This is a genomic window from Chitinophaga sp. SYP-B3965 (assembly GCF_009647655.1).
Taxonomy (GTDB): domain Bacteria; phylum Bacteroidota; class Bacteroidia; order Chitinophagales; family Chitinophagaceae; genus Chitinophaga.
The window spans coordinates 57,672-115,342 of record NZ_WJFD01000008.1; the positions used below are offsets into that span (position 1 = coordinate 57,672).

A 57,671-nucleotide genomic window follows, 5' to 3' on the forward strand; every position below is an offset into this window, starting at 1 on the left:
GATTGTCTTTGTAAATGTTTTCGATCATCACTTTTGCATAATGGCCTTTATGTGTTTTCACAATGATCACACGGGGCATGGTATACACGATATGCGATTTTTTAGCATTACCCGGAAACAGGGCGCCATAGAAATCATAATATCCCCAGCCATCTGCTTCTCCCTGGAAATGATCCAGACCAATATCACGGGTGCCCAACTTACTCTCGTCCGGCACAGTTTTCACGGCATCAAAAGCTGTGTTGAAAAGTGATCTGGGAATAGGGAGGGTCTTCGGCTTGAAGTTGAGCGTATCATAATACTGTGCATCAAACTTCCTGTCTACTACCACATAAACCCTTGCGTTGCCGGGCCCGCCATAAGCAGGAGAACCAACTGCGGCACCGTTATTAGGATATACACTGCTGTTATAGATACCATAGAATACAATATCCCATCTGCCGGTTTGCCGTTGTGATTCCGGGATCACTTTGTTCTCTTCCAGGCTGTAATACATGGATACTGCGTTGCCTGCAGAAGTTGCAGTTGTATCTGCCACCAGGTTTACTACCCTGTAAACACCGGTGGGTAATGAATTTCCGGGTTCAATCGGCGGTGTGTCTTTTTTAGAACAGGCTGCCAAAACAAAACAGGCTATTAGTAATATTTTAAACTTCATAAACACGGATTAATTGGTCTTTAAATTTCTGCTGCCGTCTTCCTGCACGAAGTATTTAAACGTGAGGTAAGGAGCAGGCCAGAAAAGATCTGTTACAACAGGCGGATTGCCTTTGTAGATATTCAGTAAAGCGAGTTTGGCAAATTTCCCGGTAGCTGTTTTTACAATAAATGTTCTGTTGCGCACCGGTACACAGATGTGATTGCTGAGGGAATAAAAATACCAGCCGAATCCATTGCCGCTATCCCAGCCAACTCCCGCTACGCCTTTCTGTTCAAACTCCGTATCCGCGGGGGCTTCCAATACCTGGTCGTATGTTTTTTCTACAATGATCATCCTGCCAACACCTGGCCCGCCAAATCCTGGTGTGCCTGCGATGCTGCCGTTATTGGTGACCACGTAAGAGTTATATTCCTTTGTAAAGGCCAGATCCCAATCCGCATTCTTCAGATATTGCAGGGAATCCGCTTCCGTTTTGATGATGCGCGTCTGCTTGTTTTTAAATTGAAAAGTGATGCTGTAGAACGGGCGTTTTTCTTTGCCGTCTACATCGTCTCCCATAGAAGCACCAATGTCTCCCTGCATGTCTTCCACCAGCACACTCCGGGTGTCCGTGAGAGCCGGCGAATTATTATCTTTGCTACAGGCTGTTAGAAAAAGTATAACAGCACATACGATGTATTTCATGCTGCAAAATTGCACCGGCTCATTCACCAATTAGGGAGAAATGGCAACCTCGCGCGGAATCTTTCCATTATTCCGTTTAGGGTAATTGTTATTCCCGGATAGGCGCGTGACATTCGTGTGACAGTCATACTTTTGTCATAATTAAATCACATTTTTTATGAACAAGAATTTTGTAGCCATTAACTACATTCAATGTAATAGCGATTTTCAGGAGCGGTTTGAACAGCTTTTCGCGACCCGCGCACATGCAATAGACACCATGCCCGGCTTTGTAAACATGCATGTATTACGCCCTGCCAAAGAGGGAGATGCTTACCTGATCGTGAGTTATTGGGAAACGGAGCAATCCTTTAAAGACTGGATGAAATCAGAAGCATTCATCAGCGGGCACAAACGGGGTTTTGAAGAAATAGCCAAAGCAAAAGCCGAAGGCAAACCTGCTCCGATGACGAGCGACTTTAAAATTTACCAGGTAATCAGTGAATAAATGGAAACAACCACCACTAAGCAGAAAGTAATGAAATGGCTGAAGCGACTGGGCTTCTGGGGATTTCTCTTCTTTTTAATAAAGGGGTTGCTTTGGCTTGTATTTATATACTGGTTGGCAAAATAAATGAAATGGTAGAGTAGCCGGCACTTTACCTTTTCATTATTCCCGGAGAAAATCCAAAATGCTTCTTGAAGGCCCTCGTAAAATGGGCAGTATGTTTGTAACCCGATAAATAAGCCACTTCAGATACGGCTTTTCCCTGCGTCAGTAATTCCCTCGCATGCGTCATCTTGATATTTTGCAGATAACCATATACTGTTGTACCGAACACCTGTTTAAAATGACTCTTCAGATAGGCATCGTTTGTTCCTACCTGGTGACTCAGGTCAATTAATGTACAGGGGCTGTTGATGTTCTTAATAATAATATCCCGCGCCATATGCATCCGCTCAATGTCCTCTTTCTTTAATGCCCGCGTATCACTCTTCGCCATCCCGCTGATCTGTTCGTACTGGGATAACTGGATAGCCAGCAGTTCTGTTGTTTTCGCTTTAAGATACAATTGTTTGTAACGCCCGTCCAATGGACAGTTGAGCATATCGTACAGGATAGCGCTGATGTTGGACGCCAGTGGCAGGTTCACATCGCTTAAACGGGTGGGGGTATTATCAGCAATACTTTTAGAGAAGATAGGAAACAACGGATGTTCCTCCGGCAGGAAATTAAACACCAGTTCCGGGCTCACACCTAATTCAAATATTTCCAGCTGTTCATCTGCCTGCCAGTTGAGATGGATCTCCTGCTCAGGGAAGAACAGGTAATTATATTGGTGCTTTTGAAAGGATGCCAGTTTGGTAAGATCACTGCCGGTAGTATAACTTTTGTTTCCGCTTAAAGTATAACTGATCTGCAAAAAAGGGTTCATGTTTTTAAAAACTACTTCTCCTTCCTGGCTCGATTTAATATTATAATAGCCGAAGTTGATGCCATCCGGGCTCAGCATTTCATACACAGAACCGGTATGGCCATTCTCCGTCAGCGCTTTTCTTCGCTCTCTCAGGTTACCAGATCCGCTTATGTCGAAAGCGCATTTTATTTCATTGGAAAGAAGGGCACACAAAGTCTTTGATTTTGCTATACGGCAATATTATGTCATTCCTGATGGAAAATATTGCACGCAGATTACAATTGATAGTACATGAAAGCAAAAGCCCCTGTCAGCCAATGTTTGCGGATAAAATGTTTCCGTTTATGGTAAATTATTTTCCGCATTTGAGGGGCGCCATTCTCCTTATGAGGTAAGTTTTTCTCCGTAGCAGGTGTGTGCGAAAGCGGAACTTTGTTCCCCATGAAAAGGATCCTGATATTGCTGTTTCCTGTTGTTGCCGCCCAAGCCCAGGCGCAAGATACCAATATAAGGTCCCTCCAAACCGTTACCATCACACATCAATTATATAAAAAGCAGGACGATATCATCGATATAAAAAAAGTAGCCAACCCCATTACCATCATTGATAAGAAAATGATCAGGATGATGGGCAGCCGCAGACTGGATGAAGTACTCCGTGAGCAAACCGGCATGGCAATGGTAAATGACCTCGGTGCCGGGAATCGCAGTCTGGGCATACAAATGCAGGGCTTCAGTTCAGAATACATCCTCATCCTTATTAATGGCCAACCCATGACCGGCCGTTTTAATGGCAACTTTGATATCTCCCGCATCAGCGTATCTGATATAGAACGCATAGAAGTGATCAAAGGAGCGGCCAGTAGTTTGTATGGCAGCGAAGCCATGGGTGGGGTGATCAATATCATCACCAAACAAACGGTTACAGATCCGCAGGCCACCGCCAGTTTGCAATATGGCACTTACAATACACTGGATGCTACCCTGCAGGGAGAAACTCCTTTCAACCGCGGGTCCGTGAACATCTCCGGTAGTTATTATAAAACGGATGGCTTCAACGTCAATACACAATATTTAAAAGAAGGCACTACCTCTCCCCCGTATCATAGTATTAACCTGCAAGGGCGCGCACATTATAAACTAAGTGATAAAAGTTCCCTTTATCTCAGCAGCAGGCTGGCAGACCGGCATTCTGTGATGGACCGTTCCTATGGTGCCCAGCCTTTTTCTGACCAACTGGATGAAAAGGATTTCAATACCGCACTTTCCCTCAATACCAATCTGGCCAATGGCTGGCGGTTATTAGGCCGTTACTATATCACGCACTACAAAACAGAACAGGCCGTAAATATTGTGGAAACCGGGAAAGAGTTACAACGCAATGTTTTCTCACAAGTCATCAACCGGCTGGAATTACAGGCGGGTAAAGATTTTCTTTCTGATAAATTGTCCTTTACCGGCGGCCTTGGCGGAGATCATCAACAGATGATCTATAACATGTATAATTACTTCGGTTATGCACAACTGAATTATACCCCCTCCACCAGATACAGTTTCATTGCCGGGTTGCGGTACGACGGAAATAATGTGTATGGCGGAAAACTGAATCCAAGTCTTGGTGCCACCTGGTCTCCTGCTGCCTGGGTAAAGATCAAAACTTCTCTGGGCAAGGGTTTCAAATCTCCTACCTATGCGCAGATGTACCAGGTGTTCACTAATATCACACAAGGTTACACGGTAATCGGAGCTAATAACTTTGAAGAAAAGATAGTGGAATTGCAGAAGGCAGGGCTTGTACAACAGGTATGGGCAAACGCAGCTGGTATCCGTGACTTACAACCGGAAACATCCACTTCCTTCAACTTCGGCGTTAAATTTTCTTTTGCCCGTACTGCTGAGCTGGACATTAATGGCTTCTATAACAAGATCAATAACCTCATCAATACAGAGCAGGTTGGGATCAGCCGTAACGGACAGCAGATCTTTTCTTATTTCAATCTCCGGGATATTTATACCACCGGTGTAGAAGCTGGTTTGAAATACAGTCCGCTGAAAAGATTGACAATTGCTATAGGCTACCAATACCTCATTGCTAAAAACTCCACAATAATAGATTCTATCAAAGGCCGGCATTCTACAGTAAGAACACCGGAAGGAATCCGCACAGCCAGTACCAGTGATTATTTCGGCTTGCCCAACAGGAGTAAACATATGCTGAATGCACAGATATACTACGAATTCAAACCCTGGGGCATCACAGCTTCTCTGCGTGTTGGATACAGAGGAAAATATGGTTTCCTGGATATTGACAATAATGGGTACATCGATAAATACGATGTGTTTGTAAATGGATATACACTCCTGCATGCGGCCATTCAAAAATCATTATTCCGGGAAATGTTGACCCTTCGCCTCTCCGTAGATAACATCACCAATCATACAGATTATTTAATGCCTTCTCAGCCAGGTAGGATATTAATGGGCGGGTTTATCTTTAACCTGCGGAAAAATTCAGTAAATTAGGGTACAAACTGTAACCCATGAACAAATTTATCAGAGCATTGATTGCCGGATATGGCGCAAAGAAATTAGGTGGTGGTTGTCTTGGTACGGTGGTGGTCTTCATAATTATCTATCTGGCGTTGGGTCATTGTAACTAGGCCGGTCTCCTTTGGCATAATATTTTCCCCTCTTATCATCTATTGCAGCATCAACATAAATGATGACTGTGGTGGGGTGATTTCTCTACATTTAAACCTTAACAACCATGAAAACGAAGAAAAATGAAGTGGAGTATAATTTGCTGGATGTTTTAAATGTACTTATTTATAAACCCATTAAAAAAAGTATCATGGCAAAGTATTCTCAAAAAGCAGAAGAGAAGGTGGAGAAAGTGATGCATGAAATGAAGGAAGGGAAATTAAGGAGTGGTAGCAAAACAGGTCCGAAAGTGACCAACCCTAAACAGGCTATTGCGATTGCATTATCTGAAGCGAGGGAAGCGGGAGCGAAGGTTCCTAAGAAGACGGCGGCGAAAAAGGCTGCACCGAAGAAAGCGGCGGCGAAAAAGGCTACAGGAAAGAAAGCTACCACAAAGAAAGCCGCGGCAAAAAAGGCTGCACCGAAGAAAGCGGCTGCGAAAAAGGCTTCTGGAAAGAAAGCTGCGGCGAAGAAAACCACTGGCAAAAAAGCAGCAGTGAAGAAGGCGGCACCAAAGAAAGCGGCTGCTAAAAAAGCTACACCAAAGAAAGCAACCGCCAAAAAAGCGGCACCTAAAAAAGCTGCGGCAAAGAAAGCTACAGCTAAAAAAGGCACCAGCAAGAAAAGCTAGTACAAAGAACTAAAATAAAGAAAGGCAAACCATTAGCTCAAATCAATAACAGCATCACACCGCCCACTAATTTATTACAATAATAATACCTGGTGAATGACCATAAGATCATTCGCCAGGTATTATCAAATATTTAAAGAACTTCTACTCCTCATCGTCTTCATCATCCTCTTCATCTTCTTCCAGCCACTCCATGTAAGAGAAATACCAGTCTTCTAATTCATCCAGCAATTCCTGCTTTTTCTCCGGCTCTCCATGAAAGTATTCTTCCACGTTATCAATTTCTTCCACGATATCGATATAAGCCATCTCTTCATCTTCTTCTACACGTTTGGCAAAGAACCGTGGTTTCTCCGTATGGAAGATGTATTCATTATCCGGATCTGTAACGGGATCATCTGCAATCATGAATTTAGGTAGTGCCATTGGTCAAAATTTTAATTGATAACTAAAGGACTACAAAAATATGGATTATCTGATTAAGATATTCCCCCTTTTCAAATAAATTAACACTAAGCATCATGCATTTTGAACAATGAAAAAAAGATGTACTTTTGCAATCATCTGATGATATGACGATTACTTCTGTAACATATGTAAAGCGTAAAAACCTGGCAGATGAAGTAGCCGGACACCTGCAACAGCAGATCTGTTCCCGCAAATATGCCATCGGTCAGCAACTCCCCACAGAGCCTGAACTAATGACACAGTTTGGCGTTGGCCGCTCCACTATCCGGGAAGCAGTAAGGCTTTTAGTCAATGCAGGCCTCGTAAGAGTACAACAAGGACTGGGTACTTTCATCATCTCTCACCAGGCTATGGGAGAACCCCTCGCCCAACGTTTTCACCGCGCTCACTTCCAGGACCTTAACGAAGTACGGCTGTTACTGGAAGTAAAGATCGCCGAGAAAGCTGCACTCCACCGCACAAAAGAGGACATCACCCAAATGAAGGCTTTCCTCAAAAAAAGAGCAGAACACGCAAAAGCACAAAATGTAGATGCCTGTATGCAGGCGGACATTGACTTCCATACCAGCATTGCTGTGGCATCCAAAAATGAGATCATGGTGGATCTCTATAAAACCATCGCCACACATCTGAAACAATCTTTCAAGGAAAACTATGCAGATACCAAACCTTTCCTGGAATCACAGGACCTGCATAAGAGCCTCCTGCAAAGCATCATAGACAAAGACTCCGCACAGGCGCTGTTATGGGCTACCCGTATCAGCACCCACGCGAAATAACAAAAACATCATAATGGAAACTGTACTTGAAGGGGAAGAGAAAAAAGTGGCGCAAAACCTGGCCGAAAAAACCGTGTTCTCCGTATTGCTGGCACTCAGCTTTACACATCTGCTGAATGACACTATTCAATCTATCATTCCTGCCATCTACCCGATGGTAAAGGATTCCCTGCGTCTTAGCTTTTCGCAGGTTGGGCTAATTACCTTAACCTTCCAGCTCTCTGCATCTATTCTGCAGCCGCTGGTGGGTATGTACACAGACAAAAGACCACAGCCCTATTCACTGGCCATCGGCATGACCTTCACGCTGGCTGGATTGCTGTGCCTCGCTTTCGTACACACTTTCCCCATGGTATTGGTTTCTGTGGCATTGATCGGTATCGGCTCCGCTGTTTTTCATCCTGAAGCATCCCGGTTAGCTTATATGGCTTCCGGTGGTCAGCATGGCATGGCACAGTCTTTATTCCAGGTGGGTGGCAATACCGGCAGTTCCCTCGGCCCCTTGCTGGCTGCAGCTATCATTGTGCCCTTCGGGCAATATTATATTGCCTGGTTTTCCCTTGTAGCCCTGATCGCTATTGTTGTCATGCTCCGTATCAGTAAATGGTACCTCGCCAACACTGATCGCATCAAACCTAAAAAGAAGGTCTTGCAGATGGAAACCATCAAGCTATCAAGAGGTAAAGTGACCTTTGCGCTGTTCATCCTGATGATCCTGATCTTCTCCAAGTATTTCTACATGGCCAGTTTAACCAGCTATTATACTTTCTACCTGATCGATAAGTTTAACGTATCTGTACAAAGCGCGCAGGTATACCTGTTCATCTTCCTGTTTGCCATTGCTGCCGGAACTTTCATTGGCGGGCCGGTGGGCGACCGTATCGGCAGAAAGTATGTGATCTGGATCTCCATCCTGGGCGTAGCACCTTTTTCATTATTAATGCCACACGCCAATCTTTTCTGGACAGCCATCCTGAGCGTGTTCATCGGAGTGATCCTTTCTTCTGCCTTCTCTGCTATCCTTGTATATGCACAGGAACTGGTGCCAGGCAAAGTAGGCATGATCGCCGGTTTGTTCTTTGGATTTGCTTTTGGTATGGCAGGTATCGGATCTGCTTTACTGGGAAAACTGGCAGACCAAACCAGTATCAATTACGTTTACCAGGTATGTGCTTACCTTCCGTTAATAGGACTGTTAACAGGTTTCCTGCCTAACATAGAAAGAAAGAAGGGTTAACGTACCTTTGTAAATATGCCGGTCTTAAAATCACCAGATTATAAAGCGCCCATCCTGTTAAGGAACCGCCATCTGCTAACGATCTTCCCGTCTCTTTTCAGGAAGATCAAACCGGCTGATTATACCCGTACACGCATCCCTACACACGACAATGATTTTCTCGATCTCGATTTCAGTAAAGTGGGCAGTGATCAGTTAGTCATCATGCTCCACGGACTGGAAGGAGATTCCCGCAGGCAATACATCACCGGCATGGTACATATCTTCAATGAAGGAGGCTATGACACTGTGTCCATGAACTTCAGGGGTTGCAGTGGGGAAAGTAATAAAGCGCTGCGCTTCTATCACAGCGGCGAAACCGGAGATCTTCATACTGTCATCCAGCACATGGCAGCCACTGGTGATTACAAACGCATTCACCTCATCGGATTTTCACTCGGCGGAAATGTAACATTGAAATATCTCGGAGAACAGGGCGATACCATTCCTGCTATTGTGAGATCAGCAGTAGCCATCTCCGTTCCCTGCGACCTCAAAGACAGTTCCATCGAACTGGAGAAAAGGCACAACTTCATTTATATGAAACGTTTCATCCGCTCACTCGGTTTGAAACTGGAAAGAAAAGCAAAACTCTACCCGAAAGAAATATCGCTGGCCAACTTCGGCACCATCAAAAATTTCAAACAGTTCGATGACCGGTACACTGCACCCATGCATGGTTTCAAGGATGCAGAAGAATACTGGGCGAAGAACAGTTCCAAACAATTCCTGGAAAACATCCGTATTCCTACTTTACTGATCAATGCATTGGATGATCCCTTTTTAGGGAAAGGAAGTTTTCCTTATAAAGAAGCCGATAACAACCCTCATTTATATTTGGAAACACCTGAAACCGGCGGGCATGTTGGTTTTGTGACGTTTACAGGGAAACATTACTGGTCGGAGAGAAGGGCTTTTCAGTTTATACATGATCATCCGTAAGCGTAGTCCTGTTTATCAACGTCAATTCAACAACGGCCTCCCCACCTGTACCAGATCACTCACATCCCCCAACACCTCATCCACCAATCCATATTCCTTCGCCTCCACCGCATTCAAAAACTTATCTCTCCTAAACATCTCTTCAATCTCTTCCCGCTCATGATTAGAGCTCTTCCCCATCAGATAAAACATCTGGTTCTGCAACCGTTCCTGCTCCTGGTAAGCGATCCGCACATCTTCTGTATATCCTCTTGCCCCACCACCCGTTGGATGCATATGCACCGTTGTATGTGAAAGCGCATACCGCTGGCCTTTTGTTCCACTGCTCAGCAAAAATGTTCCCATACTTCCGGTGAACCCAACAGATACCGTAGCAATAGGGGATTTACACATCTTCATGGTATCATAGATAGCCATCCCCGCATACACGCCACCACCCGGACAATTAATATATAACCGGATGGGATAATGATTCTCACTATCCAGGTAAAGCAATTGTGCCACCACAAGATTGGCAACATTTTCATCGATAGCCGTGCCCAGGAAAATGATCCTTTCTTTGAGTAACAGGCTGTAAATATCATACGCACCACGCGTGGCGCCGTCAATTACCGTTGGTATAATAGTCATGTTATTTAAATATGGAAGTGATAGTATGATGGAAATCCGCATCCAGCCCATCATAGATGGCAGACAGCTTTTCCCTTTGCAGATCGCGGCCATACCAGCAAATCAGCTGATGTGCAGCACGCTGATATTGTACAGCATCTTGTAATGCAGGCGTAGCCAGCATCTTAGCTTCAAAAAGTAATTTTTCCGGCTCCGGCATCGTACCCAGCAGGTATTGATCTATTTCAATTGAGTTCATAAAGCGTAGCGTTTTTAACAGTAGCACGAACTTTCTCCAGGCACTTATGCTTTTGCACCGTCACAGAACGAACACTGCTGTAATGGAAAGTATTCGCCATTTCCTGTAGGTCCATTTGCTCATAATAGAACGCCTGTAACAGCTGCATGCACTTTTCACCGGCAGCACGTAAATGCGCCAGTAAAGATTGCTGCTCTTCCGGCACATAAAAATCTTCCGGAACGGAAAGCTGTTCTTCCCTGATACGCAACTTCTGCCGTTTCAACCAAAGTATCCGCGTAATGCCGATCAAATAAGCTTTGGCAGACACCCTGATCTCCGAAGGTTTTTTCTCCATGTAGATGATCATGGCGTCATGGAACAGGTCTTTAGCCAGATCAAGGTCACCTCCCAGCTGCTTTATTATCCTGGCAACATGGGGAAAGGTATCCCTGTATAATGCTGTAATGTCTTCCATTGGGTTTGGGTTTTAAAGTATAGTACCCGAAATGGGCCAAATATCACCGCCTCTGTTAAAAATTACGGAAAAAAGGTCAAAATATCCGGCAATCCGTAATTTTGCTCCATGGAAAAGATACAGTCGCTGGAGGAATTTTATCGTGCCAAGGATTTGAGGATGCCTGCTAATCTTGGAAAAGAGAACGGGCACTTTAATGTATTTAATGCCGAAGAATTCGTAGGCCATCACGCCAAACCCCTCCCATACAGCAGAAAGGATTTTTATAAAATAGCCCTGATCAGTGGTAAGAACCGTTACTATTATGCAGATAAGGTGATGGACGTGGAAACGCATGCCCTGCTGTTTGCCAACCCACAGGTACCTTACCAATGTGAACCCCTGTCCGAAGAACAATCCGGTTTATTCTGCATTTTCACAGAAGCCTTCTTTCACCAGTTCACCACATTGAAATTACAGGAATACCCCATTTTCAAACCCGGTGGCCAGCCCATCCTGTATTTACCGGAAGATCAGGTGGCGCCCGTCAGGGAGTTATTCGAAAAGATGCTGTCCGAAATGGCGTCCGACTATCAATATAAACTGGACCTCTGCCGCAACTACGTAATGGAACTGATCCATATGGGGATGAAGATGCAGCCCATCGAAGTGTCTCCCCATTCAGGTTCAAATGCTGCCACCCGGATCTCTTCCCTGTTCACAGACTTGTTGGAAAGACAATTCCCGATAGAATCCCCGGTGCAACAGGTAAACTTCCGCTCTGCTACTGATTTTGCCTCCCAACTGTCTGTACACGTAAACCACCTGAACAAAGCTTTAAAAGACGCCACCGGCAAATCCACTTCAGAGCTGATCTCAGAGAGGATCGTACAGGAGGCCAAGTCTTTATTAATGCATACAGACTGGAATGTATCCGAGATCGGTTACTGCCTTGGTTTCCAGGAACCTGCTCACTTTAATAACTTCTTCAAGAAAAAAACCCAGCTCACGCCGCGCTCCTTCAGGAGTGTTTAATACCGCAAAAAGGACCAGCGTTTGATTTTTGCAATTATTGATTTGATATCATTAACAGCCATCCCTTCCCCTCAGCGTAGCTTTGTTCTATCAAAACAAACACTACAATGGAACAACAAAAAGTATGGTATGTTACAGGCGCCTCACAAGGATTTGGCCTGATACTCGTAAAAAAATTGCTCGCCGCCGGTCAGAAAGTAGCAGGTACTTCCCGCAAACTGGATGCCCTCAAAACCGCAGTAGGCGATCATGAAAACTTCCTTCCTATTCAGTCTGACGTAGCCAATGAAGCCAGCGTACAGCAATCTATTGAACAAACGATCAAAACATTAGGTGGTATAGATGTAGTAGTAAATAATGCAGGTTATGGTCTGATAGGCAGCCTGGAAGAATTGTCCGACAAAGAAGTACGCACCAATTTCGATGTGAACGTATTTGGCGTACTGAATGTGATCCGCCACGTGATGCCTCACTTCCGTGAAAAGAAAAGCGGTTTCATTTTCAACATCTCTTCTATTGGTGGCTTCAGTGGCAACTTCCCCGGCTTCGGCAGTTATTGCGGAACTAAGTTTGCACTGGAAGGTTTAACAGAATCACTGGCAGCAGAATCAAAAGCATTCGGCGTGAAAGTAGTGATCGTAAGCCCTGGTTATTTCCGCACCAACTTCCTGGCATCTACATCCCTGGCAGTTCCTGCCAACCCGATAGATGCATACAAAGATGTACGCGAATCACAAGCGCAACACCAGGGCGGCCTCAATGGCCAACAGGCAGGTGATCCCGAAAAAGGTATCGATGTACTGATTGAAATAAGCAAAGCAGAAAATCCTCCACTGCATTTATTCCTCGGCCCTGATGCATATCATGTGGCTAAACAGAAGATCAGCGCGGTGGAAAGTGATATGGACAACTGGCAGGAGCTGGCTACGTCTACGAACTTTAATTAAATGCTAAATTACTGAACAAGAAACGTCACTCGCAGAGATCTGTGAGTGACGTTTCTTGTTTGATATAACTCAATACTGATACTTTATTTGATTTGCCGGAGAATATATCGGACAAAAACCCAAAATACCAATGACAATCAATTACTTATAAATAACCATCCATTGAAGCCTTTTACCACCCCCTGTCAAAAAAAGAAAAAATCTTACCTTTACCTCATAATGAAAGATAAAAAACCGAATAGTAAACCTCGCCCTCAACGGGAAAATCCTTTTGTCAAGATGATTCGCGACAAAAAAAGGATAAAGGAAGCTATTGCCAATGGTATTCCTTTATCATCTCTCAATGATATAGAATTTGTTCATCCCATATGATCTCACTAAAACAGAAGATGGATATCAATTTACTTCTGATTTTGGCTTAACCTACTTTTTATACTTTAGCAAATATTATCTCATAGATGAGAATGGAGATGATTTGATCGTAACATCATTTGGATTTTTTCATGACCCTGAAAAAGTCAGGGTAAACGATCAAAGGATTAAAGCAACCATCATTTCGTTTATTATAGATTATTTCGAGAAAAATCCAGAACTAGGCATTTTATACTTGTGTGATCCCAGAGATGATCTGGCCAGGCATCGAAGAATAATCTTTGGTTCATGGCATAGAGAGATGGATCAAGGTATTGAGAAATTTGATTGTAATAAATACCACGCTAAATTGGGATATTATTCTTCTCTACTCATAAAAGCAGATAACCCGCAAAAACAACATTATGTAGATGCTTTTTATAGGCATCTTAATGAATTAATCCCGGAAGAAGCCTAAAACACAGCTAAATGTTAAAACACTTTAACAGTCCCAAAAACCACCCGGCACCCGCAGGGTTTGCTCATTTAACCAATTAAGCGTACCTTTGCGTCATATTTTTATATCCCCTCCTTGCAGATAAGGTAATTCCCTCAGCAATTTGGTTCACTTAAAATGATGTGTGGATATACAATCTAGCCATCCTTCTCTTCTTTAAGGTCAGGGTTGTTAGCATCATTTTAAACAAAAAACTCAAACATATTGTCATTCGAGAATTTAGGTCTCATTGCGCCCATATTGCGTGCGCTTGAAACACAAGGCTACACTACGCCTACGCCTATCCAGTCCCAGGCCATTCCGGTGGTATTAGGACAGAAAGACCTCCTGGCCTGTTCACAAACAGGTACCGGTAAAACAGCCGCTTTTGCTATTCCTATTCTGCAATTGTTATACAATCAGAAGAAAGCAGAACAAACACCCAGCAGGCACATTAAAACTTTGATATTAACGCCCACGCGTGAACTGGCTATCCAGATCGCTGAGAACTTCTCAGAATATGGCGCCCACACGGGTTTGAAACACCTGGTAATTTATGGTGGCGTTTCCGCCGGCCCGCAGATCTCAACACTGAGAAGCGGTACAGATATCCTCATCGCTACCCCAGGCCGTTTATTAGACCTCTGGCAGCAAGGGCATATCAACCTTCGTTACATCCACCAGTTTGTACTGGATGAAGCAGACCGCATGCTGGACATGGGTTTCATTCATGATGTAAAAAGAGTGATCACCAAATTACCAGAGAAACGCCAGACATTATTCTTCTCCGCAACCATGCCGGATGAAATTGCCCACCTGGCAAATTCTATCCTCACCAATCCAACAAGAGTGAACGTAACTCCCGTTTCCTCTACAGCGGAAAAGGTAGAACAACGCATGTACTTTGTAGATAAGAACTCTAAACGTTCTTTACTGATCCATCTGCTGAAAAACCCTGATATCACCAGCGCGCTGGTATTTACCAGGACTAAACACGGTGCAGACAGAGTAGCAAAAGAACTGAACAAGGTAAATATTTCTGCAAACGCCATCCATGGTGATAAGTCTCAAAACTCCCGCCAACGGGCTTTACAGGACTTTAAAGGTGGTCGTATCCGTATCCTCGTAGCCACAGATATTGCGGCAAGAGGTATTGATGTAGATAACCTCGCGTATGTATTCAACTTCGAAATCCCGAACGTACCTGAAACTTACGTTCACCGTATTGGCCGTACAGGCCGTGCTGGTGCAAGTGGTATTGCCATTTCTTTCTGTGATGATGAAGAAAGGGCTTACCTGAAGGATATCACGAAGCTGATCGCACAACAGATCCCCGTGGTAACTGATCATCCATTCCCGGCCAGTCATTCCGGCGGAGCAGGATCAGCAAGACCAGCTCCCGGTGTAAACCTTCGCCAGTCTTCCACCCAGCAGGTACAGGCTAAAAAGAATAGTAACCGCAAGTGGAATAGTCGCCCGCAAAACAAACAATATAGTTAAATTTATAGCGCCCATACTGTAACCGGTATGGGCGCGTTATAAATTCAGACTATGCAAGATACCATCAAAGAACAATTAAGCCGGATTGAACAGGAACATGGCGTGAAGATCTTATACGCCTGCGAATCCGGTAGCCGGGCCTGGGGCTTTCCCGGAACGGACAGTGACTATGATGTGCGTTTTATTTACGCAGCCCCTCTCCAGACTTACCTCAGTATCCGCGACAGGCGGGATGTGATAGAACTCCCCGTAAATGAAGTACTGGACGTTAGCGGATGGGATATCCGCAAAGCCTTACAGCTTTTCCTCAAATCCAATCCTCCTTTATATGAATGGCTGCAATCTCCTATCTGCTACAAAGCAGATCCCGATTTTGTAAGAGACATGGAAAACCTCATGCCTATCTATTTTGCCAATCGCCCCGGTTGCCATCATTACCTCAACATAGCACTCAGTACTTTTGAAAACGACCTCACCGGTAATGAAGTGAAACTGAAGAAGTATTTCTATGCCCTGCGGTCCATACTGGCCTGCCTTTGGATCATAGAGAACGAGATCCTTCCTCCTATGGAGTTCCGTTTGCTGCGCACACAGGTGGGAGACGTCACCTGGCAGAATGCGGTAGATAATTTATTGGAGATAAAGCAGCACGCTTCAGAAAAAACAATTGTTCCCGTAGTACCCTTGCTGCATGCATGGTTAAAAGAAACGATCGCATTCTGTAAAGAAAAAGCGGCTCAGATACCTTCCAGCCAGGAAAGCATTGAGCCGTTGGATCAATTATTTCAGAAGTATATCAAGATCCCTGCACCGATCTAAGCGGCAATACATCACTTCACCTTTCTAAACACCATCGTATCCGTTTCCAATACCGGCACCAAATACCCGCCGGTATCAATCCTCACATCCGGAAACGCTTTAAATACGGCAGCAGTAACGCCCGTTTTATATACAAACAACTCCTGCAAGCCCTTGTTCTTTTGCAAGGCCAGAAGTCCTTTATCACTCACCTTAGTACCTACAAGGTTCAGGTATTTCAATTGTTTACACTTGGCCAGTTCCAGCAAACCTGCATCTGTGATGGCGGTGTTTTCCAAACTCAAACGGGTAAGCTCCGGCAGTTGTGCCAGGATCTTCATCGCAGAATCACCGACGGCTGTATTGGATAATTTCAACCAAACGATCTGCGATTTCAGCGGTAGCAATAAGGCCGCGTTCTTATTATTAAACCCGGATGCATTGATGGCATTCACCATCACAAATCCATTCCCTGCCGCCACCGGCATCACTTTCACCCCTAACATTTCCAGTGAATCAATATCTTTGGCAGAAGCAATACGCGCTTCTTCTTTTGGCATGAACGGATGATTGCCCGGCCCGGAAGCAGGTTGCAGACCTTCCAGCACCAGCTCTATCCTTGAAGATTTACGAAGGTCTTTTACTTTCGCTGTGGTAGATGCGCCTTGTTCTATCCACCAGTAAAGTAACTCTACCTGGCCAGGACTCAATTGTGGCTTACCTTTCGGCGGCATACGTTTATCATCGTCATCAGAGAGTACCAGTCTTTTGTATAGTTCACTGGATTCTGGCATGGTTTCTTTTAGCACCGGTCCGTTCTCTCCACCTTTCAGGATATGTACCATGCTATCTAAACGTAATCCCCCTTTCAGTTTACCTGCATTATGGCAGCTCACACATTTCTGTTCGAGGATAGGTTTTATCAGCTGGTCATATACTTTTGCTTCTTCGATATTGGGAATGGTGGCAACAGGTGCTTTTCGGGAACCAAATGGCATGGCAGCTGTAAGATAATCTTCCCCATGGGTAAGGTTTCCGCCCAAGTGCCCTGCAGCAGAGAGCATCAATATCATGGCAGCAGAAACCCATAACCAGCTTTTCCGGAAGAGGGAATATCTTCTTAAGATACAAAGGGCGCTGGCTATAACGGCAACGCCTATGCCCATCCACATATGCAGGTCCAGAGCGCTTTCCTCATATCCGCCGGAAAGTGATAACAGGTAACCTGCAATGCAGGCTGCAATGGCAGACACGGCGCCAAAGATCAGTATCGGCAATACGGAAGAACCCAGGAAAGCCAGGCGCTTGTTGCGGCTCAGCCATTCCAGAATAAAAGCTACGATCAGTATGCCAATAGGAAGATGTACCAGCAACGGGTGAAAGCGCCCTATAAATAAACTCCAGCTCCCCTGCGGAGCAGCCTGTAATAAATTGATCACTTGCCGTATCGCGATTTTAAAAGTTTCATCATATGCACATTGATATCCCATTGATTAGCCACTGGCTGACGCGTGTAAGGCAAAGTGGGCATATAGTCCGGCGGACCGAATTCAGTCAGTATCGTCAATGTTTCGCCGGTGGTCTGTTTATGTTTTACGATCTCATCCCACCAGGCAAAGTGTGCTTTCACGGTATTTTCCCATTCCGGGGCACGGGGATCATTCACCTGTGGCCCTTCAGGATGGCCAATACGTGCATGGATATGTCCCGCACGGGATAAAGCAATGGCCACTGTTTCCGCCTGGTCCTGTAAAAGTGTTTCATGCACATTACACCAGTGAGAAATATCCAGCGTTAAACGCAGCGCAGGTTTCGCTTCAATAAAACGACGCGCCACATGTGCTGCAAACAACATGCGGGAACGATGTGTTTCATGATAGATAGGTATGCCGCTGAGTTGTGAAACACGCGTAGTCATATCTATCAGTTTACAATTCTCTTCAAAAGAAAAGTAATCCTTGCCGGAATGGCAATTGATATAAACCGGACGTTGTATCTTCTGACTGGTAGCTGCATTCACCGCTGCTTCAAACTGCGCAGCATGTTTGGCATAATCAGATCCACTGCCACCACATAAAAAACCAACTTCCAGCCCGTGTTTCTTCAACGCAGCAAAAAGATCATCATGTGCTTTCGGTTCAGCGGGCCACCATACCTCAATACCATCGTAACCAACGTCTTTTGCACGTTTGCAAAATTCATCGATCGTACCGGGGAAACCCCAGTTGGTGCCCATTATCAGCAATTTAAAACCGGGGGCATGAGGCGCTGCTTTTACAAATGATGGCAATAAAGAAACCGAGCCAAGCATAGCGGATTGTTTAAGGAAATTCCTTCTGTCAAGATGCATAAGATCAACCTAATATTTCGTGTATAACATGCCCTTCAACATCCGTTAATCTGAATGGACGGCCCTGAAAATGATAAATTAATTTTTCGTGGTCAAAGCCAAGTTGCTGCAGCATGGTAGCATGGATATCATGCACCGCTACTTTTCCTTTCACTACACTGAAACCGATCTCATCTGTTTCTCCCCATGTAAACCCTTTACGGATACCGCCTCCGGCCATCCACATGGTAAATGCTTCCGCATGATGATCACGGCCAAGGAAAGGCATTTCCTGTCCTTCGCGGTTTTCCTGCATAGGTGTACGGCCAAATTCACCACCCCACACAACAAGTGTTTCATCTAACAGCCCACGTTGTTTCAGGTCTTTTAATAAAGCAGTGATCGGTCTGTCTATCTGTGTGCATTTATTACGCATACCCAGGTTCACTGCAGTATCTTCACCGGTACCATGTGCATCCCATCCCCAATCAAACAACTGCACAAAACGCACCCCTTTCTCTACTAATTTACGTGCCAGCAAACAGTTATTGGCAAACGATTCCTTGCCCGGTTGTGTACCATACATCTCCTGGATATATTCCGGTTCATCCGCAATGTCCATCACACCCGGTACAGAGATCTGCATCTTGTAAGCCAGTTCATATTGAGAGATGCGGGATAATGTTTCCGCATCAGAAAACGCTTCATATTCCAACTTGTTCACATCATTGATCGCCTGGATGGATTGATACCGCATGTCGCGGTCCATCCCTTCCGGATCGGTGATATATAATACAGGATCTCCTTTGGACCGGCATTGCACACCCTGGTAAACAGAAGGCAGAAAACCACTACCCCACACGCTTTTACCAGCATCCGGTGTTTTACCACCAGAAGTTAACACCACAAAACCTGGCAGGTTACTATTCTCAGAACCCAAACCATAAGTAACCCATGAACCAATACTCGGTCTTCCTAAACGTGCACTCCCCGTATGCATAAATAACTGCGCAGGGCCATGATTAAACTGATCTGTATGTACTCCTTTCAAAAAACTCACATCATCCACCATGGTAGAAAAATGCGGCATGAAATCAGATACCCAGGCACGGGATTCTCCATACTGCTGGAACTTTGCCTGCGGCCCCAGCATTTTAGGTACCCCGCGGATGAACGCAAATTTCTTTCCCTGCAACAGGGATTGCGGACAAAGCTGGTTATGCAGTTTCTGCAGGTCCGGTTTGTAATCAAACATTTCCAGTTGAGAAGGAGCACCCGCCATATGCAGGTAGATCACATTCTTAGCCCTTGCAGGAAACTGCGGTGCTTTTGGCTCCAGCGGATTCAAACTTTGCGGCATGCCCGCAACAGGAGAAGAAGAAGAAAAGATATTACATCCTCCAATTAAAGAGCCCAGGGCTGTTGCGCCAATACCAGCCATACAGTCCTGTAAAAAATGCCGGCGCGAAAAATACTTCGCGGCCCTTTCATTTGCTTCCCTGATCAGTTTCTCAGACATATGGAGACAATTAAGATTTTGATAAAAATTCATCCAGGTTCATGATCGCATTGGCCACCACCGTTAACGCAGCCAGTTCTCCCACAGCCGGCATATTGTCTTTGCAATTGGCTAAAGACGATGCTGCCGCCGGGTCTTCCTTAAACTTATCGTACGCCTCTGTATATAATTTGGTAAGGATGGCCAGTTTAGCTGGTGTGATCTCTTTATACATCGCCGTTTTATAACCCGCGCTGATCCATGCTTTCTGGTCCTTACCCGTTGATCGCATCGATAAAGCAAGATTACGTGCTGCTTCCACATACACCGGATCATTTAAAGTCACCAATGCCTGTAAAGGCGTATTGGTACGAATCCTGCGTTGTGTACACACTTCCCTGCTGGAACCATCAAACGTAACAATAGAAGGATAAGGACTCGTTCTCCTGATATAGGTATACACGCCTCTTCTATATTGATCACCATCTTCACTCAGTTTCCAGCGCTGACCATTATATACCGCCTGCCAGATACCTTCCGGCTGATAAGGCATCACACTCTTTCCATGCATTTTTTCACTCAGCAAACCACTCACCGCCAATACCTGGTCCCTCACCTGTTCCGCTGTTAAGCGGAAACGAGGCCCACGTGCAAACAATCTGTTAGCCGGATCTTTTTGTTGCAACTCAGCATTACTGCGGGAATCACGACGGTAAGCAGCAGACAGCACCATTTCTTTCAATGTTGCTTTCATCCGCCACTCGTGTTTATTCATAAATTGATAAGCGAGATGATCCAACAGCTGAGGATGAGAAGGCAGGAAACCCTGGGAGCCAAAATCCTCCTGTGTTTCCACGATCCCGGTTCCAAATAATTGTTCCCATAAACGATTCACCATCACACGTGCCGTCAGCGGATTTTGCTTGCTGGCCAGCCACTGACCCAATCCCAATCTGTTTCTTGGTGCATTGGCAGGAAAAGGATTTAATGATTTCGGAACATCAGGTTTTACTAAAACACCTTTCACCAGCCAGTTACCTCTTTCAAAAGTTCGTGTTTCGCGGAACATCTCTGTAGGATTTTCCACCATCACCGGCACACTTTCCGGATGTGCATTCACCACTCTCCAGTAAGCTTTTTCCATTTGATTATACCCTGGATCGTTCTTCCCTGGCAGGTCTCCACGCAAAGCCATCCATTCTACACTGCACACCGTTTGCTCAGGTTTGATGGTGCTATTTTTGAAAACAAAATAGAGATGATGCCTTCCTTCAATGGCAGGAATAGGAATATCCAGCACATTGGTACCTTCCGGATCCGGCATGGCCTGCTTCGCAATTACAGGGCCATTAAGACTATCAATATGTATTTCGACAGAACTACCCTTATTGCCAGTCCAGTAGTACATGTAGAGATGCGTACGCCCATTTAAAGGAGCATTCTTCAACCGGCAGCTTCCGCCATTCCGGATGCCTAAATATTTTGTATCCGCCAGGTTACCGTTTAAGAATTCATCACAATCATGCGCATGGATCTTTGGTTCCAGTGTGCGCAGGAATTCATTCATTTCTTTCTTCGCCGCGGTATTGCCATGCTGGCTGATCCAGGCAGTTACCGTATCCACTTGTTTCTTTCCAATACTGTCATACAACCGCAGTACAGGATATTCACCCGGTGTGTCTTCGTCTCTTGTATTATTGAGGAAAGACATCAGCTTATAATAATCTTCAAAACGGAAAGGATCATAAGGATGACTATGACATTGCACACAGGCAATGGTAGTTCCCTGGAAAACTTCCATGGTAGTATTCACCCGGTCGATGATGGCAGCCGTACGGAATTCTTCATCTACTGTACCCCCTTCATCATTATTCATAGTATTGCGATGGAAAGCTGTAGCCGTCATTTGTGCATCCGTGGGTTCCGGTAAAAGATCGCCACCAATTTGTTCAATGGTGAACTGATCATAGGGCATGTCATTATTAAATGCATCGATCACCCAATCCCGGTACCGCCATATTTCCCGCTGTGCATCTTTTTCATATCCTTTGGAATCTGCAAAACGGGCAAGGTCTAACCACATGGCTGCCCAGCGTTCTCCGTAATGAGGGGAGGCCAGCAAACTGTCCACCACTTTTTCATAAGCCGTGGCACTACTGTCTTTCATGAAAGATTCCATCATGGCAGTGGTAGGAGGTAATCCCGTAAGATCAAGACTAACACGACGTAAAAGAGTTAATTTATCTGCTTCAGGAGCTGCCTTCAGTCCTTCTTCTTCTAATTTGGCATTAATATAGTAGTCAATATTAGCAGCTGTATCTGTTGGTTTTTCCGGAGGAACATAAGCCCAGTGCTCTCCCCATTGCGCACCTTCCTCTACCCAGCGGGTGAGGATCTCGATCTCTGATTTATCCAGGGGGGCAGATTTATAAGGCATCCGTTCTTTAGGGTCTCTGCTGTGGAGCCGGCGAATAAATTCACTCCGTTTGGCATCTCCGGGGATAATGGCAGGATGGCCGCTTTTGGTATTGCCTAAAGCTTCTTCCCTGAAGAGCACACTGAAACCGCCGTTCTGCTTAACGCCTCCATGGCAGCTGATGCAATGTTTATTAAGAATGGGCTTTACTTCTGTGCTGTAATCAACGGGCTTGCGTTTCCCGCAACCAATGGTCAATATTCCTGCAAGGAGAATAGCCCCGATGCTGGACAATATCCGGAACGTGGTAGAATAATACATGTTAGACGTGCTTATCAAGGTAAGGTAAAATACGAAAAAGCCAACATGTTTGCAACCATCGTAAGATGATCCATCAAATCGTCATATTGTCCATTATATCCGGCCATTTATATGGGAAATAATCACACTTTAACTCAACAAATATATCTCCCACTTGAGTTTGTTTTGTTATTGTTGTTATACATTTAGCAGATAAGAATCAGCTCCTTTGATCAACCGTATAAAAGCGGCCGTTTCAGATCCATTCTGAAACGGTTTTTTATTGAAAACCAGGCATTTCCTCTCTTGACATAGGCTCGACATAGGGTATCCATTCGATATGCAAAGCAATAAAGAAGCTTTCTTGTTTTACTTGTTATAAAAGCCTCCTTCTCAAAGAACCCAAAGAATACTTCCTAAAAAAATTAAAAACCACTCCCAAACAACAAAACGCTTCCTCATAAAAAAGAAATAAACCGCCCTTTTCAACGCGGCAAACTCTCAACAAAAAACCTATGCCATCAAAACCACCCAGAACAAAAACCACTTCCTAAAAAAATTAAAAACAATCTTGCAATCGAAACCCTCCTCTAAAAAAGAAAAAAACACCCCTGCAATCGAACCTCTCCTCTAAAAGAAATAATCTCCGCCCTTTGCAGCGCGGCAAACTCTCAGCAAAAATCCTCTGCAATCGAAACCACCCCAACAGCAAATAACCACTTCCTAAAAAAATTAAAAACTACCCCAAACAACAAAACACCTCCCACAAAAAATAATTAACCCCGCCCTTTCCACCGCGGCAAACTCCCAAAAAGCAAAAAGCCCTCTGCTATCAGAGGGCTCGGATCCCAGTTTTACTCAAGTTTCTAGATCAAGGGGTTCAGTTTACTCAAAAAAACATATATCATAATGCAGCCATACCAGGTACTTAAATCAAAAAGAGGGTGAAAGAATTCACCCTCCGGTATATGCATACATTAGACATGAGACTTATTTAGATCCGGCAATACCGCACATATCATTCGTTACAAAAACAATTCCCGGAGTAATGATTCAGAAAGAATAAATGCTGCCTTATAGAAGGCTGCACTAGCGATTTTGGCGATTTGGGGCTGGACGATGAAAGGCCGGCCTGTTGCGAATTTTGTTTGTTATAATACATAAGAGTGTTTTTCCGATTTCGGAGGGTGAATACAAGAAGAAAAAAATTTTATACCCGGCTTCACCCTCTCCCCATAGATTTAGACTCTTCAATGAGTAAGTCAATTTGAGTTATGGAACCAATCGCCAAGAGACTGAAAAGTTTTTTACAACACAAAGGATTAACTACAACTGCATTCACCAGGATCCTGCAATACAGTAGTTGTGAAAAAGTAGCCCGGCTATTCCGGGTACCAGGAGCAAAACCCAGTGTGGATATACTGGAAGACATTGCAAAACATTTCGAAGAGCTCAACCTCCGATGGCTGATCACCGGCCATGGTGAAATGCTTCGTGTATCTGCAACACATACACAACCACAGCCCCATCCCGAAACGGAAATGACTGCGGCCATACAGCAGGAACAGAAGGAGCACGACCCTAATCTGGTGTTCATCAAAACGGCTAACAATGATGAATATATCCTTCATCAACCCTTTCCCTCCTTCCTGCTGAAAGGCAGCGAAAAGGAAATGGAAAAAACTTCGAAACCATTATTGGGTAGCCTGATCAACTTCATCGAGAACGTTCGCGATGAACAGTAAGATCAAAGACCACCAACCTACCCTACAACCCTAATACAAAAGGGCTGCCTGAACAGGCGGCCCTTTTTCCTAACATCTACTTTTGATATATCGCTTTTATCAATAAATACTTAATTGTACCCTTTATTCTGTTCAATATTCCCGATCCGCACATCTTCATTTGGAATAGGCAACAACTCATGTTTATTCGCCTTATAACCTAAAGGCCCCAGCTCAGCCTCTGCTTTCCCCCAACGTACCAGGTCCATATAACGGAAACCCTCAAACGCTAACTCCAGGAAACGTTCATTTACAATAGCATTGAACAATGCATCCCCGGTGGCCGTGATCTCTCCAAGCCCGGCACGCAGTCTTACTTTTTTCAACTCTTCCCTGGCACGACCTTCATTACCTGCTCTGTAATAAGCCTCTGCTGCCATCAGCAAAACATCCGCATAACGGATCAGCCGGATGTTGTTACCATAGTTCAGATCAGGAACAGCCCCTCCATCAGAACGGGTTTCCCCTTCAAAAGAACCATACTTACGCTGGAAAAATCCTTCATAATCCCAGGCTGTTGGTGCTGTCCATCCTCCACCGTTTGCTACTAATTCTCCCACAGACATCACCGTATTCATCCTCCTTTTCACATCTCCTGCTGCTACGTATGCATTATATAATTTAGGCTTAGGCAGATTGAACCCCCAGCCTGCATTCAAAGAATCATTCGGTGCTTTTGTATAGAAATCACTGCGGGGTCCTTGCAGTTGCACATGGATATTGTTTTCTATCAGGCGGTAAGTATCCCAGGGGAAATTCCCCCAGTCAAATCCTTTGCGGGAAGTGAACGGTACTTCAAAAACACTTTCCATACCAAACTCTCCGGCTTCGGAAAATACTTTCGCAAAATCAGGTTCCAGGTCATATTCATGAGAAGCGATCACATCATTAAAAGCCGCAGCCGCTTCCGGCCACTTTTGCTGATACAGATAGATCTTTCCCAATAAAGCCTGTGCCGTTCCTTTGCTCACACGATGACGTTCATGCGCCGGGTAAGCAGATTTCAGGGGCAATAACGGAATAGCTTCCAGCAGATCTTTCGTCATCTGTGCATATACATCTGCTTTCTTGGCACGTGGTATTTTGCTGTATTCCGCTGGTGTGAGGTCTTTAAGAATTAAAGGTACATCACCCCATAAACCCACCAGGTCAAAATAGAAGTGTGCACGTAACACTTTACACTCTGCAATGAGGCGTTTCTGCAGATCAGTTTCTCCCTTCACCCGGTTGATCACCTGGTTGGAACGATAAGCCCCAAAGTAACAAACCCGCCACGTCCAGAGAACTGCTTCATTCTGTGATTCAAAAGTAAAGTTGTCCAATGCCTGGTAAGATGGCTGATCAGCAGGACCACTGCCACCTGCATTACTTTCATCTGAAGGGAAAGTTTTCACCAGTAATATGCTGGCCCATCCCCAGTTATAATCTGCCTGTAAAAAATCATAGGCAGCAAACGTGGCAGCCAAAGCGTCACCGTCTGTTTGGTAAAATTCTTCTTCCGGAGACCGGCCCGGTATTTCCTGGTCCAGGAAACTTTTTGCACAACCGCTGCCTAAGAACATTGCAGTGATGCCAAGGAATGTATATCGAATAAGGAAGTTCTTCATTGTAATTGGATTGCAGGTTTAGAAACTAAATGAAAGGCCCACCAATGCGGTACGGGGAATTGGATATACCCCTCTGTCTATACCCAGGCTGTTATTATCCTCACTGCCGGCTTCAGGGTCCATACCTTTGTACTTCGTAAAAGTGAAATAATTATCCAGCGAAGCATAGATCCTCGCATTGCGGATCTTCACACGTTTCATGAAGGATTCCGGCAAAGTATAACCGATCTGTAACTGACGGATCCGGGTATACGAACCATCAAATAACATGAAGTCGCTGTTATACACAAACTCGCTGCTGGTATTGGGTGCAAACCATGTATTGGTACTGCCTTCTCCTGTCCACCGGTCTTTGTAGAAAAACTCCGGACGGTTACCCGTTGGCCTGTCCACCCGGTTGAAACCCATCAGGATCTCATTCCCTATTTGCCCCTGTACAAACACCAGCAGGTCAAATCCTTTGTAGGCAAGGTTCACACGACCACCGAAGATCACATCAGGATGCGGGCTGCCGATATTTGTATGATCACTATTAGAGATCACACCATCGCCATCTGTATCTACAATAATAGGATCACCCGGTTTAGGATTCACCGTCATCGTAGTTTTAGCCAGGTAGTCATCTATCATTTTCTGGTTCTGGAAAATACCTGCTGTTTTATATCCGCGGAAATACCAGATAGGTAAGCCCTTTTCAAACCAGGAGGCCGTCCAACCCACACCAACACCAGATCCTGCAATACGATCCACGAACTCATTGGAACTTGTTACTTCATTTTTAATAGTAGTAAGGTTAGCCCCTATTTCATAAGTGAATGCATTCTTCTGATCGTTGCGATAGGACACTTCAAATTCCACACCCTTGTTGGAAACCGTACCACCATTCACGATCCTGAGTACATTACCCACAACATTAGGTGCACTACCAGGTGTAAGCAAACCTCTTGTGATCTTATTATAATAATCGACAGTAAAGCTCAGGCGGTTATCGAAGAAACCCATGTCTGCACCAATATCAAACTGTTCACTCGCTTCCCATTTCAGGTTTTTATTTTCCAGGTTAGCCGGCTCTGCGCCTACAAAGAAATCATTGTTCACATCAGGATAACTGATGTTCTGTGTAGTGATGAGAGCCTGCCAGTCGCCAATGTTAATATTAGAGATACTACCGTTCTTACCCCAGCTGGCACGCAGTTTCAGGTAATTAAGCTGCATATTGGGGAAGAAAGCTTCATTGGATGCGATCCATCCTGCAGATACAGAAGGGAAGGTACCCCATGTATTACCAGGAGGCAGCAGAGAAGAACCATCCCTCCGCAGGGTAGCATTAAAAAGATACTTGCCTTTGTAATCGTACAGCAAACGGCCGTAGTAAGAAACCATCGTAGTAGATGTTTGCGTTCCTTCAATGCGGTCCTGGTTATCCGGCATAAAATCAGGATAACTGAAATTGTCCCTTTCCTTGAACATACCGGAAGCAGTTCCTTCCAAACGATCGTACCCACGTTTCAGGGAACTCATACCCACCATCAAAGTGAAATCATGTTGATTTATTTTCTTATTATAAGTGAGATAGTTTTCCCACTGCCAGTTGTACCAGTTCTCGTTATTATCGAAAGACCCGGCCACTGTATTCATTCTTTCTGCAGAGAACCAGAAAGTAGGATTCCATCCGTGATTCCGCTGGAAAGCAGCATCCAGCCCAAAGCGCGAAGTAGCTTTCAAACCTTTCAGCAGTTCTGCATCCAAATAAAGACTACCAACGATCTTATGTTGTGCGGTAAAGTTTTGGGTAGTAGCCATTTGCGCTAACGGATTGCCCGCTTCTCCAAACACATAATCAGACACACCGTAATAACGGCCCAGCGGATCTTTCACCAGGTTAAAACCTGCGTTCAGTGCATTCTGCGCCCTTGTGCTCAAAGCGCCTGTAAAAACTGTGGGCATTAAGGGATCCAACAAAATGGCATTGCTGATCACAGCGCCAAATTCATCATCCTCCGTTACGCCTTTCCTTTTATGATAAGAATAGGAAAGACGGTTGCCCACAGTTAACCAGGGTTTTACCTTATGATCTGTATTAATGCGCACGGTATAACGGTCAAAACGGGCACGGTCTCCGCCAATCACACCATCCTGCCGGAACAACGTTCCGCCGATCAGGAAAGATGATTTTTCAGAACCACCGCTGATGGTCAATGCATGCCGTTGTAAAGGAGCGGTCTGTGCAATTTCATCAAACCACACGGTACCTGTTTTCCCTTTCCATTCAGCCGGATCAGGAATGGTGCCGGGTGTTCCGGCATCTTTTACGTACTGTGTGTATTGCTCTGCATTCATCATCTTCATTGGGTTCTTAATGGATTGCCGGCCGTACTGCATGCTGTAATCAACTCTGGTGGTACCGTCTTTGGCACCTGATTTTGTGGTAATGATCACTACACCGTTTGCTCCTTCCGCACCATAGATAGCTGCGGAAGCTGCGTCCTTCAACACTTCCATGGAAGATATCTCTGAAGGGTCGAGGTATTCAATGCCACCGGCACGCATACCATCAATAATATATAAAGGTTCTGAAGAACCGTTGGAACCTGTACCACGGATCCGTACACGCATACCACTTCCCGGAGAACCGGAAACCGGTAAAACCGTTACGCCTGCAGTTCTTCCCTGTAAAGCCTGTTCAATTCTGCTGGAAGAAACAGAAGCAATATCTGCTGCTCTCACAGAAGAGATAGCACCGGTCACCAAACTTTTACGTTGTGTGCCATAACCTACTACCACCACTTCATTCAATGCACGGTTGCTCACATCCAGGGTTACATCAATGGATCGGTCCCCTGTGATGGTCACTTCTTTTCCTTCATAACCGAGCAAAGAAAAAATGAGTGTTTTACCGGTAGAAACTTCCAGCGAATATTTACCATCTCCATCAGCCTGGGCGCCCCGCACTTCCCCTTTTACCTGAACAGATACACCCGGTAAAGGTGCTCCGTTCTCTGCATCTGTAATACGGCCGGTTACTTTTACTTTTCGCACCGTATCTGCCGTTACCCCACTGATCATCATGGCAGAAGCGCCATTGAGTTTCATCATGGGCATCGTATTCGTGCTCTCATCACCGTTAGTGTTGTCCTGCTTTGCGGGGCTGGGCAACTTTGGGCGCGGCGCTTTATCATCAGGTAACGGAATGATAGCCCAGGTATTGGGCTGAACAGCTTGTGCCTGCAAGCCATGAGGAGTTAACAGGGCTTTGAGCATTTCTTCCACATTGTTAAAACCTGCAGGAGAAAAATTCACTTTTACATTGGGTAACTTCTTCGCTTCATAAAGCAGATCAATTTTGTATTCTTTATGAATCTCTTTTAATAACTGTACCAGGGTCTTCTCCCTGATCTTTTCAGACGTGGACGAGGGTTGCTGCCAGGGAATGTTAGGTTTGCGGATAACGGCCAGTTCTTGCCATGGGCCTGACACAGACCAGCTTAAAGAGGCTGTTGATACCGCAACCAGCAAGGCGCTTCGCAACAATAGTTTAGCTTTCATAAAATGGAATATTAAAGTTGGGTTTTACGATTTTGGTAGATACACTTTGGGCCTTCAGTCTTTGTTACAAGCTGTTAAATCCCGATTTAGTTTGCCGCGTTTTGTTTATTGTTAGGTTATTCTAAATTCTTAAACACCAATTGATCGTCCTTTGTTTCAATCTGAATGTTCATGGTGATGGACAATGCCCGTGAAAGTTGCGTGATATCCTCTGCATAAAGATCTCCGCTTATTTTCTTGTGGTTGATCTCGTCGTTTAAGACCACCACTTTATACCCGAATTTTGTAAAGATCATGGATGTTATCTCTGCAATAGATGTATTCTCAAAATGGTAACGATGATTCCGCCAGTCCGCGATCAGTTCTGTATTCACAGATTCCTTCAGCCGCGATAAATGTTTTTCTACCTGCACTTCATCTCCCGGTTTCATCATAAATACCTTATCACCTTCTGTGATAGCCACTTTAGCTGTCAGCTGCACCTTTCCTTCTTTCAGGGAAACCGTGGTACGTTCTCCCAGCATATTCACATTAAACTTTGTACCCAATACCGCTACATCAATTTCATTCGTATGCACAATGAACTGCGCATTACCCGCACCCGGCTTTTTCGTGATCTCAAAGTAAGCTTCCCCATCCAGCCATACACCGCGGCTTTCCGCCGGATCCCATTCTACGGGTATGCGCAAGGTAGAGTTAGCATTAAGGTAGACGATGGAACTATCCGGTAGTACTACTTGTTTGATCTCTCCATAAGTAGTATGATATGATTTCATACTATTGGAAATGATGGAGCAATAGATATTATAAGAAGCATATCCCAGTAACGGCAATAAAACAGCAGCAGCCAACACCCTTAAAGCAATACGCCTCACCTTCCCGGTCTTTTTCCTGGAAATTTCTGATTCGATGTGCTGCCAGCTTTCTTTTGTTTTTTCTTCGGGTATCTCTTTCCGCCGGAAGCGAATAGGGGAACTACCTGGATCTTGCGGTACGGATGGATCTTCCATAACGTGTTTTCTTAGAAGACACGCAAAGAGGTTCCGGGATACTCCTTTTCTCGAAACTTTTTTTAAAATAAATGAAGGAACAGCCACCACAGAGGGATTTGGCCCATCATACCCCTCAGCTGGGTAAGGGCCTTGTGGGCTAAATTGATCACGGACTGGTAATTCACTTTCATGATCTCCGCTATTTCTGTATAAGAAAGCTCTTCATAAAAGCGTAAATAGATCACTTCTTTCTGCCGGCGGGGTAACTGATTGAGGTACTGGCTGATCCGCGACTGCCGTTCCGCAACATGCTCTTGTTCAATGAGAATGTCCTCAGGAGAAAATTCAATGTCCGGCTCACTGGGAGGTAATATCTGAAGGGAACGTAAACCGCGTAACTGATTGAGTGCCTGACGGCGAAGGGCCGTGAAGAAAAAAGCCCGCACGTTCTGGAGCAGGCCGATGGACTCTTTTTTATACCATATACGGATAAATACTTCCTGTACCGCATCCTGCGCAACATCCTCATTTCCAAGCATGGCGAGCGCGTACCGGTATAATACCGGATGCAATTGACCGTGGATGCCCGCATATGCTCTTGCATCTCCCTGTAACACAAAGTGCCAGGAACTGGTCAGATCTTCACCCTGTTCATAGGCATCCGGCATGGGTGAGCTTGGGTCTTTTGAAAAATAGGAAAATCGCTGTCACTTCATGTAAAATAACGAATCTGCCCGAAATAAAAAGCCGGCTCTTCTGAACCGGCTCCCCCTGTTAAAAGGAAAGGCACAAGCTGAAGCCTGCGCCCGTTATATTAGCAGCATATTCCTATAAGGCATTTTGACCATGCTGTGCATGCAGCAGGGGAGGTTTATCAATCTAAAAATTATTTATTGTAAGTAAACATAGCGGTTGCTATGCTCATGATAGAACTTGGGGCATATACTCCGGGGTTGTTTACTTCGTTATTAGTTTCCTGAATGCAAAGGTATAGGGCTTCGCATTACACCCAACCACATAAAGATGTGAAATGCCACTTTTAATGCTTCAATTGTATAATTAATGGAATTAAGCAATTATTTTTGAGCGAGAGCTTTTATCTATGCATATCATCCGTAAGGAAAAGCTGCTTCTACTGGCAGCATTGTTTGTGCTTCTCCAACTGGCTGCACAAGCCCAATCCCAATCCCAATCTTATCTTTTCTCCCGCCTTAATGTGGAAGACGGATTGCGCAGCAATTACGTGACCGCCATTTTCCAGGATACCAAAGGTTTCATGTGGGTAGGCACGGAAGGTGGCCTGCAAAGATATGATGGCAAACAGTTTGAATACTTCCCCTTTGTAGGCATCCCCGATATCTCCCACGAAAAAGTACAGCGGATCATTGAAGGAAAAAATAACACCCTCTGGATCGCTTATAACTCCTGCGTAGTTACCTATAATTATGTAAGCGGCAAAGCCAGCAAAATACTTGTACTGCACCAGAACATCGAAAAGAACTTCCAGGCCACACAACTTTTTATAGACAGTCGCGGCCTCATCTGGCTCTGCACAACAGATCATGGCGCTTTTTTGTATGACGAAAAAACACTGGCCTTCGTTCCCTTTTCAAAATTCTTTGCACCCGCCGCATTCAATATCGTTAATGTAGTAGAAGACCCCGCCACACACAATTACTGGCTGGGCACTAACATTGGCATCTGTTTCCTGGATTACGCACAAAAGATCTGTTACACCCCGCAAAATAATCCACGCGACATTCCCCTCCTCAAGATCCCCGCTCTGCAGTTAAATGTGATCCGGTTATTTGGCAGTTCCAAACGGGGATTGTTCATCAACATCTGGCCCCGTTATGTAGAAAGGCCCAGCTTCTATTATTATGATCTGAAGACGGGTATATTATCTGAACAACATAAAGACCAGGGCATCGTTTCTCAGTTAATAGAAGACAGCAAAGGAAATATCTGGGGATCAGGTGACCTGCTCATGCGTTTCAGTCCGGATGGCCAGCAACTGGAAACATTCCAGCGCAACCAGTTCACCCGCAATGGCCTGGATTATTCAGAGATGTTCACCCTGTTTGAAGATAACATGCAAAACCTCTGGATAGGTACCAGCAATGGTTTGTTCACCTTCAATCATGCCAAACAACAATTCCACACCATTATTTACTGGCCGGATAGTTATAAACAATCACCTCCTCTGCTGGAAGCTACAGATATCTGGCAACATCCAAACGGAGATGTATGGGTGACCAGCTGGGGCCATGGCCTGTTCGTATATGACAGCACCTTCTCTCAACTGAAAAAACATCTCCTTCATCCCTCCATCACCACTATCAACATGGCCTTTTGCATGTTGCCCCTCCCGGATGGGAAAGTACTGATCGGCGCGCAGCATGCCAATCTATGGATAGTAGATCCCAAAACATGGAAAGTGGAATACCGCGTATTGAAGGACCTCGATAATCGTTCCATCCGTTGCATGACACTGGATAAACAACAAAATGTATGGATCGGCACGCAAAGAGGCATCGTAGCGAAATGGGATTTCCAGCACAATACCATGCGCACCTTTACAGATAGCTTTTATACACAGGGCCGTTATCTCTGGAACCATATACAGGATATCTATGCAGATGCAGATAACTTCATCTGGGTAGGCACCAATTACAATGGCCTCCTGAAAATGGATACCGCCGGCCATGTAGTAAAACGGTATGCAGCAGATGAAAAAGAACACAAACTACCCGCCAGCAATATTTACAACATCTTTCCCATGCCCAACAACAAGCTCCTCATAGCTGCAGGAGGAATTGTATTGCTGGATACAAAGAAAGATAAAGTACTCAGCACCATCACACAGGAAGACGGATTACCCGTTGGCGCCATTACAAATATTCAGCCCCTCAATAACGAGAACATCCTGTTCACTACTAATTTCAGTGCAGGAAAAGTGAACCTTATCAAACGTAAAGTAGTACACTACGGCAGGAAATACGGCATTGCAGATGAAACCTTTGAATCCCCCACCAGTTATAAACTGCGGGATGGTCACATTGTATTAGGCAGCACCAAGAACATCATCTTCTTTCAGCCGGATAGCCTGCAGGATCCTGTTCCCCCACCTGATGTACGCATCCATTATTTCAAAACAGACGGAGACCTCGTCTCTCCCTATCAACCCATGATGGAGGAGCCGGATCCAAAGATCGAACTGAAATACCAGGACTGCACCTTTACCATCGGTTATATCTCTCTCGATTACCTGGAGCAGGATAACCTCAGTTATTCCTACCGCATGGAAGGAATAGATAACGATTGGGTGAAAGCCGGCAATCGCCAATATGTTACTTACACAAATCTATCTCCCGGCACTTACACCTTCCAGGTATACTGCGAAAACGGGGAAGGCATGCAAAGCCCGCATATCACTTCCATCCGCATTGTGCTGGCCAGTCCCATCTGGCAGAAAGGATGGTTTTACGGACTGCTCATCTTACTTATCATCGGCATCATTTATCTCATTCACCGCATCAGGGTGAACCGGATTATGTCCACCGAAAAAGTAAGGCGCCGCATTGCACGTGATCTGCATGATGATATGGGTTCCACCCTCACCTCCATCAATATCATGAGTGCCATGGCACGAAGGAATGCCGCATTGCAGGACTTACCCAAAACACAGGAGTTCCTCGTAAAGATCGGTGACAGCACCACCCGCATGATGGAAAGCATGGACGATATCGTATGGAGCATCAACCCCATGAACGATAACCTCCAAAGAGTGATCGCAAGGATGCGCGAATTCACAACTGGTGTACTGGAAGGACGGCAGATCGCTTTTACTTTTTCTATTGATGAAAAGATCTTCCACCGTAAACTGCAACTGGAAAGCCGGCACGACTTCTTTATGATCTACAAAGAAGCGATCACCAATATTGCGAAATACGCCCAATGTACTTTTGTAGATATCCGTGTACAATTACGCAAAGGGAAAATGGTACTGCGCGTACAGGACAACGGCGTAGGTTTTGACGTAAAAGAAGCAAATGAAGGAGATGGATTGATGAATATGGAACGAAGAGCATACAGGATGAAAGGACAACTGAATATTTCCTCACAACCCGGCAAAGGCACCGTGATCACCCTCATGTTCCCAACCACATAACCATGTGATTGGCAGAACGAATTTGTCATGTTACCTTTACCGAACATACCCACTACCATGATTCGAATCGTGTTATATGAAGATAACACCAAACTGCGAGAGAACTTAACGTTACTGATCGACGGAGCGAATGATTTTATCGTATGCGGCGCTTTCAGGAACTGCGATCATATTTTACAACAGACACAAGAGCTGCTTCCTGACGTAATACTGATGGACATTGATATGCCCGGCACAAATGGTATAGAAGGTCTCCGCATCATCCGGCCCCAATACCCCGATCTTCCCATTCTCATGCTCACTGTGTTTGACGATAACCAGCATGTTTTTGATGCCATCAAAGCAGGTGCAGATGGTTACCTTCTGAAAAAAACATCACCCGATAAATTACTGGAATACATCCACGAAGTATATGAAGGCGGCGCCCCCATGACCTCCTCCATTGCCCGGCAGGTGTTACATCTCTTTGCCCGCCAGCCTTCAGATAAAAATGATAAATACCATCTTTCAGACAGGGAAAAAGAAGTGCTGCAATTACTCGTGAATGGCTATAGCTACAAAATGATCGCAGGAGAGATCTTTATTTCTATTGATACGGTGCGTTCCCACATTAAAAAGATCTACGAGAAATTGCACGTTAATTCCAAGTCAGAAGCGGTGGCTAAGGCTTTTAGAGATAAGTTGGTGTAGGATTATATCCAGATATACACATCTAGTAAAAACCGCCCGCCCCCTCTCTTTGCCGGCGGTACTTCCCTCTCTCGTTGTAAACCACATCGATATGTGATTGTATGGCATTCCCAACTGTTGCAATTTTGTACAGTAACGGAAACCATACTTATATGCTTTGTAACAAACCCCTGATGGCATTGCTATGCATAGCCATGATCACTTCCTGCAAGAAGGATCCCAACCCCCAGCTGCCAACTAAACTACTCTTAAGGGTAGCCACAGCGGATAATATTCAGATGGACAAATTCATGTATAATGAAAAAGGCCAGGTAATAAGATCCTACTATTATCGTGGTTACACCGGTGATACCGCCTACCAGGATTATACTTACCTGAACAACCGCCTCCATAAAATAACCCATCACAATGCAGAACACACAATGTACTTCTATGCAGGAAGTAACCTGGTAAAAACGGAAGTAAGTGATGCCACCAATGGCGTAACGAGTTATTTGGATCACATCTACAGGAACGGGAAACTGGATGAAACACACACTTATTACAAGGAAAATGGTCAATGGGATTTGACACAGGAAAATACGTACGACTATGATGCACATGGAAATGTTCACAAAATAAATGTATACCATGGCCCGGACCTCCAGACGACTGTTGAATTCACTTATCACAATGATCACCTTGATCCTCTGCCGACCATTTTTAAAACCCCGCTGGTAGAAAAGGAGATCCACTATAACGGAGAAGGAGGTATTGAATGGACAACAGCAAACACATACGAATATGACACAAAAGGATACCCCGTAAAAAGGGAAACTATTACCCGTAACGCAGATAATAATGTGTTATCGAGGCACACCTTTTTCTATTCATATAAAGATTAACCCCGAAATAGCGAAATAGCTCTATTACAATCCCATTGTCCCCAAAAGGGCACACCCCGCGTGTGCCCATATTTTTTTACAACACTTTTGGCCGGTTTTTTGTTACCTATGCATCAAAACATCCAAAAAATGACAAACCAATTGATCCGCTTCTTTACAGTATTTGGAGCAACCACCCTGCTGCTGAGTGCCTGTGCAACACAACAGGGTACCCCAACTGCCGCCAGTATGGGCAAAGATGCAAAAGGGAAATGGACGCTGAACACTGTAAGCTATGACGGTTTGCCTTCCACCGCTAAGGTGACCACTGTTTTTTCCAATATTCCGCCTAAATGCCTCGAGGGCAGCGACTGGAACCTCCCATCCAATAAATACGGCAGTTTTGCCACCGTTAGTTCAACGGACGGCTGTACCCCCGTATCACAAAACATTGTATGGTCTACCCTTAACCAGGGTGGCATGGTCATGATCCAGTTCAAGGAATTACTGGAAGGGGTGAAAGCCAAGAATATTTCAGACGGGTACCGCGTGGAATTAACTTCTGTTGATAATACCTCTATGGTATGGCGCGCACCGGTTACTTATGAAGGAAAAACTGCTTATATAGTATATTCTTTTACCAGGAAATAATTTAACCCGGAACCCGGGCCAAAAAGGAAAAAGCAGGACAAATATTGCCCTGCTTTTTCCTTTTTAGTTATTGTATCTTTGCCCTTCGTTTTAAAGAATTATGAAAGCATTTAACTTATTTATCAAATATCGATTACCCCTGGGCATTGTGTTCCTGTTAGGGGGTATTGCGCTGGGCCTTGCTTTTGGCTGGTGGGAAGCTGCTATTGTACTCTTAATAGGGGTAGCATGTATCGTAACGCATTTCCTGTTTGGGCCTATGCGGCTGGTACAGGAAGCGGTGGAAGCAGGAGATGTGGAAGGCGCTATGCGTATCCTGAACCGTATCCAGTTCCCGAAACTGCTGTACAAACCCATCCGTTCCGGTTATTACCTGATGCAAAGCAACCTGGCTATGCAGAATGAAGACTTGGACAAAGCGGAAATTGCAGTGAGGAACAGTATCAAATCCGGCAGTCCAACCCGTGAGCATGAAGGCATGCAATATTTTCAGCTGGGCATCATTGCCTCTCAGAAAAATGACACAAAATCCGCCAGCGAAAATCTCCGCAAAGCCCTCAAGCTAGGCCTGCCAGACAAAGAAAATACCGCTGCAGCCCTGCTGCAATTGTGCTCTATTTCCATGAGCCGCCGGGATTTCAAAACTGCCAAAGAGTATTTCCGCCGTGCAAAAGAGCAGAAACCAACTACCGAGCAGATCAAAAGTCAGATCAAAGAAATGGATAAATACATCAGCCGCATGCCCGGTTGAGTTTGTTCTTTTACCATATTAAAAAATCCCGGTAGGCCATGCTTACCGGGATTTTTTTATGAGATTTTCTTTCAAAAAAATAGCCGTTTTAGATTCTTCAAAAAACAAGGTTAGCTTCTTCCCAAAAAATATCTGTTTTAGTCCAGGCTTAGTTCCTTCAAAAAACAGGATTAACTCTTCCCAAAAAGTATCTGCCTTAGACCAGGCTTCGCTCTTCTCCAAAAAACAGGGTTAACTTCTTTCCAAAAAAACATCTGCTTTAGACCAGGCTTAGTTCCTCCCAAAAAAATAGGGTTAACTTCTTCCAAAAAAATATCTGCCTTAGACCAGGCTTAGTTCCTCCCAAAAACAGGGTTAACTTCTTCCCAAAAAATATCTGCTTTAGACCAGGTTTAGTTCTTCCCCAAAAAAAGCTTTCCCCTTTCAAAAAAAATATCCACTTGAAATCAGAACTTTGTTCTGATTTCAAGTCATTTTCTGGGCCCGATTCAGCGCCAAAGCCTGTCCCCGGATTTTCTTATGAAATCTTATCCAACGCCTGCTCCAGATCCTTGATCAAATACCCCGGATCCTCCAGCCCTATATACAACCTCACCATCTTATGTTTCGCCTCTTTAGGATCAAAACTCCCCGCCTCCAATCCCGCGCAAGCCGGAAAAGCCAACGATTCATGCCCTCCCCAGGACACCGCCATGAGGAAATGTTTCAAAGCATCACAGAAAAGCTCCACCTGCTCCCGCCGATCTACTTTTAATTGAATGGTCAACAACCCCGCCGCCCCTTTCATCTGCCGTGAAGCCAGTTCAAACTGCGGAAAATCAGGGTCCAGCGGAAAGAATACTTTATGGATCAGCGGATGTTTCTTCAGCCAGGCCAATACCTGCCGGGTACTATCCGCACTACGTTGCAGCCTGATCTCCAATGTACGCAGCCCTCTTAATAAGAGCCATGCATTAAAAGGAGCAATCGCACTGCCAATATTCAGGTATTCAGAAACAAAGATCTTCCTGATCTTTTCCTGGGTACCGGTCAATACACCAGCCATGGTATCACTATGCCCGCTGATAAACTTCGTAGCAGATTGCAAACAAAGATCGATCCCCATCAGATGTGGCTGCTGATATAACGGCGTACAGTAACTGTTATCGATCATGGTAGTGATATTCCGGCTACGTGCCAATTGGGCCACGGCAGTTATATCCTGTAACTCAAAAGTAAAAGAGTTGGGAGACTCCAGGTAGATCAGCTTCGTATTCGGACGGATGGCCTGTTCGAAATTCGCGATGTCGGTTCCATCTACAAAAGTAGTTTGTACCCCAAACTTCGGCAGGATGTTCTCAAACAATTGCCTCGCCCAGTTGTAAGGGTCCCGGACACAGATCACATGATCCCCCTGTTGTACAACAGAAAGCACTCCTGTAAAGATAGCGGCAGCCCCGCTTCCAAACACGAGCGCATCCTCCGCCCCATCTAATGCAGCCAGCTTCTGCCGCAGGATATCGATGGTTGGATTATGCCCCCGGGAGTACACGAATCCTTTGTACTCATCCAAAAGCAATTCCCTTAAAGCGGCTACAGTCTCGAACGCAAAATTGCTGCTTTGCATAATTGGAGGAGCAATGGCATTGAAATATTGCTCCCTGTCTTCCCCCAATTCATTGATAATAAACGATAAATCCATAGTATTTGTATTCCCTTTGCACGCCCCGAAAAAGACGCAAAGTACATAAATCATCTTCTTTGAAGATCAGCGCACGGCTCTTTTCATAAAAAAGTAAATAGGCAGCCCGGCCACGAACCAGAACATCCCACTGAGGGCCTGCTGCCAATCGCTTATAAAGATATTGACTGTTACGAAGAGATACACGCTAATAAAAAGGACCGGCAGCCAGGGATATAAACGCATTCTGTAGATGCCTGTATTGTCCAGGTGCGCTGTTTTCTTCCTCAGGATAAATATAGTGGCGGCCGCAGAAGCCAGGCCAATGGAGTCGAACAGCATCACATACTGGATGATCTTGTCGAAATTACTCAGAAAATACAGCAGTCCTATCACCATTACCGTGAAAGTGGTAAGGGCCACTTCCTGCACCTGCGTTTTGCTGTTCACCCTTTTAAAAATGGATGGTAACACGCCATCTTCCGCCATGGCGTAATACATGCGGGGATTGGAAATGAGGTTTACATTCGCATACCCCAATACAGATAAGAACAGTAAGATAGAAGTGATCTTAAAACCATTGTCTCCAAAGAAAACCCCTGCCATGCGGGCTGCCAGGGCATCTGTTGTTTTCAGCTGTTCAAAGCCGATCACTTTCACATAAGCATAATTCACCGTGAGGTATAAAAAGATGATAATGCTGATACCGATGAAAATAGCCCTGGGTGTGTTCTTAGCCGGTTCCCGCACATCACTGCCAAAGTTGATGGTTTGCTGATAACCGCCATAGGTAAAGAATACCGGCACCAATGCTGCCCCGAAAATATAAAACCAGCTATGTGATGAAGCAGACGTAACCACACTGGCCGGTGCCACATGCCCACTGAATACCGTTAAACAAAGTAATAACACCATGCTGATCTTAACTACCGTGAGCACATTCTGCCAGTTGGCGCTCATCCTGATCCCCAGCATATTGATGATGTATAAGAACAGCACAGCCCCAATGGCAATGAGCTTCCTGCCTCCTTCATGTTGTGCTGTTTCGGGCAACAGTACAGGACCGATGTATTCCGCGCCTACAATACAAACTGCAGCAATGGATGCTGCATTGGAGATCACCAGCGTCCAGTTGATCATAAAAGAATAAGCAGGATGGAAAGCATAAGAGCACACTTTATAAAAGCCCCCAGCCACAGGATACCTGGAACCAATTTCTGCATAAGTAAGCGCGCCGCATAAGGAAACAAGCCCTGCCAAAACCCATACGGAATAGAACAATACAGGGGTGCCGGTTTCCCGGGCCACGCTTACAGGAGTTCTGAAAATACCCATGCCTATCACTAATCCTACCACTATCATCGTCAGGTCAAAGGGTCCTAGCTTTGGTTTGATACTCATATATACAAGATAACCGATTCGTACTTATTTATTACAAAATATCGTAGGTTTGCCCACGGTAAACGGTTGCCTTTGGATGAAACCTTTCATCTGCCAGGCATTAATAGGGAATCCGGTTCAATTCCGGAGCTATCCCCGTAGCTGTAATCCCGCTTCCTTATATTCTCCAATAAGGAAACGTTTTTCGGACTCTTTCATACCACTTCCCGGCAACGGGGGGGAAGGTCATCCGAAAAGCGGGAAAGCCAGAAGACCTGCCGCATACCAATTTTTATCAGTCCGCGCTTTCGGGTGAAAAGCGGAGGGTGTAATTGCCTGTAGGAGGCATTCTATACTTTTCAACATCTCCCTTGCGTGTAATTAAATTAATTACATGAAAAAGAACATCTACACACTACTGGGTCTGCTGGCAATCGGCCAGGCTGGCTTGGCACAAGATTCAACACATGTTTCACAACTGAACACAGTTGTGGTAACCGCTACAAAATTCGCTAAAAAACAAAGTGAAACCGGAAAGGTGCTCACGGTTATTAGCCGTCAACAAATTGAAAGGAACATCGGCCGCTCTGTAAGTGATGTGCTGAATGAACAAGCCGGCATCGTTATTAACGGTGTAGGTTCCAACCCCGGCAAGAACAAAGAATTGTACTTCCGCGGCGCCACCTCTCAATACACCACTATCTTATTGGATGGTATTCCCGCAGCAGATGCTACCGGCCTTACCGGTAATTCCATCGACCTCCGTTTTATGCCGGTAGACCTGATCGAAAGGATTGAGATCCTCCGTGGTACACAATCCACCCTGTATGGTGCAGATGCTATTGCAGGGGTGATCAACATCATCACCAAAAAAGGCGGCGAAAAACCAGTGACCGGTTTTGGCAACCTTACCCTGGGCAGCAACAGCAGCCTGAAAGGAACACTGGGTCTCCGTGGTCAAAAAGAAAATGTTGATTATAATGTAAGCTTCACCCATTTTGAAACAGATGGTATCTCTGAAGCCGCTCCGTTTGACACGGTTACCAATCCGCAATTCGACAAAGACGGTTACAAACAGAATTCGGTGTTGGTGAACTTCGGCATTCAGGCTACAGAACACCTGAAACTGCAACCCTTCTTCATGTATTCTGATTATAAAAGCAAATACGACGGCGGCACGTTTGAAGATAATCTGAAGAACAACAACAAATCTGATCTCATCAATACCGGTATCCGTGGTATCTACGACCTGAATGGTAAAGGAGAAGTACATGCCAATTTCGGTTACCAGAAAGTAACACGGGTGGATGATGGTTCCTATAGCCTGCTGTCATTAGATGGCCGCTCTTATTTTGGCGAGTTGTATGGTCACTATAATCTCAATAGCTGGTTACAGGTATTGGCAGGTGTAGAGTACCGCAAAGCTGAACTCACAGACACCTCTAATTTCCTTGTCAACAAGTTTACGCCCCGCAGCCAGTATAACACCAGCCCTTATGTATCTGTGTTCATCAAAAACCTGCATGGTTTTAGCTTTGAAGCAGGCGGTCGTTATACCTTACATTCCAAATTCGGTAACAACTTCACGTATAGCCTCAATCCTTCTTACCTGATTGCAGATAAGGTGAAACTGTTCGTGAACCTTTCTTCCGGATTCAAAGCGCCTACTTTAACCGCGCTGTATACTTCTTATGGAGATGAGAACCTGAAACCGGAAAAAGCCACCAGCTATGAAGCAGGCTTCCAGACTTTCCTCGTGAAAGACAAACTGGACCTTCGCGTAGTAGGTTTCAAACGGGATATAAAAGATGTGATCACCTATATCACTGCACGCAACAAGTATGCAAACTATAACAAGCAGAATGATAAAGGACTGGAAGTAGAACTCGCTGTACACCCTGTAAAAGGACTGGACATTAAAGTATTCTATGCCTACGTAGAAGGCCAGGTAACTACACAGGCCGGTACAAAGGACACTACTTATAATAACCTCGTTCGCCGTCCAAATCACAGTGGTGGACTGAACATTGGTTACCAGGTATTGCCTAAATTATTTGTAAGCACTAACATCCGCCAGGTAGGTACCAGGAACGATCTGTACTTCCCGCCATGGCCGGAGCCTTCTCAGAACCTCGAACTGAAAGCTTACACCATCTGGGATATGTATGCAGAATATCGTTTCTCTGATAAAGCCCGTTTGTTCTTCAATGCAAATAATATCACCAATAATAAAAAATATTGGGAAATTTACGGATATTCCGTGCAAGGCTTTAACATGCAGACCGGCATATCATTCAGTTTGTAATATTTAAATAAAGAAACCCGTCATGTCAATTAAAAATTTGCAGCCCCGCTTTTTTGTGCTGCTGTTATTCATCATCGTAGCTGGTGTTCTGCGGATCACTGCAGCAGGGCATATCACACCCTATTCCAATTTCTCTCCCGTAGGTGCTATGGCCTTATTTGGCGGCGCCTATTTTGCAGATAAATGGAAAAGTTATGTGTTCCCCTTACTCTGCATCTTCCTGAGTGATGTGATCATGAACCTCACTATCTATGATGCATACGTTACCGGCATCATGTACGATGGATGGATCTGGACGTACTTTGGTTTTGCTGCCATGGTACTCTCCGGTCAGCTGCTCATCAAAAAAGTACGGATAACAAATATCGTGGTGGCCAGTGTGGTATCTGCAGTAGCATTCTGGCTGCTGTCCGATTTCGGCACATGGCTGAGCCCTGTGAATATTGACATGACCACCGGTACGCAGTTCACAAAAGACTTTACAGGTCTGGTGAAATGTTACATACAAGGCGCCAGCACTATTAAGAATACCCTACTGAGTAACCTGGTATACAGTGCCATCTTCTTCGGCTTATTTGAGCTGATGCAAAGCAAGATCCCTGCACTGTCTATCTCCAAATAATCATTGGGCTGGCCATATATATGGTCAGCCCTTTTAAAAACATAAACAATGGTCGCCTGTTCCTTCCTCCCTGCTGCAACACAAATGATCTATGACATGGGCCTGCAACACCTGTTGCATGGTGTTACGTTTGAATGTCCGCCAATAGCGCTGGCAGAAAAACAACGTGTTGTGCGATATGTACTGGAAGGAAATACTTATACCAGTGAGGAAATAGACCGCATCTTTTCTGCGTCCAAAGCGCAGGGCAAGAGTTTGTATTATGTGGATGATAATGTATTAGCTTCCATTGCACCGGATGTGATCTTCACACAGGATGTATGTGAAGTGTGCCAGATAGACACACATTGCACGCAACAGGCCGTATATAAATTACCTAAAATGCCTGAGCTGGTAAGCCTCAGTCCCAATAACCTCCAGGACGTTTTCAATTGTGCCATCACCATTGGTAAAGCATTGGGAGAAGAAGAAGCTGCTTACCGTTACCTCGCCCGTTTGCAAAAACAATTAGACGAAACCGTAGATACCCTCCGTGCCCACCGTGCTCCTTTACGCCGTGTGATGATCATGGAATGGATGGCCCCCGTTTACAACTGTGGTCACTGGATCCCTTACCAGGTAGCTTATGCAGGTGGTGTAGACATGTTATCCAACCCCGCCGGCGATTCCATCGTTACACCCTGGGAAAAGATCCTGCGCTATGATCCAGAAGTACTCGTAATCGCCCCCTGTGGTTTTCTAACAGATCGTTCCGCAGAAGAATTACATCTCGTTACCCGCGTACCCGGCTGGGATAATTTACAAGCCGTTCGCAACGGAAATGTATTCTTAGCAGATTACGATCTCTTCACACAACCGAGCGCCAGCACATTGGTAGATGGCATCACCGTACTCTCTCATCTTTTCCATCCGGAGATTTTTGAAGTACCCGCACGTCTGCAATCCAAATTCAGAACGCTCGATCTCCAGACCGCCTGAGAAAAGAGTCGTACATTTGCGCCGGAATGATAGATATTTTCTTAATACGGCACACCACGCCAGATGTGGAATACGGCACCTGCTACGGATTTACAGACCTTGACCTGGCTAACACTTTCCCTACAGAAGCCGCCCGCGTGCAGGACATTTTACCGGCAAAAGACCTCACCGTTTTCGCCAGCCCCCTGCAACGTTGCAGCAAACTGGCCGAATTCCTTTTCGGAACTCCCTTTGCAACAGATGAACGTTTAAGAGAAGTAAATTTTGGCGACTGGGAAATGCAAACCTGGACGGACATCGCTATCACCACACCCAAAACCTGGATGGCAGATTACCTCCACAACCCCATGCCTAACGGCGAAAGTTATGCCGCCCTCTATGAACGCAGCATAGCCGCTTTCCAGGAAATCCTCAAAACCAAACAGGATACCGCCATTGTTACTCACGGCGGCGTGATCCGATCTATCCTTGCTTACGCCACTAATACTCCCATTGAAGATTCTTACGGGATCAGGGTAGAATATGGCAGGGTAGCGCATTTGAGAGTAAATGAGGAAGGATTTGAGCTGAAGGGCTTGAATTTGTAAAAAGGGCGATGCGTAGAATATGGGGCTAATATCCGCAAAAAAAGCGTAGAAAAAACATCTATTCTCCGCACGATATGCGTAAATCAAGCTGTATCTTCGGGAAGATGAGCATTAGATACATGCACCAAATGCCCCAGTGGCCCGATTTTTATTTTGATTTTCCCAAAACGTACTGGGTTTAGCAAACATACGCTCCCATCAGGGCAAACTATTAGGCCGCATGGAGAGCCTTGGGTTCAATCTCCAAAAAGAGGCAACCCTCAAGAACCTCACATTAGATGTTCTAAAATCCAGCGAAATAGAAGGCGAGGTGCTTAACCATGCACAGGTACGTTCTTCCATCGCACGAAGATTGGGGATGGATATTGCAGGCCTCGTTCCCTCTGACCGGAATGTGGAAGGGATTGTTGATATGCTAATAGATGCCACCCAAAATTATACAGAACCATTAACAGCTGAACGCCTGTTCCGCTGGCATACGGCACTATTTCCTGCAAATAAATACAAAATGACTATTGGGGCATGGCGAACAAATACAAAAAATGACCCTATGCAGGTTGTATCAGGCCCCATGGGCAATGAAACAGTTCACTATCAGGCGCCGGATTCAGATAGATTGGATACTGAAATGCAAAAGTTCCTGGATTGGTTTAATGCAACCGATGAAATGTTAGATCCTGTGATAAAAGCCGCAATGGCACACTTGTGGTTTGTTGCCATCTATCCTTTTGATGATGGCAATGGCCGTATTGGCCGCGCCATTGCAGATATGCAGCTGGCCCGCGCAGATGAAACCCCATACAGATTCTACAGCATGTCTGCACAGATCAGGGCTGAAAGGAATGATTATTATGATATCCTGCAAAAAACGGAACAAAGCGAACTCGATCTCACTGGCTGGCTGGCCTGGTTCCTGCAATGTTTAGACCGTTCTATATCTGCTGCAGATAATACACTGGCGTTGATAATAAAGAAGAAAAAATCTGGGATACTTTTGCAAGAGAGTCGCTTAACGAACGTCAGAAATATATGCTGAACAAATTACTGGATGATTTCGAAGGAAAACTTACTTCATCCAAATGGGCTAAGATGACAAAATGCTCGCAAGACACGGCCATCAGAGATATACAGGATCTCGTGACAAAAGATATATTAGAGAAAGAAGCTTCCGGTGGGAGAAGTACAAATTATACCCTTAAAGAATTAAACTAAAAAAGGCTGCTCTATAAAGAGCAGCCCTTTCCCGATTTAGATCTGTTATTATTTTATCATCCACATCTTCGCATTAATATCATCCACCGCAGAACCAAACTGCTTCTGTACCGCATCTTTCCAATGCTGTTCATTAGAAGCACGATGGCTATCCGGATATTTAAACCGCATAGGTATCACCCCATTATTTCCAGTCCCTGCACCTGTACTGAAAACCGGCACACCCGTTCTCCTCCAGTTCAGGTAAGCTTCAAAATCTGAACCCTGAAAAAATGCGAGGTACTTTTGTGTCAGGATCTGTTCCAGGCCAGTAGCATTATCACCAGCATACTTCACAGACGGCTGCTGATAATATACACCTTCAAAATTAAACGGAATAGTATAGTTAGTGCCGCTATAAGCCTTGATCACATTACCCGGCGCATCAACCGGTACGCCATAAAATGACAGTGATGCACGGATACCTTTTTTATACCAATCCTCTGCACTGCCGGTGATCCATTTACGGTTGATCGCTTCTGCAATGTTAAAGCACATTTCAGGATAGCCAATATACACCTGCGGCTCCGGAGAATACCCGGAATAATAACGGCTGCGGCTACGTAAAGAGTAAGCAGCATTCACCACATCCGCCATTTTAGAAGACATATCATCCAAACTTTCTCCTGATGGCGCTCCCACATAAGCCGTAATATCAGCCGGTGTTTTACCCCCTTTTAACTGTGCCGTGGCAGGTTCCGCAGTAAGATAAGCACGCGGGTCATTCAGGCTCACCAGTTTATTCAAATAGGTGGCAGACATATTGTAACGTGTAGCATCGTTCCCCAGGTTATCCGGGTTGATGGGATACTTGTTGATGTTGTTGTACACATACTTCATGTTATGCTCAATACCTGTCATCAAAGGATACTTAGCGGGATTGTTCACCACATCCGCAAACTGCTGCCCTACTTTCAATTCCGCATCTGCCGTTTTCAAACTCAGGCTGATCAATACGCGTAAACGTAAAGTGTTCACCGAACGTTGCCAGTCTTCCAGCCGGTTATTAAAATAGAAATCGTTGGATAAGATCTGCCCTACACTCGTATTACTTTTATCAGGGTTCACGATGAGCTGTGTGAGATCTGTGTTCGCCTCATCCAGCCATTTCAGGACCTGGATGAAGATCGCTTTCTGATCATCATACACAGGATACAGGTTATCCTTTCCTTTCAAAGCTTCTGTCATGGGCAGATCGCCTACCATTACCGTCATGCGGTAAAAGAGGAATGCTTTGAAGAATTTGCCTAACGCTGCATAAGGATTCACCGCTGCGCCACCCAAACGTTTCGCTTCTTCTTCCATTTTCAGCACATTGAAGAGCGTATAATAATCGTTGGATTTAGCACCGCCCCAATCGTAACGCTGGTTACCGTAATAGTTGTAATTACAGGCATCGAATTGATTCCAGCGCATCACATCACTCCAGGGAGAATTGATATTGATATTGCTGAGGATACCCGTCAACACCAAACCCGGAGGAACCTGCAGCGGTTTATTGGAATTCATTTCATAATCCGAGAACTGTTTGCTGCAACCTGTGCCCATAAGGCCCAGTATCGCAACGAAGAGGAATATTTTTATCGTTTTCATAATGATATTATTTAGAAGGTAATGTTGAGGTTCACTCCGTAACGGCGGGTAGAAGGTGATTGCAATCCGGAACCGCTTTCGTTACCGGCATACTGGTCAATATCCACATCTTTATTCTCCGCGAAATACAACAGGTTCCTGCCTACCAGGGAAACACTGGCCTGGCGGATGAAAGAGCCGCTCAGGATATGCTGCGGAACAGTATAACCGATCACCACTTCCCTCAGCTTCATGAAAGTTTTACTGATCATGTTAGCCTCCATGGTATTATAGTAGAAGCTGATGTAATCCTGCAGGAAGGTTTTGGTGGTATTGGGAGCATACACCAGGTCTTTGTAATTAGTGACCCTGCCATCATTATCATACTGAATAGCCGCACCATTACTCACCACCACACCATCTCCTACCCATGATTTCACACCTTTGTAATCATTGAAACGCGCTTCGCCCATTTTACCCAGTACGGTATTAATGTGCCTGCCGCCACGATAGGTTTGTTGCTGAATATAATTATTCATCCTTCCACCCACACGGCCATCAAACTGGAAGCTGAGGGAGAATTGCTGGTAACGGAAAGTATTGTTCACCGCCCATACCCAATCCGGGTTAGCATAACCGAGGAACTGATTAGCTGGTGATTTAATAGGTCTGCCGCTGGCATCATTGATCAGTTTGCCATCTGGTGTTCTTACGAATGTCTGGCCATAGATACCATCTACCCTGTCTCCCGCTTTATAATAAGTGTTCAGTGTATTTACACCGGGATAGAAATCTACATACCGCTCTTTAAACGTAGACCAGTTTATCATTACATCCCAGTTCAAACCAGTTGTATTACGAAGCGGCGCCCCGGTGAGCGAAACTTCCCAACCCTGCTTACGGGTTACCACACCATTCACCAGATACTTTTCAGCACCGGTAGCATCTGTGATCGGGAAATTATAAATACGCGGACCATCCTTGGTCACGAAATAAGTAACTTCCAATCCTAAACGATTTCTGAACATCCGGAGATCCATCCCTGTTTCATAAGCCGTACTGGAGAAGGGTTTCAGATCAGGATTAGCGATCGTTCTGGAATAGATGGCGCCTACTTTGGAATCATACAAAGGACGAACATCATATCCGGCAGAGTTTTCAAAGGAGGGACCGTCGTAAGAAGACTGGTATTCCGTACCATAACCAACCGGGTAGGTGGCTTGTGGTGTTGCGCCGATAGTAGCCATCGTCAAACCACCTTTCACATTCGCATAAGAGCCTCTGAATTTCAACATGTCAATCACTTCCGGCAGTTTCACATAATCAGATACAACGGTACTGAGGGAAATAGAGGGATAGAAATATACGTCGTTGCCTTTGGGGAGCGTAGAGAGTTTATCATACCGGCCGGTTAAAGATAAGGTGGCGTATTTGGAGAAAGAAAGATCCGCATAACCATATCCGCTCAACACCAGCATGTCTGATGTAAAGTTGGTGGACTTTAATGGATTTAATGAATTCGCAAAAGCGTACCATCCTGGCACGTTCAGATAATCAGTAGAAGTGAAACTGGATTTATAGGAGAAAGACCGGGCATTACCACCCACAGAAGCTTTCAGGCTAATGACAGGGGTGAGATTATCATGATAGGTAAGCAATACATCCGTGTTGTTTTCAAACATGGAACGTTTGTCTTCCCGGTAATCACCTAAACCAGCTTCTCTTCCATAAGGATGCGCAGAAAAAGGTAATTTTTCATTCCGCAACATATCATAGGAAGTAACCTGTGAACGGGCCAGCACATCCAGGTGATCTGAGATCTTGTAAGAGAGTTTCATGTACCCGTTCATGTCTGTTTTATAATGCCCGCGTTTCCATTCCATCACCTGGAACCATGGATTCGTGTAACGCTGATATTCTGCGAATACAGATTGAATTCCTTCTTTACCCGGCTGCCAGTAATTACGCATAGCATCTACGTCCCAGTCTGCGCCTGTCCAAATGGAGATGTTATAGATAAGACTGTTTGGACCATAAGCCACATCCGGAAAATTAGGGGTGTACTGGCGGTTATAGTTGAGGTAACCATCCAACCGTAATCTGTCGGACAGATCATAACCGGCGGAAATGTTGAAGTTGGTGATGCTTAATTTACTGTTCGGGATAATGCTCTTTTGCTGAGAGTGCGAAAGCGAGAAACGCAGATCGTAATTTTCACCTCTTGCGGAAACAGAGAGGTTGTTGGTGCTAAGCACACCCGTTTGCAGGAACCTGTTCAGGTTATCTTTTCCGCGTGCAGTCCATGGTGTAGCGGAACGCACACCACTAACCGGATCAACAGGACTATCATACTGCGGAATAAGCTGACCTTCAAATTTAGGGCCCCATACATCATAGTCGCCATCATTGGTACCACCACCGCGGCCATCTTTAAATGCATATTTACCATGGTCGCCAGGGCCGTATTCATCCTGTGTTTTAGGAATGGCCAGGAAACCTTCGTCGAACATCGTGCTGGAATTGAACTCTACAGAAAAACCTCTTTTATCTTTAGAGCCTCTCTTCGTAGTGATCATAATAGCACCATTCAAACCACGGGAGCCATACAAAGCAGAAGCCGTAGCACCTTTCAGTACCGTGTAACTTTCAATGTCGTCCGGAGAAATGTTCCAGGTATCTGAGTTGATGGGCACGCCATCCACTACAAACAACCCGATCTTGCTGCCACGTAACAGCAGTTGCGGCGAAGCCAGTAATTCAGGAGAAGCACCCACAGTAAGACCGGCTATCTTACCCACCAAACCATTGATAGGATTTGGTTCGCGGGCTTTGATGAGATCAGATCCTTTTACTTCCTGCACAGAATAGCCCAGGGCCTTTTTATCTTTTCTGATGCCGAGTGCTGTTACTACTACTTCGCCTAAATTCTTTTTGTCTGTTTGCAGGATAATTGTGATCGCGGATTCTCCATTCGTGGTTATTTCCTGTGTCAGAAAACCGATGGAAGAAACCTGGAGAATTACGCCATTTGCGGCTTTGATGGAAAAAGTGCCCTGCGCGTCTGTAACCGTACCATTATTAGTACCTTTTACTTTCACTGAGGCGCCGGGAACCGGTTGCTGATCTTCGGACAGGATCTTGCCGGAGACCAGTTGTTGCGCCCACGTAATTGTACACGTGAGCAGCAGGGCCAGCATGAGGAGCGCTGCCCTAAAGTTAGGTTGAAAACTGTGTTGCATAGTAGATAGGATTAAGCGATTTAGCAATACAAAGTTGTCCTGTCTATATGACCTAAATGTTAAGCAATACTAAATTAACAGTATAGAAATATTAAAATAATAATTACTTAACATAGGGCATATTTTTACTAATTCTAAACTATCGATCTTCGTCTGGATAATTTAAAGTTGGCCATGAGATGGAGTTTATGGGTTGTCTTAAGAAAATTTCTGTGCTTATCTATTGTAATTTAAGGAATTTTCATAATTTACAAATATTAAACAAAAGATGAGGGCCAGCATTGTAATACTAAACATCGAAAATTGATCATGTTTAAGAAACGGCTACAGGATTCCTCCGGGATCTTCTTTATTGTTTGGTGCTTAATGGCTTCCTTTGGCACTTACTTCTGTATGTATGCATTCCGTAAACCTTTCAATACGGGCTTGTATACAAACCTGGTGTTATTTGGCATCGGCTATAAGACCGTACTGATCATTGCACAGGTGATGGGATATATGGTATCCAAGTTCGTAGGCATCAAAGTGATCTCCGAATTGCAGCCCTCCCGCCGCATTCCGCTGATCATTGGATTGATCCTTTTTGCCGAGGTCTCCTTACTGGGTTTTGGCCTCGTCCCTTATCCCTATAACTTTTTCTTCCTCTTCCTGAATGGTCTGCCGCTGGGCATGGTATGGGGAGTGATCTTTAGTTTCTTAGAAGGCCGCAGGTTTACGGAAATACTAGGCATGGGACTGAGTATCAGCATGATCGCAGCTTCCGGGGTATTGAAAACCACTTACATGGAGATCCAGGAGTTATTTCCTTTTATCTCTGAATTCTGGATGCCCTTCACCATCGGATTACTCTTCCTGCCACTCTTCTGCTTTTTTGTATGGATGCTTTCCATCGTACCGGCACCCAACGAAACAGATAAAATATTAAAGGCAGAGCGGCAGCCCATGAACAACGAAGACAAAAAAACCATCCTCAGAAAATACGGCCCCGGCCTCTTGTGCATTTTATTGAGTTTTTGCATGCTCACCACCCTGCGTGATTTCCGGGATAACTTCGCCGTAGAAATATGGAATGATATTTCCGGCACACATTGGAATAAAGCCGTATTCTCACAAACAGAATTACTCAGCACCCTGATCGTAGTATGCTGCGTGGCGCCTTTATCCCTCATCCGCAGTAATATCCGCGGACTTTGGGCCACACAGGGTTTGATCGCCATCGGTATTCTCACAACTGGTATCAGTACCTTTTTATTTTACCAGGCATGGATCAGTCCTTTCGGCTGGATGTTGTCTTTAGGCACTGGTTTATTTTTAGCTTACATCCCTATTCAGATAGCGCTATTCGAAAGACTGATAGGCTTATTTAAAATGAAAGCCAACGCAGGATTCTTTGTATATGGCTGCGATGCTACCGGTTATCTCGGCAGCGTAGGCCTATTATTATACAGAGAGTTCTTTATGAAAGACCTTCGCTGGAGCAGGGTGTTGATGCAGTTCAGCTATGTGTTATGTTTCACCTGCCTGACATTGATCCTTATATCCGTATTATTCTTTAACCGGAAATACGGGATCAGCAAACTGTTTCAGAAACCAGGTGCAGAGCCGCCTGTGAATATGGAGAACATTACTTTACATCAATAGGATACATGAAGAAGTTATTATTTACACCGGGACCACTATCTACTTCCCGCACCGTAAAAGAGGCAGCCCTGGAAGATATGGGCTCCCGGGATGAAGCGTTCATTGAAACCATTCAGTACATCCGGAATGCTTTACTCAAACTCGGACATGTGTCCAAAGAAGAGGGATACGAAACCGTGATCGTACAAGGTTCTGGTACTTTTGGAATAGAAAGTGTGATCAGCAGTACCATCACCCCTGGTGATCATTTATTGATCCTGAGTAATGGCGCTTATGGAGAACGCATCGTAAAGATGGCCGTCATCCACAAACTGCCACATAGCATATTACAGTTTGAAGAGGATGAGATCACCAGCCCTATAACAGTAGCAGCATTTTTAACGGCTCATCCCGAAATAACCCATGTAGCTTGCATCCACAGCGAAACCACTACCGGTTTATTCAACCCCATAAAAGAGATTGGTGCTTTATGTGCCTCCAACGGTAAAACATTTATTGTAGATGCCATGAGCAGTTTCGGTGGTGTGGAGTTAGATATCAAAGCCTGCAATATTCAGTTCCTTGTTTCGTCTTCCAACAAATGCATAGAAGGCATTCCTGGTTTTGCCTTTGTCATCGCACAAAGGGATGCACTACAAAAAGCAAAAGGCCAGGCACGCAGCCTGAGCCTCGATCTCTATGATCAATGGTATGGGTTGGAAACCAGTGGACAGTTCAGGTTTACACCTCCTACACTGAGTTTGATGGCTTTCCGCCAGGCTTTAAAAGAACTGGAAGAAGAAGGTGGAATTCCTGCCAGGGAAAAAAGGTACCGCACCAATAAATCCGTGCTGGATAGTGGTATGGCCGCGCTAGGGTTTTCACAATACCTAAACCCAACCATACAAGGCCACATCATCACATCTTTCTTATACCCAACACACCCAGCCTTCAACTTCGAAACATTCTATCGCAAACTCAGCGACAGGAATTTCGTGATCTATCCCGGCAAGCTCAGTAAAACCAATGCCTTCCGCATCGGCAATATCGGGCAAATATTTCCGGAAGATGTACAGGCGCTCGTGCAAGCGATTGGAGAGATTTTAAAAGAAGAAAAGATTTCCTAAAAACAACATAGCTTATCATTAAACGCTCCTGATCTCCATCAGGAGCCGCTTTTTGTTTTTTTTATTTAGAGTTAAAGGTCTACTTTTAAAAACCTCCCTGCAAAAAGAAGGCAACCACAAAAAATTACCCGATCCCTCGGGGAGGTAGTATTTCTTTTGTCAAAGAAACCACACTGAAAAAATATAAAATCCCTCCCGATCCATCGGGGGTAGTAGCTTCTTCCCAAAAGAACAACCACCAAAAAAAGAATTAAAACCTCCCGATCCATCGGGAGGCAACGCTAAGCATCAAGCCATTAATAAAACAAACACTACCTGCCCATCGGAAGAAAATGTTTTTTTTCAAAGACAACCACACATGAAAAAAACAAAAAAACCTCCCGATCCATCGGGAGGCTATGCTAAGTTCCATACAATAAAGAGTACCACCTACCAGGGCATAGAAAAAGTCTTCACATAAGTAAAACACTTCATCGCCTCAATCACTCCCTCCTTAATCCCCAATCCAGAATCCTTCACCCCACCAAAAGGAGAATTCTCAATCCGATAACCAGGCACCTCATTAATATTCACCGTCCCCATATGCAAATGCTTCACCGCATGGATCGCCTTTTCCATATCACGCGTAACGATCCCAGAGGAAAGCCCATACACCGTCCCATTCGCCAAAGCAATCGCATCATCCAGATCTTTCACTTTCATAATCGGCGCAAGAGGCCCAAAAGATTCCTGCACCACCATCTGCGCATCCCTCGGAACATCAACGATCACAGTAGGCTCCAGTAAAGCCCCATCCCGACGACCTCCATATAATACCTTCGCACCCTGCACCACCGCTTTCTTCACTACATCTTCCAAATAAACAGCAGAAGCCTCGTCAATGACAGTGCCCACACGGGTAGCCGCATCCGCAGGATCCCCACAGCTATATTCCTTCGTTTTCTCCACGAACCGTTTTACAAATTCATCATGAATACTTTCCTGCACAAGGATCCGTTTCACCGCAGTACAACGCTGCCCGGAATTCCTGTAAGACCCTTCAGCTGCCAATGTAACAGCCAGATCCATATCCGCATCTTCCAAAATGATCAACGGATCATTGCCTCCTAATTCCAGGATCACCTTCTTATACCCGGCCTGCTTAGCGATGTGTTTCCCCACTGCCACACTTCCCGTAAAAGACACCAGCTCTACTCTTGGATCCTGCACTAAAACTTCCGCTACTTCAGCCGTAGGGCCAAGTAATACACTCAGCATATAATGCGGCAACCCTGCTTCATACAGCAGTTCCACTAAACGTATAGCCGTGAGGGGAGTTTTCTCCGAGGGCTTTAAGATCACTGGCGTACCCGTAGCAATAGCCGGAGCAATTTTATGCGCCACCTGGTTCAGCGGATGATTAAATGGCGTAATAGCCACCGCGAGAGATAAGGGCTCCCGGAGTGTAAATATTTTACGCGCTTTGCCTTGCGGAGAAATGTCGCAGGAGAAAACCTGGCCATCATCTTTTAGTGCTTCGATGGCAGCAAAGTGTAATACATCTCTTGCACGCCCCACCTCATAACGGGTTTCACGGAGGCAAAGCCCGGATTCAGACATGATCAGCTGCGCAAATTCCTCTTTCCGTTCTTCCAGCAGCTGACGTGCTTTATCAAGTACGGCAAAACGTTCGTACCTGCTCAGCTTAGGCCCACCTTTCAATCCAGCGAGGATCGCAGCTTCTGTATGCTGCCGGTTCCCCAATGTAACGGTGCCCACTAAACGACCGTCATAAGGGCTTTTTACTTCCAGTAATACATCAGACTGTAAAGGCTCTCCGGCAATGTAGCCGGTTAAAGAAATGACTTCATCTAATACAAGCATAATAAAGTCTAATTATGGTGAGTACCGTTAACGGTGAAATCAAAAACATCAAAATTGCGTGGATCGCCGAGGGCTTTGCTTTTATAAGCAGCCGTCAGCGGATGAGAGATCAGCAAAGGCACCATTTCTTCATAACGGCCACCATGAGAACGCAGCCCACTATCCAAAGCACTGAGATCATGATGCGCCGGCGTGCGACCCACCACTACATCCCTTGCACTCAATACGATCAGATCACCAATGCGATCTTCCGGCTGTTCCAGTAAATGTACTGCGCGGGCTTTGTTATGTACTTCCGTAATACCCGGCTGATCCTGCAACCAGTTGCTGATTGCCGTTTCATCAGCCCCTTCCGGTAAATGTACCGCCACATAAGAACCCAATGCACCATGATGTTTCACGTAAGGGTCCGTAATAGGACAGATCACTCTAAAACCACCACCGAATTTCTCCGTCAGCATCGTTTCTATAAAGAGCACATTGGGAGAACCATCCGGTTTTTGTTTGGCATTCATACCATGATCTGCCGTAGCGCCAATCACTGCGCCCAGCGCAAGCAAGCGGCCCAGCTCATGATCAATGGCTTCGTAGAATGCCAGTGATGGCTCATCTTCAGGAGCGTACGTATGTTGCATATAATCCGTGAGGGAGAGATAGAGAAAATCCCCCAGGCCTTGTTCTATCAATGCCACACCCGCACGCAATACAAAAAGACTTGCATCCGCACTGTAAATAGCCGGGGTGGGGAGGTTTAAAGTTGTTTCCACATTACCGATGCCATGTGTAGCTTCCTGCGCCAGGTTAGCTTTTTCTGCTGAGAAAGCGATGCCAGTCATTTTATGACTGAGAATATCCCGCAGTTTTTCTTTCGCAGTAACCACCGCTACTTTACGACCAGCATTGGCTGCGGCCGCAAGGATCGTTTCTGCACGGAGGTATTCTGAAGAGTTCATCATTACCTCTTCTTTGCGATTTGTATCGTAGAAGAAGTTGCCGCAGATGCCATGCACAGCAGGCGTAACACCCGTAACGATCGATGAGTTGTTTACGTTGGTGAAGGAAGGCAAAGCCCCTCTCACCATACCACGGTAGCCGGCCAGGGTCATTTTTTTGAGGTTGGGCATCCGGTCATGCGCCATGGTGGCATCCAGGTATTCATCAGCGGAGCCATCCAGGCAGATCACAACTACCGGAGAAGCAGGCGGAGTATACGTTTTGCCATTTACAGTAAAAGATCGGGTAGATATTGACATACAAACTTTGTTTATAAATACTAACTGTTTGGATAGTAAAATTAAACAAATTCTCTAATTAGGACTGTTAATTTTTTATGAAACAGGACATAAAATGGGCTGATCAGACTGAAAAAAGCTGAAAAGTGCGACGCAACGGGGGCTGCGTGAGGTTAAACGGCTGGGTTCAAAATTATTCTCGCGCTTAGAAAAAACTGCGCTACAAGTGGAAAGAAGCAGTGTAAGAAAATCCCCCATCTGCCGGCATTACGCCACCAGCCTACTTTTCCGCATCCTGGAAGAAGTACACCACCAGCAGGAGGGCATCATCCTCTCCTACATTAGCGGGTTTGTGACCCAGGCGGCCATCGAAAAAGATAGAATCCCCGGTTTCGAGGATGTGCTTTTCATTATTGATGAGATATTCCACGGTGCCTTTGATCACATACTTGTATTCATAAGCGTCCGTTTTCACGATCTGACTGCGTTTGGCGCCCTGCTTCAATTCCAGCAACACGATATCGGTGGGGCCACCTTTGATATTGCGGGTGAGCACACGTTTGTAGAGGAACCCTTTGGCATTCTCTTTTTCGAAGGCCTGGTATTCATCTTTCCGCTTGATGAGGATCCTGGCGGTTTGCGTTTGCTGATTGATGTCGTTAAAGAAC

The 57,671-nt window shown here is 45.1% G+C and carries 48 protein-coding genes and 1 riboswitch (2 of these 49 cut by a window edge); of the genes, 25 read left to right on the plus strand and 23 right to left on the minus strand.

Annotation, left to right across the window (positions count from 1 at the left end):
- Positions 1-658, minus strand: the 5' portion of a protein-coding gene (locus GFS24_RS27800) for an HmuY family protein (RefSeq protein ID WP_153665586.1). Its footprint begins 92 nt before the window's first position; the window shows 658 of its 750 coding nt (coding positions 1-658); the start codon lies at positions 656-658; its stop codon lies beyond the left edge, outside the window.
- A gap of 9 nt (positions 659-667) precedes the next feature.
- Positions 668-1,345, minus strand: coding sequence for an HmuY family protein (locus GFS24_RS27805; protein ID WP_153665588.1), 678 nt, complete (start codon positions 1,343-1,345; stop codon positions 668-670).
- Positions 1,346-1,502: 157 nt separating this feature from the next.
- Here GFS24_RS27805 and GFS24_RS27810 point away from each other — a divergent pair, with 157 nt between their 5' ends.
- Complete coding sequence (locus GFS24_RS27810) at positions 1,503-1,832, plus strand: antibiotic biosynthesis monooxygenase (RefSeq protein ID WP_153665590.1); 330 nt, start codon at positions 1,503-1,505, stop codon at positions 1,830-1,832.
- Positions 1,833-1,983: 151 nt separating this feature from the next.
- On the opposite strand, the gene GFS24_RS27815 is transcribed toward GFS24_RS27810, so the two are convergent.
- On the minus strand, positions 1,984-2,955 hold the full coding sequence (locus GFS24_RS27815; protein ID WP_153665592.1) for a helix-turn-helix domain-containing protein: 972 nt from the start codon (positions 2,953-2,955) through the stop codon (positions 1,984-1,986).
- Positions 2,956-3,183: 228 nt separating this feature from the next.
- Here GFS24_RS27815 and GFS24_RS27820 point away from each other — a divergent pair, with 228 nt between their 5' ends.
- Positions 3,184-5,265: a TonB-dependent siderophore receptor gene (locus GFS24_RS27820; protein WP_153665594.1), complete on the plus strand. Its 2,082-nt coding sequence runs from the start codon at positions 3,184-3,186 to the stop codon at positions 5,263-5,265.
- A gap of 244 nt (positions 5,266-5,509) precedes the next feature.
- Positions 5,510-6,073, plus strand: a complete 564-nt coding sequence (locus GFS24_RS29295; protein WP_153665596.1) for a DUF6496 domain-containing protein — start codon at positions 5,510-5,512, stop codon at positions 6,071-6,073.
- Between the two features lie 144 nt (positions 6,074-6,217).
- On the opposite strand, the gene GFS24_RS27830 is transcribed toward GFS24_RS29295, so the two are convergent.
- Entirely contained in the window at positions 6,218-6,499 is a 282-nt protein-coding gene (locus tag GFS24_RS27830; protein WP_153665598.1) for a hypothetical protein, read from the minus strand.
- 146 nt (positions 6,500-6,645) lie between these two features.
- Between GFS24_RS27830 and GFS24_RS27835 the strand changes: the two genes are divergently transcribed.
- Genes GFS24_RS27835 through GFS24_RS27845 form a run of 3 tightly spaced genes read left to right on the plus strand, consistent with a single transcriptional unit; the run spans position 6,646 to position 9,538 of the window.
- Positions 6,646-7,320, plus strand: coding sequence for a FadR/GntR family transcriptional regulator (locus GFS24_RS27835; protein WP_153665600.1), 675 nt, complete (start codon positions 6,646-6,648; stop codon positions 7,318-7,320).
- A 13-nt stretch (positions 7,321-7,333) separates the two neighbouring features.
- On the plus strand, positions 7,334-8,557 hold the full coding sequence (locus GFS24_RS27840; RefSeq protein ID WP_153665602.1) for an MFS transporter: 1,224 nt from the start codon (positions 7,334-7,336) through the stop codon (positions 8,555-8,557).
- 15 nt (positions 8,558-8,572) lie between these two features.
- A complete protein-coding gene (locus tag GFS24_RS27845; RefSeq protein WP_153665604.1) occupies positions 8,573-9,538 on the plus strand; it encodes a YheT family hydrolase in 966 nt (321 codons plus the stop codon).
- A gap of 21 nt (positions 9,539-9,559) precedes the next feature.
- On the opposite strand, the gene GFS24_RS27850 is transcribed toward GFS24_RS27845, so the two are convergent.
- The 3 genes from GFS24_RS27850 to GFS24_RS27860 are packed head-to-tail and all read right to left on the minus strand — an operon-like array spanning position 9,560 to position 10,863.
- On the minus strand, positions 9,560-10,168 hold the full coding sequence (locus tag GFS24_RS27850; protein ID WP_253906615.1) for a ClpP family protease: 609 nt from the start codon (positions 10,166-10,168) through the stop codon (positions 9,560-9,562).
- Position 10,169: 1 nt separating this feature from the next.
- A complete protein-coding gene (locus tag GFS24_RS27855) occupies positions 10,170-10,406 on the minus strand; it encodes a hypothetical protein (RefSeq protein WP_153665608.1) in 237 nt (78 codons plus the stop codon).
- Complete coding sequence (locus tag GFS24_RS27860) at positions 10,393-10,863, minus strand: RNA polymerase sigma factor (RefSeq protein WP_153665610.1); 471 nt, start codon at positions 10,861-10,863, stop codon at positions 10,393-10,395. Before GFS24_RS27860 ends, GFS24_RS27855 begins: the two co-directional genes overlap by 14 nt.
- 108 nt (positions 10,864-10,971) lie before the next feature.
- Between GFS24_RS27860 and GFS24_RS27865 the strand changes: the two genes are divergently transcribed.
- From GFS24_RS27865 to GFS24_RS27885, 5 genes are all read left to right on the plus strand, one after another.
- Positions 10,972-11,877, plus strand: coding sequence for an AraC family transcriptional regulator (locus GFS24_RS27865; protein ID WP_153665612.1), 906 nt, complete (start codon positions 10,972-10,974; stop codon positions 11,875-11,877).
- A gap of 107 nt (positions 11,878-11,984) precedes the next feature.
- The gene (locus GFS24_RS27870) at positions 11,985-12,824 is read left to right on the plus strand and encodes an SDR family oxidoreductase (protein WP_153665614.1); all 840 of its coding nucleotides are present in this window, start codon (positions 11,985-11,987) and stop codon (positions 12,822-12,824) included.
- 355 nt (positions 12,825-13,179) lie between these two features.
- The gene (locus tag GFS24_RS27875; protein WP_153665616.1) at positions 13,180-13,653 is read left to right on the plus strand and encodes a DUF6169 family protein; all 474 of its coding nucleotides are present in this window, start codon (positions 13,180-13,182) and stop codon (positions 13,651-13,653) included.
- A gap of 243 nt (positions 13,654-13,896) precedes the next feature.
- On the plus strand, positions 13,897-15,171 hold the full coding sequence (locus tag GFS24_RS27880; RefSeq protein WP_153665618.1) for a DEAD/DEAH box helicase: 1,275 nt from the start codon (positions 13,897-13,899) through the stop codon (positions 15,169-15,171).
- Positions 15,172-15,222: 51 nt separating this feature from the next.
- The gene (locus GFS24_RS27885) at positions 15,223-15,990 is read left to right on the plus strand and encodes a nucleotidyltransferase domain-containing protein (protein WP_153665620.1); all 768 of its coding nucleotides are present in this window, start codon (positions 15,223-15,225) and stop codon (positions 15,988-15,990) included.
- 11 nt (positions 15,991-16,001) lie between these two features.
- On the opposite strand, the gene GFS24_RS29300 is transcribed toward GFS24_RS27885, so the two are convergent.
- Genes GFS24_RS29300 through GFS24_RS27905 form a run of 4 tightly spaced genes read right to left on the minus strand, consistent with a single transcriptional unit; the run spans position 16,002 to position 22,533 of the window.
- On the minus strand, positions 16,002-17,408 hold the full coding sequence (locus tag GFS24_RS29300) for a c-type cytochrome domain-containing protein (RefSeq protein ID WP_173003221.1): 1,407 nt from the start codon (positions 17,406-17,408) through the stop codon (positions 16,002-16,004).
- Positions 17,405-18,280 carry a sugar phosphate isomerase/epimerase gene (locus tag GFS24_RS27895; protein WP_253906616.1) on the minus strand — a complete coding sequence of 292 codons (876 nt, stop codon included), beginning with the start codon at positions 18,278-18,280 and terminating at the stop codon, positions 17,405-17,407. Before GFS24_RS27895 ends, GFS24_RS29300 begins: the two co-directional genes overlap by 4 nt.
- Positions 18,281-18,323: 43 nt before the next feature.
- Positions 18,324-19,817 (minus strand): DUF1501 domain-containing protein, encoded by a 1,494-nt coding sequence (locus GFS24_RS27900; RefSeq protein WP_153665626.1) that lies wholly within the window; start codon positions 19,815-19,817, stop codon positions 18,324-18,326.
- Positions 19,818-19,827: 10 nt separating this feature from the next.
- Entirely contained in the window at positions 19,828-22,533 is a 2,706-nt protein-coding gene (locus GFS24_RS27905; protein WP_153665628.1) for a DUF1553 domain-containing protein, read from the minus strand.
- A gap of 1,253 nt (positions 22,534-23,786) precedes the next feature.
- Between GFS24_RS27905 and GFS24_RS27910 the strand changes: the two genes are divergently transcribed.
- Entirely contained in the window at positions 23,787-24,257 is a 471-nt protein-coding gene (locus GFS24_RS27910) for a hypothetical protein (RefSeq protein ID WP_153665630.1), read from the plus strand.
- Between the two features lie 110 nt (positions 24,258-24,367).
- Here the strand turns inward: GFS24_RS27910 and GFS24_RS27915 are convergent, their stop codons facing one another.
- The 4 genes from GFS24_RS27915 to GFS24_RS27930 form a co-directional block, all read right to left on the minus strand.
- Positions 24,368-25,903: a RagB/SusD family nutrient uptake outer membrane protein gene (locus GFS24_RS27915; protein WP_153665632.1), complete on the minus strand. Its 1,536-nt coding sequence runs from the start codon at positions 25,901-25,903 to the stop codon at positions 24,368-24,370.
- 18 nt (positions 25,904-25,921) lie between these two features.
- Positions 25,922-29,449, minus strand: coding sequence for a TonB-dependent receptor (locus tag GFS24_RS27920; RefSeq protein WP_216647575.1), 3,528 nt, complete (start codon positions 29,447-29,449; stop codon positions 25,922-25,924).
- Between the two features lie 116 nt (positions 29,450-29,565).
- Positions 29,566-30,459, minus strand: coding sequence for a FecR family protein (locus GFS24_RS27925; RefSeq protein ID WP_153665634.1), 894 nt, complete (start codon positions 30,457-30,459; stop codon positions 29,566-29,568).
- Positions 30,460-30,521: 62 nt separating this feature from the next.
- A complete protein-coding gene (locus tag GFS24_RS27930) occupies positions 30,522-31,109 on the minus strand; it encodes an RNA polymerase sigma factor (RefSeq protein ID WP_153665636.1) in 588 nt (195 codons plus the stop codon).
- A 434-nt stretch (positions 31,110-31,543) separates the two neighbouring features.
- Between GFS24_RS27930 and GFS24_RS27935 the strand changes: the two genes are divergently transcribed.
- The 5 genes from GFS24_RS27935 (at position 31,544) to GFS24_RS27955 (ending at position 37,567) form a co-directional block, all read left to right on the plus strand.
- Positions 31,544-34,612 (plus strand): sensor histidine kinase, encoded by a 3,069-nt coding sequence (locus GFS24_RS27935; protein ID WP_153665638.1) that lies wholly within the window; start codon positions 31,544-31,546, stop codon positions 34,610-34,612.
- Between the two features lie 57 nt (positions 34,613-34,669).
- On the plus strand, positions 34,670-35,302 hold the full coding sequence (locus GFS24_RS27940; RefSeq protein ID WP_153665640.1) for a response regulator transcription factor: 633 nt from the start codon (positions 34,670-34,672) through the stop codon (positions 35,300-35,302).
- Between the two features lie 152 nt (positions 35,303-35,454).
- Positions 35,455-36,186 (plus strand): hypothetical protein, encoded by a 732-nt coding sequence (locus tag GFS24_RS27945; protein WP_173003223.1) that lies wholly within the window; start codon positions 35,455-35,457, stop codon positions 36,184-36,186.
- Between the two features lie 129 nt (positions 36,187-36,315).
- On the plus strand, positions 36,316-36,816 hold the full coding sequence (locus GFS24_RS27950; RefSeq protein WP_153665644.1) for a hypothetical protein: 501 nt from the start codon (positions 36,316-36,318) through the stop codon (positions 36,814-36,816).
- 100 nt (positions 36,817-36,916) lie between these two features.
- A complete protein-coding gene (locus GFS24_RS27955; protein ID WP_153665646.1) occupies positions 36,917-37,567 on the plus strand; it encodes a lipopolysaccharide assembly protein LapB in 651 nt (216 codons plus the stop codon).
- Between the two features lie 42 nt (positions 37,568-37,609).
- Here the strand turns inward: GFS24_RS27955 and GFS24_RS27960 are convergent, their stop codons facing one another.
- The 3 genes from GFS24_RS27960 to GFS24_RS27970 all read right to left on the minus strand — a co-directional run bounded on the left by GFS24_RS27960 (position 37,610) and on the right by GFS24_RS27970 (position 40,628).
- A complete protein-coding gene (locus GFS24_RS27960) occupies positions 37,610-37,789 on the minus strand; it encodes a hypothetical protein (RefSeq protein WP_153665648.1) in 180 nt (59 codons plus the stop codon).
- 295 nt (positions 37,790-38,084) lie between these two features.
- A complete protein-coding gene (locus tag GFS24_RS27965; protein WP_153665650.1) occupies positions 38,085-39,248 on the minus strand; it encodes a PLP-dependent aspartate aminotransferase family protein in 1,164 nt (387 codons plus the stop codon).
- A gap of 66 nt (positions 39,249-39,314) precedes the next feature.
- Entirely contained in the window at positions 39,315-40,628 is a 1,314-nt protein-coding gene (locus GFS24_RS27970; protein WP_153665652.1) for an APC family permease, read from the minus strand.
- Positions 40,629-40,674: 46 nt separating this feature from the next.
- Positions 40,675-40,905, plus strand: a riboswitch (cobalamin riboswitch).
- A 96-nt stretch (positions 40,906-41,001) separates the two neighbouring features.
- On the opposite strand from GFS24_RS27970, the gene GFS24_RS27975 reads away from it, so the two are divergent.
- The 6 genes from GFS24_RS27975 to GFS24_RS29305 all read left to right on the plus strand — a co-directional run bounded on the left by GFS24_RS27975 (position 41,002) and on the right by GFS24_RS29305 (position 46,311).
- Complete coding sequence (locus GFS24_RS27975) at positions 41,002-42,912, plus strand: TonB-dependent siderophore receptor (protein WP_153665654.1); 1,911 nt, start codon at positions 41,002-41,004, stop codon at positions 42,910-42,912.
- A gap of 22 nt (positions 42,913-42,934) precedes the next feature.
- Positions 42,935-43,534 (plus strand): DUF6580 family putative transport protein, encoded by a 600-nt coding sequence (locus tag GFS24_RS27980; protein ID WP_153665656.1) that lies wholly within the window; start codon positions 42,935-42,937, stop codon positions 43,532-43,534.
- 48 nt (positions 43,535-43,582) lie between these two features.
- Positions 43,583-44,512 (plus strand): ABC transporter substrate-binding protein, encoded by a 930-nt coding sequence (locus GFS24_RS27985; protein ID WP_153665658.1) that lies wholly within the window; start codon positions 43,583-43,585, stop codon positions 44,510-44,512.
- Between the two features lie 26 nt (positions 44,513-44,538).
- On the plus strand, positions 44,539-45,099 hold the full coding sequence (gene cobC / locus GFS24_RS27990) for an alpha-ribazole phosphatase (protein ID WP_153665660.1): 561 nt from the start codon (positions 44,539-44,541) through the stop codon (positions 45,097-45,099).
- Positions 45,100-45,319: 220 nt separating this feature from the next.
- Positions 45,320-46,135, plus strand: a complete 816-nt coding sequence (locus GFS24_RS27995) for a Fic family protein (protein ID WP_253906617.1) — start codon at positions 45,320-45,322, stop codon at positions 46,133-46,135.
- Positions 46,129-46,311 carry a hypothetical protein gene (locus GFS24_RS29305; RefSeq protein WP_253906619.1) on the plus strand — a complete coding sequence of 61 codons (183 nt, stop codon included), beginning with the start codon at positions 46,129-46,131 and terminating at the stop codon, positions 46,309-46,311. The genes GFS24_RS27995 and GFS24_RS29305 overlap by 7 nt, the downstream gene beginning before the upstream one ends.
- Positions 46,312-46,359: 48 nt before the next feature.
- On the opposite strand, the gene GFS24_RS28000 is transcribed toward GFS24_RS29305, so the two are convergent.
- Together GFS24_RS28000 and GFS24_RS28005 are read right to left on the minus strand one after the other, a co-directional pair.
- Positions 46,360-47,943 carry a SusD/RagB family nutrient-binding outer membrane lipoprotein gene (locus GFS24_RS28000; protein WP_153665662.1) on the minus strand — a complete coding sequence of 528 codons (1,584 nt, stop codon included), beginning with the start codon at positions 47,941-47,943 and terminating at the stop codon, positions 46,360-46,362.
- A gap of 11 nt (positions 47,944-47,954) precedes the next feature.
- Complete coding sequence (locus GFS24_RS28005) at positions 47,955-51,161, minus strand: SusC/RagA family TonB-linked outer membrane protein (RefSeq protein WP_153665664.1); 3,207 nt, start codon at positions 51,159-51,161, stop codon at positions 47,955-47,957.
- A 309-nt stretch (positions 51,162-51,470) separates the two neighbouring features.
- On the opposite strand from GFS24_RS28005, the gene GFS24_RS28010 reads away from it, so the two are divergent.
- Both GFS24_RS28010 and GFS24_RS28015 read left to right on the plus strand, forming a co-directional pair.
- Positions 51,471-52,802 (plus strand): DUF5690 family protein, encoded by a 1,332-nt coding sequence (locus tag GFS24_RS28010; protein ID WP_153665666.1) that lies wholly within the window; start codon positions 51,471-51,473, stop codon positions 52,800-52,802.
- Between the two features lie 5 nt (positions 52,803-52,807).
- Positions 52,808-53,908, plus strand: a complete 1,101-nt coding sequence (locus GFS24_RS28015) for a 2-aminoethylphosphonate--pyruvate transaminase (RefSeq protein ID WP_153665668.1) — start codon at positions 52,808-52,810, stop codon at positions 53,906-53,908.
- 429 nt (positions 53,909-54,337) lie between these two features.
- Here GFS24_RS28015 and phnY read toward each other — a convergent pair whose 3' ends face one another.
- From phnY to GFS24_RS28030, 3 genes are all read right to left on the minus strand, one after another.
- Entirely contained in the window at positions 54,338-55,771 is a 1,434-nt protein-coding gene (gene phnY / locus GFS24_RS28020) for a phosphonoacetaldehyde dehydrogenase (RefSeq protein WP_153665670.1), read from the minus strand.
- A gap of 8 nt (positions 55,772-55,779) precedes the next feature.
- Positions 55,780-57,024 (minus strand): phosphonoacetate hydrolase, encoded by a 1,245-nt coding sequence (gene phnA, locus GFS24_RS28025; RefSeq protein WP_153665672.1) that lies wholly within the window; start codon positions 57,022-57,024, stop codon positions 55,780-55,782.
- A 259-nt stretch (positions 57,025-57,283) separates the two neighbouring features.
- Positions 57,284-57,671 carry the 3' portion of a helix-turn-helix domain-containing protein gene (locus tag GFS24_RS28030; protein WP_153665674.1) on the minus strand. It continues 197 nt past the right edge of the window, so only the last 388 of its 585 coding nucleotides appear in the window; its start codon lies beyond the right edge, outside the window; it ends in the stop codon at positions 57,284-57,286.

Coding starts and splice junctions, on each gene's coding strand:
- GFS24_RS27805 (WP_153665588.1), bottom strand. CDS start 1,345: ATGAAATACATCGTATGTGCTGTTATACTTTTTCTAACAGCCTGTAGC.
- GFS24_RS27810 (WP_153665590.1), top strand. CDS start 1,503: ATGAACAAGAATTTTGTAGCCATTAACTACATTCAATGTAATAGCGAT.
- GFS24_RS27820 (WP_153665594.1), top strand. CDS start 3,184: ATGAAAAGGATCCTGATATTGCTGTTTCCTGTTGTTGCCGCCCAAGCC.
- GFS24_RS29295 (WP_153665596.1), top strand. CDS start 5,510: ATGAAAACGAAGAAAAATGAAGTGGAGTATAATTTGCTGGATGTTTTA.
- GFS24_RS27830 (WP_153665598.1), bottom strand. CDS start 6,499: ATGGCACTACCTAAATTCATGATTGCAGATGATCCCGTTACAGATCCG.
- GFS24_RS27835 (WP_153665600.1), top strand. CDS start 6,646: ATGACGATTACTTCTGTAACATATGTAAAGCGTAAAAACCTGGCAGAT.
- GFS24_RS27840 (WP_153665602.1), top strand. CDS start 7,334: ATGGAAACTGTACTTGAAGGGGAAGAGAAAAAAGTGGCGCAAAACCTG.
- GFS24_RS27845 (WP_153665604.1), top strand. CDS start 8,573: ATGCCGGTCTTAAAATCACCAGATTATAAAGCGCCCATCCTGTTAAGG.
- GFS24_RS27850 (WP_253906615.1), bottom strand. CDS start 10,168: ATGACTATTATACCAACGGTAATTGACGGCGCCACGCGTGGTGCGTAT.
- GFS24_RS27855 (WP_153665608.1), bottom strand. CDS start 10,406: ATGAACTCAATTGAAATAGATCAATACCTGCTGGGTACGATGCCGGAG.
- GFS24_RS27860 (WP_153665610.1), bottom strand. CDS start 10,863: ATGGAAGACATTACAGCATTATACAGGGATACCTTTCCCCATGTTGCC.
- GFS24_RS27865 (WP_153665612.1), top strand. CDS start 10,972: ATGGAAAAGATACAGTCGCTGGAGGAATTTTATCGTGCCAAGGATTTG.
- GFS24_RS27870 (WP_153665614.1), top strand. CDS start 11,985: ATGGAACAACAAAAAGTATGGTATGTTACAGGCGCCTCACAAGGATTT.
- GFS24_RS27885 (WP_153665620.1), top strand. CDS start 15,223: ATGCAAGATACCATCAAAGAACAATTAAGCCGGATTGAACAGGAACAT.
- GFS24_RS27895 (WP_253906616.1), bottom strand. CDS start 18,280: ATGCTTGGCTCGGTTTCTTTATTGCCATCATTTGTAAAAGCAGCGCCT.
- GFS24_RS27900 (WP_153665626.1), bottom strand. CDS start 19,817: ATGTCTGAGAAACTGATCAGGGAAGCAAATGAAAGGGCCGCGAAGTAT.
- GFS24_RS27905 (WP_153665628.1), bottom strand. CDS start 22,533: ATGTATTATTCTACCACGTTCCGGATATTGTCCAGCATCGGGGCTATT.
- GFS24_RS27910 (WP_153665630.1), top strand. CDS start 23,787: ATGGAACCAATCGCCAAGAGACTGAAAAGTTTTTTACAACACAAAGGA.
- GFS24_RS27915 (WP_153665632.1), bottom strand. CDS start 25,903: ATGAAGAACTTCCTTATTCGATATACATTCCTTGGCATCACTGCAATG.
- GFS24_RS27920 (WP_216647575.1), bottom strand. CDS start 29,449: ATGAAAGCTAAACTATTGTTGCGAAGCGCCTTGCTGGTTGCGGTATCA.
- GFS24_RS27925 (WP_153665634.1), bottom strand. CDS start 30,459: ATGGAAGATCCATCCGTACCGCAAGATCCAGGTAGTTCCCCTATTCGC.
- GFS24_RS27930 (WP_153665636.1), bottom strand. CDS start 31,109: ATGCCGGATGCCTATGAACAGGGTGAAGATCTGACCAGTTCCTGGCAC.
- GFS24_RS27935 (WP_153665638.1), top strand. CDS start 31,544: ATGCATATCATCCGTAAGGAAAAGCTGCTTCTACTGGCAGCATTGTTT.
- GFS24_RS27940 (WP_153665640.1), top strand. CDS start 34,670: ATGATTCGAATCGTGTTATATGAAGATAACACCAAACTGCGAGAGAAC.
- GFS24_RS27945 (WP_173003223.1), top strand. CDS start 35,455: ATGCTTTGTAACAAACCCCTGATGGCATTGCTATGCATAGCCATGATC.
- GFS24_RS27950 (WP_153665644.1), top strand. CDS start 36,316: ATGACAAACCAATTGATCCGCTTCTTTACAGTATTTGGAGCAACCACC.
- GFS24_RS27955 (WP_153665646.1), top strand. CDS start 36,917: ATGAAAGCATTTAACTTATTTATCAAATATCGATTACCCCTGGGCATT.
- GFS24_RS27965 (WP_153665650.1), bottom strand. CDS start 39,248: ATGGATTTATCGTTTATTATCAATGAATTGGGGGAAGACAGGGAGCAA.
- GFS24_RS27970 (WP_153665652.1), bottom strand. CDS start 40,628: ATGAGTATCAAACCAAAGCTAGGACCCTTTGACCTGACGATGATAGTG.
- GFS24_RS27975 (WP_153665654.1), top strand. CDS start 41,002: ATGAAAAAGAACATCTACACACTACTGGGTCTGCTGGCAATCGGCCAG.
- GFS24_RS27980 (WP_153665656.1), top strand. CDS start 42,935: ATGTCAATTAAAAATTTGCAGCCCCGCTTTTTTGTGCTGCTGTTATTC.
- GFS24_RS27985 (WP_153665658.1), top strand. CDS start 43,583: ATGGTCGCCTGTTCCTTCCTCCCTGCTGCAACACAAATGATCTATGAC.
- cobC (WP_153665660.1), top strand. CDS start 44,539: ATGATAGATATTTTCTTAATACGGCACACCACGCCAGATGTGGAATAC.
- GFS24_RS27995 (WP_253906617.1), top strand. CDS start 45,320: ATGGAGAGCCTTGGGTTCAATCTCCAAAAAGAGGCAACCCTCAAGAAC.
- GFS24_RS29305 (WP_253906619.1), top strand. CDS start 46,129: ATGCTGAACAAATTACTGGATGATTTCGAAGGAAAACTTACTTCATCC.
- GFS24_RS28000 (WP_153665662.1), bottom strand. CDS start 47,943: ATGAAAACGATAAAAATATTCCTCTTCGTTGCGATACTGGGCCTTATG.
- GFS24_RS28005 (WP_153665664.1), bottom strand. CDS start 51,161: ATGCAACACAGTTTTCAACCTAACTTTAGGGCAGCGCTCCTCATGCTG.
- GFS24_RS28010 (WP_153665666.1), top strand. CDS start 51,471: ATGTTTAAGAAACGGCTACAGGATTCCTCCGGGATCTTCTTTATTGTT.
- GFS24_RS28015 (WP_153665668.1), top strand. CDS start 52,808: ATGAAGAAGTTATTATTTACACCGGGACCACTATCTACTTCCCGCACC.
- phnY (WP_153665670.1), bottom strand. CDS start 55,771: ATGCTTGTATTAGATGAAGTCATTTCTTTAACCGGCTACATTGCCGGA.
- phnA (WP_153665672.1), bottom strand. CDS start 57,024: ATGTCAATATCTACCCGATCTTTTACTGTAAATGGCAAAACGTATACT.